This is a genomic window from Methylotuvimicrobium sp. KM1 (assembly GCF_044788715.1).
GTDB lineage: Bacteria > Pseudomonadota > Gammaproteobacteria > Methylococcales > Methylomonadaceae > Methylotuvimicrobium.
Window position 1 is genome coordinate 3,978,607 of the sequence record NZ_CP173170.1, and the last position, 57,671, is coordinate 4,036,277.

General features: G+C 50.0%; 57 protein-coding genes, 2 pseudogenes and 1 riboswitch (2 of these 60 only partly in view). Of the genes and pseudogenes, 13 read left to right on the plus strand and 46 right to left on the minus strand.

The window, feature by feature from the left end; all coding sequences use genetic code 11:
* The 17 genes from ACINK7_RS17055 to ACINK7_RS17135 all read right to left on the minus strand — a co-directional run.
* Positions 1–928: the 5' portion of a conjugal transfer protein TraG N-terminal domain-containing protein gene (locus ACINK7_RS17055; RefSeq protein WP_404357103.1), read on the minus strand. Its footprint begins 587 nt before the window's first position; the window shows 928 of its 1,515 coding nt (coding positions 1–928); its start codon is at positions 926–928; its stop codon lies beyond the left edge, outside the window.
* Positions 929–936: 8 nt separating this feature from the next.
* A complete protein-coding gene (locus ACINK7_RS17060; RefSeq protein WP_404357105.1) occupies positions 937–1,353 on the minus strand; it encodes a hypothetical protein in 417 nt (138 codons plus the stop codon).
* Positions 1,350–2,702: an integrating conjugative element protein gene (locus tag ACINK7_RS17065; protein WP_404357107.1), complete on the minus strand. Its 1,353-nt coding sequence runs from the start codon at positions 2,700–2,702 to the stop codon at positions 1,350–1,352. The genes ACINK7_RS17060 and ACINK7_RS17065 overlap by 4 nt, the downstream gene beginning before the upstream one ends.
* 23 nt (positions 2,703–2,725) lie before the next feature.
* Positions 2,726–3,622 (minus strand): TraU family protein, encoded by an 897-nt coding sequence (locus ACINK7_RS17070; protein WP_404357109.1) that lies wholly within the window; start codon positions 3,620–3,622, stop codon positions 2,726–2,728.
* On the minus strand, positions 3,619–4,086 hold the full coding sequence (locus ACINK7_RS17075; protein ID WP_404357111.1) for a TIGR03757 family integrating conjugative element protein: 468 nt from the start codon (positions 4,084–4,086) through the stop codon (positions 3,619–3,621). Before ACINK7_RS17075 ends, ACINK7_RS17070 begins: the two co-directional genes overlap by 4 nt.
* Positions 4,073–6,895: a conjugative transfer ATPase gene (locus ACINK7_RS17080; RefSeq protein ID WP_404357113.1), complete on the minus strand. Its 2,823-nt coding sequence runs from the start codon at positions 6,893–6,895 to the stop codon at positions 4,073–4,075. The genes ACINK7_RS17075 and ACINK7_RS17080 overlap by 14 nt, the downstream gene beginning before the upstream one ends.
* Positions 6,895–7,341 (minus strand): TIGR03751 family conjugal transfer lipoprotein, encoded by a 447-nt coding sequence (locus ACINK7_RS17085; protein ID WP_404357114.1) that lies wholly within the window; start codon positions 7,339–7,341, stop codon positions 6,895–6,897. Before ACINK7_RS17085 ends, ACINK7_RS17080 begins: the two co-directional genes overlap by 1 nt.
* Positions 7,301–8,719: a TIGR03752 family integrating conjugative element protein gene (locus tag ACINK7_RS17090; RefSeq protein ID WP_404357115.1), complete on the minus strand. Its 1,419-nt coding sequence runs from the start codon at positions 8,717–8,719 to the stop codon at positions 7,301–7,303. Before ACINK7_RS17090 ends, ACINK7_RS17085 begins: the two co-directional genes overlap by 41 nt.
* Positions 8,720–9,658: a TIGR03749 family integrating conjugative element protein gene (locus ACINK7_RS17095; RefSeq protein ID WP_404357117.1), complete on the minus strand. Its 939-nt coding sequence runs from the start codon at positions 9,656–9,658 to the stop codon at positions 8,720–8,722.
* Positions 9,659–9,732: 74 nt separating this feature from the next.
* Positions 9,733–10,374, minus strand: coding sequence for a PFL_4703 family integrating conjugative element protein (locus tag ACINK7_RS17100; RefSeq protein WP_404357119.1), 642 nt, complete (start codon positions 10,372–10,374; stop codon positions 9,733–9,735).
* 9 nt (positions 10,375–10,383) lie between these two features.
* Complete coding sequence (locus ACINK7_RS17105) at positions 10,384–10,770, minus strand: TIGR03750 family conjugal transfer protein (protein WP_404357121.1); 387 nt, start codon at positions 10,768–10,770, stop codon at positions 10,384–10,386.
* 3 nt (positions 10,771–10,773) lie between these two features.
* Positions 10,774–11,142: a TIGR03745 family integrating conjugative element membrane protein gene (locus tag ACINK7_RS17110; RefSeq protein ID WP_404357123.1), complete on the minus strand. Its 369-nt coding sequence runs from the start codon at positions 11,140–11,142 to the stop codon at positions 10,774–10,776.
* A gap of 62 nt (positions 11,143–11,204) precedes the next feature.
* Positions 11,205–11,441, minus strand: a complete 237-nt coding sequence (locus ACINK7_RS17115) for a TIGR03758 family integrating conjugative element protein (RefSeq protein ID WP_404357125.1) — start codon at positions 11,439–11,441, stop codon at positions 11,205–11,207.
* Position 11,442: 1 nt separating this feature from the next.
* Positions 11,443–11,736, minus strand: coding sequence for an RAQPRD family integrative conjugative element protein (locus ACINK7_RS17120; protein WP_404357126.1), 294 nt, complete (start codon positions 11,734–11,736; stop codon positions 11,443–11,445).
* Between the two features lie 783 nt (positions 11,737–12,519).
* A complete protein-coding gene (locus ACINK7_RS17125) occupies positions 12,520–13,266 on the minus strand; it encodes a TIGR03747 family integrating conjugative element membrane protein (RefSeq protein ID WP_404357128.1) in 747 nt (248 codons plus the stop codon).
* A 1-nt stretch (position 13,267) separates the two neighbouring features.
* On the minus strand, positions 13,268–15,292 hold the full coding sequence (gene traD, locus ACINK7_RS17130) for a type IV conjugative transfer system coupling protein TraD (RefSeq protein WP_404357129.1): 2,025 nt from the start codon (positions 15,290–15,292) through the stop codon (positions 13,268–13,270).
* 26 nt (positions 15,293–15,318) lie between these two features.
* Positions 15,319–15,816 carry an integrating conjugative element protein gene (locus ACINK7_RS17135; protein WP_404357131.1) on the minus strand — a complete coding sequence of 166 codons (498 nt, stop codon included), beginning with the start codon at positions 15,814–15,816 and terminating at the stop codon, positions 15,319–15,321.
* Between the two features lie 470 nt (positions 15,817–16,286).
* Here ACINK7_RS17135 and ACINK7_RS17140 point away from each other — a divergent pair, with 470 nt between their 5' ends.
* Together ACINK7_RS17140 and ACINK7_RS17145 are read left to right on the plus strand one after the other, a co-directional pair.
* Positions 16,287–17,285, plus strand: coding sequence for an AAA family ATPase (locus ACINK7_RS17140; protein WP_404357133.1), 999 nt, complete (start codon positions 16,287–16,289; stop codon positions 17,283–17,285).
* Positions 17,286–17,291: 6 nt separating this feature from the next.
* The gene (locus tag ACINK7_RS17145; protein WP_404357134.1) at positions 17,292–19,631 is read left to right on the plus strand and encodes a S8 family peptidase; all 2,340 of its coding nucleotides are present in this window, start codon (positions 17,292–17,294) and stop codon (positions 19,629–19,631) included.
* A gap of 150 nt (positions 19,632–19,781) precedes the next feature.
* Here ACINK7_RS17145 and ACINK7_RS17150 read toward each other — a convergent pair.
* Positions 19,782–20,333 (minus strand): annotated as a pseudogene (locus tag ACINK7_RS17150) (endonuclease I family protein); the annotation flags it as partial.
* A 66-nt stretch (positions 20,334–20,399) separates the two neighbouring features.
* Between ACINK7_RS17150 and tnpA the strand changes: the two are divergent.
* The 4 genes from tnpA (at position 20,400) to ACINK7_RS17170 (ending at position 24,544) form a co-directional block, all read left to right on the plus strand.
* Positions 20,400–20,693: an IS66 family insertion sequence element accessory protein TnpA gene (gene tnpA, locus ACINK7_RS17155; RefSeq protein WP_404357136.1), complete on the plus strand. Its 294-nt coding sequence runs from the start codon at positions 20,400–20,402 to the stop codon at positions 20,691–20,693.
* Positions 20,681–21,031: an IS66 family insertion sequence element accessory protein TnpB gene (gene tnpB / locus ACINK7_RS17160; protein WP_404357137.1), complete on the plus strand. Its 351-nt coding sequence runs from the start codon at positions 20,681–20,683 to the stop codon at positions 21,029–21,031. Before tnpA ends, tnpB begins: the two co-directional genes overlap by 13 nt.
* 85 nt (positions 21,032–21,116) lie before the next feature.
* Positions 21,117–22,730 carry an IS66 family transposase gene (gene tnpC / locus ACINK7_RS17165; protein ID WP_404357139.1) on the plus strand — a complete coding sequence of 538 codons (1,614 nt, stop codon included), beginning with the start codon at positions 21,117–21,119 and terminating at the stop codon, positions 22,728–22,730.
* Positions 22,731–23,048: 318 nt separating this feature from the next.
* Positions 23,049–24,544 (plus strand): ISNCY family transposase gene (locus ACINK7_RS17170; RefSeq protein WP_156830573.1). Its coding sequence is split into 2 segments (ribosomal slippage): positions 23,049–23,526 and positions 23,526–24,544, totalling 1,497 coding nucleotides; the frame shifts between segments, so codons are not numbered across the junction.
* A 354-nt stretch (positions 24,545–24,898) separates the two neighbouring features.
* On the opposite strand, the gene ACINK7_RS17175 is transcribed toward ACINK7_RS17170, so the two are convergent.
* From ACINK7_RS17175 to ACINK7_RS17190, 4 genes are all read right to left on the minus strand, one after another.
* Entirely contained in the window at positions 24,899–25,783 is an 885-nt protein-coding gene (locus tag ACINK7_RS17175) for a PHB depolymerase family esterase (RefSeq protein WP_020160993.1), read from the minus strand.
* Positions 25,776–26,378 (minus strand): hypothetical protein, encoded by a 603-nt coding sequence (locus ACINK7_RS17180; RefSeq protein WP_404357142.1) that lies wholly within the window; start codon positions 26,376–26,378, stop codon positions 25,776–25,778. Before ACINK7_RS17180 ends, ACINK7_RS17175 begins: the two co-directional genes overlap by 8 nt.
* Positions 26,379–26,436: 58 nt before the next feature.
* Positions 26,437–26,961: a carboxymuconolactone decarboxylase family protein gene (locus tag ACINK7_RS17185; protein WP_020160995.1), complete on the minus strand. Its 525-nt coding sequence runs from the start codon at positions 26,959–26,961 to the stop codon at positions 26,437–26,439.
* 68 nt (positions 26,962–27,029) lie between these two features.
* Entirely contained in the window at positions 27,030–27,356 is a 327-nt protein-coding gene (locus ACINK7_RS17190) for an EthD family reductase (RefSeq protein ID WP_020160996.1), read from the minus strand.
* Positions 27,357–27,480: 124 nt separating this feature from the next.
* Here ACINK7_RS17190 and ACINK7_RS17195 point away from each other — a divergent pair, with 124 nt between their 5' ends.
* The 4 genes from ACINK7_RS17195 to ACINK7_RS17210 all read left to right on the plus strand — a co-directional run bounded on the left by ACINK7_RS17195 (position 27,481) and on the right by ACINK7_RS17210 (position 31,234).
* A complete protein-coding gene (locus ACINK7_RS17195; RefSeq protein ID WP_020160997.1) occupies positions 27,481–28,353 on the plus strand; it encodes a LysR family transcriptional regulator in 873 nt (290 codons plus the stop codon).
* Between the two features lie 431 nt (positions 28,354–28,784).
* Positions 28,785–30,233 carry an IS66 family transposase gene (gene tnpC / locus ACINK7_RS17200; protein WP_404357144.1) on the plus strand — a complete coding sequence of 483 codons (1,449 nt, stop codon included), beginning with the start codon at positions 28,785–28,787 and terminating at the stop codon, positions 30,231–30,233.
* A gap of 107 nt (positions 30,234–30,340) precedes the next feature.
* Positions 30,341–30,487: a hypothetical protein gene (locus ACINK7_RS17205; RefSeq protein ID WP_404357146.1), complete on the plus strand. Its 147-nt coding sequence runs from the start codon at positions 30,341–30,343 to the stop codon at positions 30,485–30,487.
* A 105-nt stretch (positions 30,488–30,592) separates the two neighbouring features.
* The gene (locus tag ACINK7_RS17210) at positions 30,593–31,234 is read left to right on the plus strand and encodes a TetR/AcrR family transcriptional regulator (RefSeq protein ID WP_036254059.1); all 642 of its coding nucleotides are present in this window, start codon (positions 30,593–30,595) and stop codon (positions 31,232–31,234) included.
* A 71-nt stretch (positions 31,235–31,305) separates the two neighbouring features.
* Here ACINK7_RS17210 and ACINK7_RS17215 read toward each other — a convergent pair whose 3' ends face one another.
* Both ACINK7_RS17215 and ACINK7_RS17220 read right to left on the minus strand, forming a co-directional pair.
* Positions 31,306–31,887 carry an IS1595 family transposase gene (locus ACINK7_RS17215; protein ID WP_404357147.1) on the minus strand — a complete coding sequence of 194 codons (582 nt, stop codon included), beginning with the start codon at positions 31,885–31,887 and terminating at the stop codon, positions 31,306–31,308.
* Positions 31,884–32,168, minus strand: a pseudogene (locus tag ACINK7_RS17220) (transposase); the annotation flags it as partial. The pseudogene ACINK7_RS17220 and the gene ACINK7_RS17215, both read right to left, overlap by 4 nt.
* Before the next feature lie 297 nt (positions 32,169–32,465).
* On the opposite strand from ACINK7_RS17220, the gene ACINK7_RS17225 reads away from it, so the two are divergent.
* Entirely contained in the window at positions 32,466–32,951 is a 486-nt protein-coding gene (locus ACINK7_RS17225; RefSeq protein ID WP_404357149.1) for a carboxymuconolactone decarboxylase family protein, read from the plus strand.
* 374 nt (positions 32,952–33,325) lie between these two features.
* Here the strand turns inward: ACINK7_RS17225 and glp are convergent, their stop codons facing one another.
* The 9 genes from glp to ACINK7_RS17270 form a co-directional block, all read right to left on the minus strand.
* On the minus strand, positions 33,326–34,618 hold the full coding sequence (gene glp, locus ACINK7_RS17230) for a gephyrin-like molybdotransferase Glp (protein WP_404357151.1): 1,293 nt from the start codon (positions 34,616–34,618) through the stop codon (positions 33,326–33,328).
* 825 nt (positions 34,619–35,443) lie between these two features.
* A complete protein-coding gene (locus ACINK7_RS17235) occupies positions 35,444–35,692 on the minus strand; it encodes a hypothetical protein (protein ID WP_125219511.1) in 249 nt (82 codons plus the stop codon).
* The gene (gene moaCB / locus ACINK7_RS17240; protein WP_404357152.1) at positions 35,689–36,621 is read right to left on the minus strand and encodes a bifunctional molybdenum cofactor biosynthesis protein MoaC/MoaB; all 933 of its coding nucleotides are present in this window, start codon (positions 36,619–36,621) and stop codon (positions 35,689–35,691) included. The genes ACINK7_RS17235 and moaCB overlap by 4 nt, the downstream gene beginning before the upstream one ends.
* Before the next feature lie 108 nt (positions 36,622–36,729).
* Positions 36,730–37,161: a molybdenum cofactor biosynthesis protein MoaE gene (locus ACINK7_RS17245; RefSeq protein ID WP_036254064.1), complete on the minus strand. Its 432-nt coding sequence runs from the start codon at positions 37,159–37,161 to the stop codon at positions 36,730–36,732.
* Positions 37,162–37,165: 4 nt separating this feature from the next.
* On the minus strand, positions 37,166–38,296 hold the full coding sequence (gene moeB / locus ACINK7_RS17250) for a molybdopterin-synthase adenylyltransferase MoeB (protein ID WP_036254065.1): 1,131 nt from the start codon (positions 38,294–38,296) through the stop codon (positions 37,166–37,168).
* A 16-nt stretch (positions 38,297–38,312) separates the two neighbouring features.
* Positions 38,313–38,546, minus strand: coding sequence for a MoaD/ThiS family protein (locus ACINK7_RS17255; RefSeq protein ID WP_036254066.1), 234 nt, complete (start codon positions 38,544–38,546; stop codon positions 38,313–38,315).
* 44 nt (positions 38,547–38,590) lie between these two features.
* A complete protein-coding gene (locus tag ACINK7_RS17260) occupies positions 38,591–38,770 on the minus strand; it encodes a hypothetical protein (protein WP_125219514.1) in 180 nt (59 codons plus the stop codon).
* A complete protein-coding gene (gene moaA / locus ACINK7_RS17265; protein ID WP_066984725.1) occupies positions 38,767–39,801 on the minus strand; it encodes a GTP 3',8-cyclase MoaA in 1,035 nt (344 codons plus the stop codon). Before moaA ends, ACINK7_RS17260 begins: the two co-directional genes overlap by 4 nt.
* A 550-nt stretch (positions 39,802–40,351) precedes the next feature.
* The gene (locus tag ACINK7_RS17270; RefSeq protein WP_036254069.1) at positions 40,352–42,580 is read right to left on the minus strand and encodes a molybdopterin-dependent oxidoreductase; all 2,229 of its coding nucleotides are present in this window, start codon (positions 42,578–42,580) and stop codon (positions 40,352–40,354) included.
* A gap of 602 nt (positions 42,581–43,182) precedes the next feature.
* On the opposite strand from ACINK7_RS17270, the gene ACINK7_RS17275 reads away from it, so the two are divergent.
* Complete coding sequence (locus tag ACINK7_RS17275) at positions 43,183–43,578, plus strand: LysR family transcriptional regulator substrate-binding protein (protein WP_369798238.1); 396 nt, start codon at positions 43,183–43,185, stop codon at positions 43,576–43,578.
* A 1,848-nt stretch (positions 43,579–45,426) separates the two neighbouring features.
* Here the strand turns inward: ACINK7_RS17275 and ACINK7_RS17280 are convergent.
* From ACINK7_RS17280 to ACINK7_RS17340, 13 genes are all read right to left on the minus strand, one after another.
* Entirely contained in the window at positions 45,427–46,305 is an 879-nt protein-coding gene (locus ACINK7_RS17280; protein ID WP_404361473.1) for a TIGR03758 family integrating conjugative element protein, read from the minus strand.
* Positions 46,306–46,311: 6 nt separating this feature from the next.
* A complete protein-coding gene (locus ACINK7_RS17285) occupies positions 46,312–46,764 on the minus strand; it encodes a hypothetical protein (protein WP_404357155.1) in 453 nt (150 codons plus the stop codon).
* Positions 46,765–46,774: 10 nt separating this feature from the next.
* A complete protein-coding gene (locus ACINK7_RS17290; protein WP_404357156.1) occupies positions 46,775–47,317 on the minus strand; it encodes a transglycosylase SLT domain-containing protein in 543 nt (180 codons plus the stop codon).
* A 6-nt stretch (positions 47,318–47,323) separates the two neighbouring features.
* Positions 47,324–47,731, minus strand: a complete 408-nt coding sequence (locus ACINK7_RS17295; protein ID WP_404357158.1) for a hypothetical protein — start codon at positions 47,729–47,731, stop codon at positions 47,324–47,326.
* A 230-nt stretch (positions 47,732–47,961) separates the two neighbouring features.
* Positions 47,962–48,141, minus strand: a complete 180-nt coding sequence (locus tag ACINK7_RS17300) for a hypothetical protein (protein ID WP_404357160.1) — start codon at positions 48,139–48,141, stop codon at positions 47,962–47,964.
* A gap of 2 nt (positions 48,142–48,143) precedes the next feature.
* Positions 48,144–48,914, minus strand: a complete 771-nt coding sequence (locus ACINK7_RS17305) for a TIGR03759 family integrating conjugative element protein (protein WP_404357162.1) — start codon at positions 48,912–48,914, stop codon at positions 48,144–48,146.
* Between the two features lie 18 nt (positions 48,915–48,932).
* Complete coding sequence (locus ACINK7_RS17310) at positions 48,933–49,718, minus strand: hypothetical protein (protein ID WP_404357164.1); 786 nt, start codon at positions 49,716–49,718, stop codon at positions 48,933–48,935.
* 2 nt (positions 49,719–49,720) lie between these two features.
* Entirely contained in the window at positions 49,721–50,272 is a 552-nt protein-coding gene (locus ACINK7_RS17315; RefSeq protein ID WP_404357166.1) for a hypothetical protein, read from the minus strand.
* A 100-nt stretch (positions 50,273–50,372) separates the two neighbouring features.
* Positions 50,373–50,522: a hypothetical protein gene (locus ACINK7_RS17320; protein WP_404357168.1), complete on the minus strand. Its 150-nt coding sequence runs from the start codon at positions 50,520–50,522 to the stop codon at positions 50,373–50,375.
* A 669-nt stretch (positions 50,523–51,191) separates the two neighbouring features.
* Positions 51,192–51,464, minus strand: a complete 273-nt coding sequence (locus ACINK7_RS17325; RefSeq protein WP_404357170.1) for a cysteine-rich CWC family protein — start codon at positions 51,462–51,464, stop codon at positions 51,192–51,194.
* 65 nt (positions 51,465–51,529) lie between these two features.
* Positions 51,530–52,639, minus strand: coding sequence for a ribonucleotide-diphosphate reductase subunit beta (locus ACINK7_RS17330; protein ID WP_404357172.1), 1,110 nt, complete (start codon positions 52,637–52,639; stop codon positions 51,530–51,532).
* Entirely contained in the window at positions 52,636–55,428 is a 2,793-nt protein-coding gene (locus ACINK7_RS17335) for a ribonucleoside-diphosphate reductase subunit alpha (RefSeq protein ID WP_404357173.1), read from the minus strand. Before ACINK7_RS17335 ends, ACINK7_RS17330 begins: the two co-directional genes overlap by 4 nt.
* A gap of 114 nt (positions 55,429–55,542) precedes the next feature.
* Positions 55,543–55,761, minus strand: a riboswitch (cobalamin riboswitch).
* Positions 55,762–55,951: 190 nt separating this feature from the next.
* On the minus strand, positions 55,952–56,848 hold the full coding sequence (locus ACINK7_RS17340; RefSeq protein ID WP_404357175.1) for a LysR family transcriptional regulator: 897 nt from the start codon (positions 56,846–56,848) through the stop codon (positions 55,952–55,954).
* Between the two features lie 107 nt (positions 56,849–56,955).
* Here ACINK7_RS17340 and metE point away from each other — a divergent pair, with 107 nt between their 5' ends.
* A protein-coding gene (metE, locus tag ACINK7_RS17345) for a 5-methyltetrahydropteroyltriglutamate--homocysteine S-methyltransferase (protein WP_404357176.1) crosses the window boundary here: on the plus strand, positions 56,956–57,671 show its 5' end (the start). It continues 1,576 nt past the right edge of the window; the window shows 716 of its 2,292 coding nt (coding positions 1–716); it begins with the start codon at positions 56,956–56,958; the stop codon falls past the right edge of the window.

The following is a 57,671-nucleotide window of genomic DNA, read 5'->3' on the forward strand; positions in this document are numbered from 1 at the left end:
TTTTGATCGCGATGTTTTCAACCTCTTCCTGAGGCTTACCCGTTGTATTCGCGACATGCTGCTTGAACGTCGTCAACGCTCCGGCATCGATCTGGTCTGCTAAGGCTTCGCGCAGCCCGATGCCATTGGCGTGTCCGTTTCCAGTCCACCATTGCGCGCAGGTCGGTTTACCGTCGACGGGGATATACACATTCGGATCGTATTCCAGGTCACGGTTCGGGTCGTAAGTAAAGCCCGGGACCGTGGCGCTGGCCCGTGCGGTCTGGTAAGTCCCGTTCAAAAAAAACTGCGATCCCAACCAATTCAGATCCTCCTTCGGCAAATTATTCGGATAAGGCTGGTTATGATCCAGAAACATCGCCATCGCATGCCGGTAGCAATCCTTGAAAAACAGTTGGACCTGGCGGCGCAATTGCGGGTCTTTGACACGCGCGTTCTCGATGCTGAACGACATCAGGCGGATATTGTGGGTACACGGGATTGCCAGGATGGCCGCATCGTTCATGCCGCCGGTCACCGCCAGAACGGCGTACCACCAAATTGGAACCAGGGCGTTATTACCGCCGAGCGTCGCCGCCGTAAACGTTGTGTCGTAGGTTTTACCGGTATTGCCGCCGGCCACCGCATTGCCGCCCGGATCACACGCCTTGGTATAACTCAAGTTGTTGTAACTGACGGTCAGGTACGGTTGAACAGCGATCACCAACACCGCGAACATTTTAACGGTATCGATTTCGATGCGGCGCAAGGAAACCGCCGACGCATCCTTGGCTTCCTGACTGATTATCGGTAAGACGATATTGCGCAAAAACATCCCGATGAACGGCAGATAGGCCAGACCGGTATCGACGAGAACCTCCCAAAATACGTCGTACATCGTCCAGCCGAATTGCGTGAGATAGATTTCAAGATACGAAGAAACACCCATGACACTGCCTATAACACTGAAAGATTGTCGATAAATTGCACGAGAACACCGTGCGATAACACCGCTTCCATGACCAACAGCCACAACGCCATGCGCCACCGGTAATTCAGCATGAAAGCCAGTTGTTCGCAGCTCAACCCGGCCCAGGCAGCATAGATAGCCGACCAGCGAGGCCATCCGATGATAATCACCAAAAACAAACCGATCCGCCAAACCGCCAAGGGCCATTCGGCGGACTCGACCGCCTGTTTAATCGTTTCGATCGGATAATAATGACTGGCGACAATCAGCCCGGCGGCAATGGCGAGTGAAAGCATCGCGGTTAGCCATAACGACCCGGTAAAGACTTGCCGGCTACGTTTTCTGGCCCATGCCATTTGATCCTGCTCGGAAGGTTTCCCGTCTGTTGGTTGTTGATGCGTCATGGGTTTATCGCTCCATCCTCTAGAGTAGAGTCCTCGGACCCGGCTGCGGGAGGGGTTGATTGAGAACGATTGTCGTGCTCCGCTTTCAATCCTAAAATCACGGCAGGCGTTTGCGACGCCAACTCGTTATGAATCCGGCGCTCGTACATGATGTCGTTGATTTCTCTGTCCAGGCGGGATATGGATTGCTCGATTTGCGTCGGGGCCGGCGAGTTGGCGACATTCGGTTCGCGGCTGGCGGTTATCAGCATGCGCCGGATAATCAATGCCTTTTCGACGACTTTGGCCATCGCCACCTCGGACGCCAACTTGCTGACCGCAATCGATTGTTCGCCTGGCTTGAGCGACCGGATCGCGCCGATCACGTCTTGGTTGATCAGAACGGCGTTGCTCGATACGTCGCCTAGATTCTCGAGGGTGGTTTGCGCATTGCCGGTCACCAGATTAGTCAATTTTTGCATGGCGTCTGTCATTTCGCCGGCGATTTTCGGCAGTAACCCGTGTCCCGGCACCGTTTCGACAGGACGCTGGTCATGGGTGTAGATATGCACATCCCCCAACACGTCGACCGCCCATTCCGACGCTTTATTCGGGGAATCGAATACTTCCACTAGCCTCTGTGACTTGTCGGCAGGTTGAGTCGTGTTATCGGGATTTCGATTCAGGGTGATGTTGTAGCCCGCTTTCACTACGTCGTAGGTCGCCTTGATGGCATCCATGTTCTTGCCGCCGGCTTTTTTGCCGCCAATCCAGGGCACGCCGTTGTCGCCATTACTGCGCTCGACATTCTCCTTGGCTTGCACCACGTCTACATTGGCACCACCGTAGCCGTTCGAACCCATTTGTACTTTCCAATCGACGATCTTCGACAAGTCGGTCCATTCGGCATACGGATTGAGTCCTTGCTTGATTTCCTGTTCATATTGCTCGCACGATTTATTCGCCAGCGATAAAATCGCTTCCACGCGGATCAAGGCATTCTGAAACAAATCGTACAATCCTGGATCGATACGTTGCATGATCAATGCCGGAAGCCCGCCGATCGCTGCTTGCACTGCGCCGATCGCGCCGTTGACGAGATTATTGCCGGTATTCTGCAGATCATTGAGTAAATTGGTCAGCCCCAGCATGGGGTCGAAATTGCCGCAACTGTAACCAAGGCCGTACTCTAATGAACCATTGAGCGCATACGTTTGCACATTGACGTTGGGCGGCACCGATATCGATCGCGCACCGCCGATTTTGTAATAAAAGTCGCTGTTGTCACCGTTCGACCAGGGGATCGCCAGGCAAGTGTTAACGGCCAGCAACAGCAGCAGACCGGTAATGACAAACATTCGTTGGTTCATAACGCCCCCATGTCATCGCGTGTTTAATGAGTAATGACCGGCGTCGGAAACGGCATGAAATCGATGACGACCAACGCTCCGTCGTCAATTTCGCAACAGGCGTAAGGTCGCCACAAGGCATGGACGTAATCGCCCGTCTTCGACACTCGTCCGCCGCCCCAGCCTCGGAGCGCCAGCGTGTCGTTCTCGCCGAACAGCAGACATTGCTCCATTTTTGGCGAGGTGGGTTGCCACCAACCCTCTTCGTTGCTGTTTTCGATCAAACTGCCCGGCGACCAGGTCAACTTGTTGTCTTCGACGAAAACCGGCTCGCCCAGAATGCTCCGGTAAACATGCGGCTGACCGTCACGGGTGATGATGTCGCCGACCCGATGCGCAACGACGGCGGCGGCTTTGGGCTGCGCATACTGAATGGTCCAGCCGGTTCGCGGATAAATATGGCCCCATCTGTTCAACGGCCAATTACCGATTTCCCGCAAGCCCGGCACCCAGGAGGCCGGATGCAAGGCATCCAAGCCTCCCCAACGCCAGGACGGGATATCCAGTTGCGCGGAAAAATACGGACTGGCAGCCGTGGTGTTCGACGGACAATAGATACGCCCGGTCAGCGGATGACCGACCGCGAGCGCATCCTGATGAATCAGGTTGTTGTGATTCCGATTAAACGTATCGATACGTTTGGGATCTTCGACCCGATCCACGCCCTGCGGATTAATCACGGTGACCATGACATCGGGATTGAAATGACCGATCTTGAGCTTCACTTCAATATCGCAGCCGAAGGGCGTGCAAACGATCCAGATACACACACCGACGACCCGGAGTTGAATGCATTCGTATTGCTTGGCCGAGGATTGCGCGGCGACCAGGTTCGCGCAGAAAAAAACAACGAGCAACAGTCTACGGATCGTAGCATTCACGGATTGTTCCTATGCCATTCGCGGTAGATCGCCAACGCGCGATTCAGGTCGGTCACGCCGTACACCACGGCCTTGCCCCGGTCGAATACTATGGCGGGATAGCGGCTGATTCCGTATTGCATCCCTGCGATTTGCCCTTGAAATGCCTGCGTGAACTGTTCCTGGACGGACTCCATGCCTTGCTCTTTAAAGCGCCGCTCCAATGTGGCTTTGGCCTGTTCTTGGTTGGGCGGCAACCCAGCTGCCAGATTAGCCGTCAAGCGTTTGCCGTCGTCGAGATTGTAGGTTTTTATCTCTATGCCCTGCCCGGCCAGAGCGTCGATGCCGGTCAACGGGAATGCGTCGCTGTGAATGGCTTCGACGACTATTGCATGCCCATCGGCCCATACAGGTAAAGGCATGACTGCCGTCATGACGCTCACCGTCAAACCAGGGACGATGATCATGGATTTAATGCTGGTCATCAATTTCCTCCCGTCGCCTAAAACTGATCTCTTTGGCCACCTGTTCGACCGCCTCGATCTCGCTGCAACCGTTCTGCTTCATGATACGGGCTCGGTTTGCCTTCTCGTCTTTCTCGGTCATCGCCAAGGCCAACGCCAACGGCGGCGGGACGATGCGGAACAACATCGCTTGTTCGTCGGTCAACACCACGCCTTCGGTAAAGTGCTTCGGTGATTTTCTGGCCGCCAGCAGCATGTTTTTTTCCTCGTCGCGCAAGTCGCGAAAGCGGGCGATGTGCTCGACCTCCTCTTTCGGCATGACCAGGCAAAACCACCACTCCAACATGTTGAGCATCTTTTTACTGGCATCGGGGAAATCTTCCAAATTTTGCGTCGCGATCCAAAACCAGGCACCCAGTTTCCGCCACATCTTGACGATCTTGATGACATACGGAGCCAACAGCGGATTGGTGGTGATGATATGCCCTTCGTCGGTGATCACGATCGTGGGCCTGGCATCGTTCTGGTGCCGCTCCACCAGATCGTGAATATGGTTCATCAAACCGATGTAGGCGACGGTCAATTGATCTTCGTAGCCTTCCCTGGCCAGGATACCCATATCGACCCAGGTAAAATCGACATCCGGCCAGCGCACGCCGGGGCGATTGAAAAAATGCCCGGCTAGCCCGGAACAGAACAGCTCCATGCCGTCGGCCATGTCCTGCACCCGTTCCCGGCGGCGGTCGGCCAAACCCTCCAGATTGCGCAGCGCCTGCACGACATCCTCGGTCAATACCTGGTTGCGCCCGGCCTCCTTGACGTTCTTCGCGGCCTCGTGAATCGCTCGGCGAATCAGCAGCCGATCCGCGCGGGTCATGCGATTGTCCTCGCGCACGTCGCCGCCGGTGATCATGATCCGGGCGGCGATCTCCATTTCACCGAGTAAATCCCGGTTGTCGTCCTCGATGTCTTCGTTATCGAAATCGTTGTACGGATCGTCGTCGAGGTCGTTATCCTCGTGCAGATCGAAATCCAGGTTTTTCTGGTCGAGCAATTTCAAGGCTTCGCTGAACGGGGGCAAGCTGACATCCGCGCCCGGCAGCATCGACACCCGGTTGGTCGTGACGCCCTGGCTTGCCAAATACTGGCCCAGCAAGCCGAACGAGTTGCCTGCCTCGATGATGAAGATGCGGGGCCGGTACACCGCCATCATTTGCAGGATCATGTACACCAAGGTGGCCGATTTACCGGCCCCGGTCGGCCCGATGATCAGGGCGTGGGCATTCTTCTTGCGGTCCTGCGGATTCAACGGGTCCAACATCAAGGGTTCGGCGCCGCGATTGAAGAACAATAAGCCGGGATGGCCGGAACCGGTGGAGCGTCCGTAAACCGGCATGAGATTGGCGCAGTGTTTGGAAAAGATCAAACGGGAGCGCCGCGCTTCACGCTTGTCGTGGTCGTACTGATAGCCCATCGGCAGGTTGCGCAGATAACTGTCCAGCGGAATCAAATCGTCACGCTCCATGATCGGTTGCAATCCATTCGACAACAGCAAGGAATTGACCTTGTTGATTTTGCGGTGTAAATCGGGTTCGTCGTCGCCGCGCACATAAACCGCCAACTGGACCGGCAACAGTTTATTGCCTTTGGCGATTTCCATCACCGCTTTTTCGGCGTCTTGCGCCGCCAGTTTCGCTTCCGGATAATCGCCCACCGAACCGTGCTGGACCAAGCCAAGATGGTTGCGCACAAGATCCTGAGCCGCAACGACGAGGGTCATCGCCAGGATGGTTTCTTCCGGCATGCGGTCGAACATCGCGTAAACGTGATCGCCGCTGCTGCGTTCGGCTCCAAACAAGCCGATATCCGGAATCTTCCGAAGTCCTTGAACGGTGACGGTTTTGTGCGGCATCCCGTCGAACCACCAAATACCTCGATCCGCGTCCGAATGCGGCATGCCCAGCATCAGGGTTTCGGCGTATGCGTAGCCGAAAGGCATCTCGTCATCGCCGGGGTACGGCGCGACGTTGCGCAAAACGGCTTCGCTATCGCCCTCCTCGACCGCCGGTCTCGGATTGAACCAGCGGAACATCCAGTCATAGAGTTCCTTGCCGCCCAACCGGGTCAGGCGAATGCCGGCCGTCGCAAAGGCCGTGGTCAGCTTGGCGGCCGCATCGTTCAATTCCTCCTCGGGCGGCAGATGGTAATAGTCGTGCGTCCCGGCATTCTTGGCCGGTTTACGGCGGCGGTAGAGCGTCGCCCTGATACGCCGGCGCTGGCCACGCCACGGCCCGCCGGTGACCATTTTGTCGTCGAATGCGCCGCCGGTTTGGGAAATGGTCTGCAAATGATCGTGCAAGATCGTCAAGTAGTTTTCGCTCAATTCGCTTTGTTGCGCGCGCGGGTCGAGATAACGCTCGACCTCGTCGACGACGCCGAGCAGACTGGGCTCGTCCTGCAAGAACAATTGAAAAATCCAAGGCGAGTCCAGTTCCTCGGCGATCGAGGTCAATACGGTTTGCAGTTTGTCGCGCAGTTCGGCGATGTATTGAGTCGTTCGGCCTTCGGTGCCGATGCCGCCGATCTCGAACAACGCAGCGACGCTGTAGCCGTCATCGAGCAAGAAACAGCGCGTCTGCGGACAATATTCCAGCCACGGCAGCAAATTGGTAAACGAAGCCGGCCGTTCATAGAGCTGCCGTATCCGTCTTTCGGTCGGTGCTCTGTCGGTGGCCCTGCGTCGAAACCGGGCGGCATCGTCCTGCGCTTGAGTTTTAGCGGACGGTTTAGTTTTAGCGAATGCATGAGTTGTAAAGGAAAAAAGCGCCATCAATAGCCCTCCTCTGGCTCGCCCGGCAAGGCGTATTCGGGTTTCTCGTAGAAGGGGAACGCCGTTGAATAACCGGGCACGGGATAACGCTCGGCGCCGCTCAAATGCGGAAACACATACATGATCAAGGTTTTGTTCATTAGCCGTGGAAAGACTTGCCGAACCTCTGACCCGGCATCGCGCGTATAAGCGGACAGCTCCGAAGTCGGTTCCGGTTCACGCCGCGCTTCCCGTTCAAGCAATTCGCCGCGCGTCGCGTCGAGTGTGTCCTGATCGTGTTCGGTACCGGAAAAGTGTCTGTGGTAAACTTCTTTCATGGTCGGCCCTTCCTGGGGCAAGATCGATTCTTTGTCGCCGGTTGCGCAGCCCGCCGTGATCAAGGTCAGGCTCAGGGCGCACAGCGCATTAATCCAGTAAGTCGTCGTCAGTCGTTTGAGTTGAGGCATAATGGGTTTTTCTCCCGTCCGGTTCATAATCGATAGGCAGTTCGATGTCGACGTGGACGGCCAATTCGGCACCGGTATCCACATAGACCGCATCGAACGATTGCGCCGCGCGTTCGCGCAAGTATTGACTCACCTCGTTCGCGCCGCCGGCCAAGGCCTGACCGGCCGCAAACTGACCGGCATCGCCGGTGATCACCGAGGTGGCCACGCCTTGCCCGAGCGAGACGGCATTCGTGGTTTGGGCCTGACTGAACGCGCCGGCGGCGGCTTCGGCGGCGGAGGCCAGAATGCGCCCCGCCAAATAGTCCGGCGCGTTACTGATTCGGGTTCCGGTCACGCAGGGAATGCCGCGCCGGTCGGATATCCAGCCCATTTTCAGTTGTTGTCCGCCTTGTTGTTGCCCTTGTTGGGAAGCCTGTAAGTTCTTGGTCGTATCGGCGGACAGTTCCCGGATGGTGCCGTCGGCAAACACATAAGTCACCGAGACGATGTCGCCCCGAACGCAAGAGAGCGTCCAATCGCCGGTCGCTTTACCGCTGAACACCATGCCGTCAAGCCCCGGCACTTCGATGCCGTTGGCGGCCAGGTTGTCGCGACCGACGATGACTTTGAACGGAAACGGGTCTTCGACCACGCCTTTGAACGGAATCCGCCCGATCAGCGCGGTCATGCCGGTCGAGCCGATGAGTGTGGCGTTTCGCGGCACCGTATAGACCGGTTCGTCCGGTTCGGCTTCGTCCAATTTGGCTTTTAAATAATTCTCGGTCGTACTGCTTGTTCCAAGCAATCCGCCGGTGTCATCGGCCGGGTCCGGGTCGTCGCCGCTTTTCGATAACGCGGGATAAACCCAATTGCCCTGGCGGTCTTTGCTCGTGCCCAGCGGTTCGATCCAAACGATTTCCGTAGGTTTGGGCAGGGTTATGCCGTCGCCGCTACCGATGCCGAAGCCGATCGGGATATCGCTGCCGGGTGCTTGTTGTGCGGCGCCGTTTTGCGCCTGGGTCAATTCGTCGAGTTGGTTTTTGAAAAAATCCAGTCTTTCAGTCAGCTTGCCGACTGCGGTGGTATCTTCCTTATCCTTTAGGTTGCGCATTTCGGTGAGCAGATCCGCCCTGACTTTGCTTTCTATCTCCTGGCGTTGACGCAACAATTCCTGATTTTGCATGTGCAGCTTTTCGGATTCGTTTTTGATCGAGGCGACTTGTGCCGTCAGTGTGCGGATCGTATCGGCCGGCGAATCCGCGTCGGGCGTGCCGGCGACCGGCACCTGGTCGAGTTGAATGTTCTCGCCGCCGCTATCGATCGATTTGACGCCGACGAAGACCAACATCAGTAAAACCAAGCCTGCGATAATCGGTAATAATTTGTTCGATGGCATCTACATAACCCCCCGTATCATTTCATGAAAGGGACGATCGGAAACCAAATAGACGGCTGTGGTATCCGCCTCGGAACCGACCGGATGCAGCCGGCCATGTTGAAACGTCGCCGCTTTCCAGCGGCCGCGAATGCGCCGCGGGTCGAGCTCGACCGCCGCTGTCCCGGTATTACGCAGTTGCACGGCGGTGACATACAATTCGCCGCCCTGCCAGCTCGCGACCGGCAACGCTTCGATCGGCTCGCCCCTGATCAGATTGTGCAGCGCGCGCCGAGTCACCACGACCCGGTGAATATTCGGCGAGGCTTTCAGCATCCTGGACGGCGCATATAATTGCTGGGCCGCGAAGCGGGTTAAGGTGACCAAGCCCGGTGCTTTTTGCGATTTGCGGGATGTACGGGCATTGCGGCGATTTCTGTCGCTGTCGGTTTTTTCGGCGCTCTGCGCTTGCCTACTCAGCACTTCGATCGGATTGACCGGCAGGTTTGGCTCTTTGCTTGCGCTCAGATCGACCAAATAAATGCCGCTGCCGTCGGTCTCGTGAATCTCAATGCGCTGGGCCTCGAACGATTCGTTCGCCAGCCAATACACGGTACCGTTATGGCTTTGCGTTCGCACCTTGCCGGACAGCTCGGACGGCATGCCCACGCGCACGTCGCCCGGAAACGTAACCCATCGCTCCCGGCCGACCGGCAGGGTGATACTGAGCGGCACTTTGTCCCAAAACAGACGTTCGATGTCCGCCGATCCGGCCACGGACGGCAACAGGCAATAGAGTACTGCCACCAGAAACAAGCACTCCCTTTTCATCGAAAAACCGTCCAAGAATAAAAGGTATGAGATGTGTCTATCGAGGACCGCCGTGAACCCATCCATGGGGGCTTGACGGCAGCGATCCCTGCTGCCGACATCCTCGCTAGCCACACCCCATACCCTCATAAAGTTGGCCTTCATTTGAGTATAAAAAGCGTAGTGTAGATATACCGACCTCCCTGTTTTGTTTCTTATGTTAATCATGACGGTCCCCCTGCTTTTTCTTCGTTGCTCAACCGCTGCGGCCCTTCGCCGCCGAAGCCGTCCAGAGCCAAGCCCCACGGGTTGACTTCTGGATCGACATGGTAGCGCACGACGCGAATCGGATAGCGAATGTCCAGGCTTTTTACGTCCATGCCGCGCACCGTTTCCTCGATACGAAAATCGAGCCATACCAGCCAGGTATTGCGATCGAGCACGTCCACCCGGCGCTCTTCGTAGCCGTGGCCGGGGATGAGTTGAATGCCCCGAACCCGTCCGCTCAATTCCCCCCGCTTGCCTCGCAGTTCCAGATCATGGGTTAGAAATTGCCGAAATTCCGGGGTCAGATACGCCGCCATGCGGAACACTTGCTTGCCGTAATCGGTTTCGCCGTTTTCCTCCCAGTGGTTGAGTTGCTGAAAGATATAATGGGCGAAGGCATAGACGTTCGGCGGCGGGACTTCATCGAGCTTTAACACCGCGCCGGAACGCAGGTCCGGTGGTATGTGAAAACGGATATCGTTTCTCGACTGATGCCAGCCGTACCACAGGCCCACGATCAATAACAGCTGGAAACCGATCACGATACGCAAAGAATTGATGTGCGATTTGAGCGTACTGTTTTCGTCCCGATAGCGCATGACGGCCTCTTATCGATGAGAGTGAAACGAACGCGGCAGGGTGCGTCCCAAGTCCCACGGCCCTTGCCGGGCAATCAACGAGGATGAGCGCAGGCCGAATTTGTTCAGCTTGAGTATCAGAACATGCTGATAATAAAAGTCGGGGCGGCCGCGCTTGATCCGTTGGAACCCCGTCGAGCCGAAAACGATCGTCGCCAGCACGCCCAGTGTGGCGATTCCGAGACCCATCACGGGGGCTCCGAACAGCCCGGCGAGCAGGAGCCCGGCGGGCAACCAGAACACGGTGGCGCATAACAAAATCATGCCCAGCTCCGAATTGGTGCTGCCACGGAAGATGACCGGCTCCTGATTGAGCCGGTCAGCCAGTGTTTCCGTGCTAATATCTTGCGCGTCCATCGGTTAGATGACGTTCGACGCTTCGGTCAGTAAGAAGCTGATGAAAATCATCACCCCCGCTGCGACGACCGCAGTTAAGCCGACTTCACCCCATTCGGCCCGCCCTGCTCTGGCCTCGTTGAATTTGGCGATCGTAATCCAACCGATCCATAAAAACGCCACGACCGCGATGATCAGTCCGATGACGAGCCCGGCGTCCTTGGCATAGCCCTTGATCAACTCCAGCCAGTTGCCCGCCGCCGGGGCGTTACTGGGAGCGACCGGCGCAGGCAAGGCCGCTTGCGCGTTGACACTGAGCATCGACAAGGAAAAGACGATGAAAGCGGTGAGTCGATGAGCGGATTGTCCTATCGTGTTGTTGAGTTTGTTCATGTGTGTTATCTCCATTATGAAAGAGAATGAGACCAGCGAATTAGATTCAGTTTAGGGTTGGGTCAACGGATGAAGTAGCCCACGAGCAAGACCACAACGATTGCTCTGAGCACGGAAGAAGTCATGTCATAAAAGTCTCCTTTCCTGGTTTGCCAGGCGTGATATTGCGATTTCGTGATCCAGACCAACCACAGCAAATAAATCACCGCGAAGACCATGGCGATCCCTAACAACAGTTGTCCGGGATTGGCGATATTACCGGTGGCCTGCGTGAAAGCGGCGGTTTGCTGATTCGTCATGTCAGTGCCGGTAGTCGCCTTTCAAGGGCGGAAAACTGCGCGGCTGCGTCGACGGAGCCGATAAATGCTCTTGAATCCCCAAAACCATGCGATCGAGGTCTAATGCCAACCAGTCATAGTGAAATTGCACCCTGGCGTCGCTGTCTGCCTGGGCTTTGGCTTCGGCGATCAGCGGTTTCAAGGATTCAATTTCATGTTTGATTTTGGCTAACGCGGTTCGCTCGGCGTCGTTGTCGGCAGAGGCCGTGAAAGGACAAGCGAGCAGCAGCGCGGTGATGATTGTTTTTTGGACCATGACGTTCTCTTCGCGATTCGAGAGTGAGTAATAGTGATTGCTTGACGGTTATTGTTTGCATCCGAATGCAAAAAAGCCATAAAAAACCCTAACTGAATTTCCCATGGGTTTTTTATGGCCGATTTTTTCGGCGTTTCTTCTTTTGTTTTGATATTCCAACTTCGTTCCGGCTCTGCATCCCACCGACAATAATTGATAAATGATTCGAAACAGTCGCTATACTTCAAATACCGTTGGTGGCGCTCTTTAGATCGTGAGATTTTCGGGATATTTAACGCTCCGCCAACAATCGCTGTCCCGAGAAAACAACCGAGTCCGTTCCATTCTGTACATCTCCAACCGCAGGAGCATTGATTCTTATCATTGCCGTTTCTTCTCTATTGCATTCGCAGCAGGCCGTCCAATGGCGACTGCTATCATCCTCAAAACTGTGCATTCGCTGAAAATCTTGGAAACGGAGCGCTAGCGAAGTGAAGATTTTTAGTCCCCGATAGCCGTAGCGCCGGGTGTTTTGCCGGAGTCTGCGCGAATAGCGCAGGCGGAGGCAAAATACAAGGCATCGCGACACGGCGTCAAGCCATTTGCGGGAGTGCTACGAAGCCGCATCGAGTATACGAGGATGTGGCGTAGTGGCACGGACGCAGGGCGAATCGGGGCCGCCGAAGGCATTAGCAGTCGCGTAATTTTTGCTGATTTTTCAAGCAGGATGCCCGGAAAAAATCTTTCGCAAAAATAGCGACTCCCCTTCACTCATTTCATAAAGCCCTGTTGTTATTCATCACGTTACAAATATTTTTTAAACGTCGACGACATCACCAAAATCGATACCGCGAACAGCACGGCGAACGGCAGAACGACCAGATTGGGATGAACGCTAACGGGCATTGCGAGATAGACGATCCAGGGCAGAATTAACGACGGATAGAGCGCTTTTTTGGCCCAGTGATAGACGAACGACGATTCTCTCCCGCCACTCCAGCGGCGAATGTCGCGTTGCACCAGTCCATCGACCAAGCCCGTCGCACCCAACAGGACGAAGGCCGGCATTGCCAAGGTCAATACTGCCAGACGCACCCCGAATATCTGCGTCACGGTCATAGCAGCCAGAACGTAGGCCTCGACCATTTGAAACAGACGATGCAGACCTTTTCTGACATTACCTGAATGGGTGTTGGTAGGAGTTGCCAGCCAAATCACGGCGGATTGAATGCCCGTTTTTTTGAAGGTCAGATCGTAAAAATGTTTGGAAAAACGCTCGGCATAGCGCCTCGGACTCTCGACGATTGCGCTTTGCCGGAAATCGCGGTTCAAATACTGTAACTCCTGTTGCAGCATGCGTTCGCTGTGCTCCGCGCCCGGCTCGTCCCACCAGCCGATCGCCATACCCACCCACTCGATCACGATCGAAAAGACCAGCGTCAGGATCAAGTACATCACGATCTGGAGTACGCGGATCAGTGTCGTCGCTATAATGCCTTGCTCTGCGCTTTGCTGCGCCGACGCCGGCCGCCGTTTGGTTTGCTCCGCCATGTCAGCCGGCCCACCAGTGGTCACTGGTCAAATAACGGCGCTGCATTTCGGCGGCCACTTCGCGCAAGTTCTTCGGCATCATGCCGTCGTCGCTTTTGGACGGCAGCGGCATGCGGATTTTCCACAGATTACCGCCTTCGAGCAGCGCGAAGGCCTGGCCTTTCGGCAAGGCCATCACGTTGGCCGGGGTGATCAACGGGACTTCGGTGACCGATATCCGGTCCTGGTTGGTCGAGGTGAAATCGACCTTGGAAGTCGGGTCGGCGGTGTCGTTGACGCCGGAGACTTCGGTTACGGTGGTCACGTTACAGCTATCGACTTGACTGGTCAGCATTTCCGCTGTGGCCAATTCCTTGACCCTGAGCATGATCAGCGTATTGAAGTTGCCAGCGACCTGCCCGGCTTTGGCCTTGCTGCCGATTCGCGCTTCCACGTCGGACCAGGTTTGTGTGTAAGCCGTCACCTGAAATCCGGACCCGCCGGCTTTGTTCAGCAGTGGAATAAACTCGTCGCCGATCAGTTCGTTGAATTCGTCGGCATGCAGCGAAATGGTCGGCATGTCCGGCGCCTGTTCCGTTTCCGGCATGCCGCGATCGGTGCCGTGTTTGTAAATTTCCCCCGACACCGACACCAGGTCGGCGAACATGGAATTGCCGACCGCCGACGCGACCGCCGTGTCGGTTAGCGCATCCAAGCCAATATAGACCACGCCCTTGCGGCGAATGATCTGGCGCCAATCGATGATCGGGCGATTGTCTTCCATGTCCGAATAATCCGGCGAGATCAATGACGCGGTTTTGCCGGAGATCAGTTTTTCCATCAGCGGCAGCAGCGAGGCCACGATCTTGTCGAAATAGGTTTTGTCGTACTCGAAGGCGGAGCGCAGGCCGTCGGCGACCGGATCGTACAAGCCGTTCTCTTTGGCATAACGCACTAACGCAATCGCCTCGTGCGACCGGCCTTTCAGCGCGAACGGCAGATCCCGTTCATTAATAGCATCCGCCATGCGCTGGACTTCCTGGACCCATTCGATCGGCGCGACATCCGGCAACCACTGCCGGTAGTATTCGATCAGCAGGGGTTCGATATGGGTGATGTAACGCGTGACTTGCCGGTAATCCGGACGACGGCCCATTTTGACCAAGGCCACCGCGATCATGTTGGTGAACCGCCAGGCGAATTCCCGGAAAGCAGCGGAGTTGCCTTCGCTTGGCAAGGCGTTGGTCAGTCGTGTGGCGACTTCGGTGATTCGGGAAAAGTTGCCGATCGCATTGTAACGGCAGGAGATATCGGGATAGCCCAAGTGGAAAATGTAGGTCTCGTCGCTACGCCCGGCCCGTTTGGCTTCGGCGACCACGCGTTTCATCAGGTCGGCGTCACCCTTCGGATCGAATACGATAACGGTATCGCCCCGGGCAATATCCTGGGTAATCAGGATTTCCGCCAAGCGTGTTTTGCCGACGCGGGTGGTACCGAGCACCAAGGTATGACCGACCCGTTCGCGTAGATCCATCGTGACATCCTGCTCCCGCATTTCGACGGCGTGAATGTGCGGTTTGCCGCCGACCGGCGGCAAGGGTCTGACCGGGTTCCACGGCGAATGGCTTCGCAATAGTTTGGCGACTCTATTGAGTAGGAATGAATGTTCCCATTGCGACTCCCTGCGTCGGGCCCAGCGATACAGTGCGGACGGTTCGATGTAATGCCGGACTTTCGGATTCAGGGTGTCGCGCAATCGCTGCGTATGTTGTTGCCGCCACAGGAAGCCCTTGCCTAGAAACAGTCGGCGGCGGCTGACCGGAATGGCCTTCGGCTCGACGACATATTCCGGCATCCGGCGCATGTTTCGTTGATAACGCAGGATAACCAGCGCGTCAAACAGTCGATAGAGCCCGAACCCGGTTAACAGCACCGCCGACAGATAACCGACCGCCGGCGTCATCATGATCGCCCAAGGCGCCAGGGCGGAGATCAGCGCGATACCGAACGCGCAAAAGGCGGACCACAGTTCGATCGGAGGACGCAACAGCGCTTCGACGGGATAATGCTTGTTCATTGCTCGATGCGGTTTTTTGAAATCAACACCGGGTAATGCGTCAGTTCCAATTGCCGGGCGATCTTATCGCCCGGAACCGGGTTGACTGCCAATCCATCGGCGGCTTGCCTTAATTGACGCAGTTGATCCGGATTCTCCACGTTGACGACGATGCCGGTCGCACGATGCCGTTTTAGCTGTTCCAGGTTATGCCGAAGCCAGTTGAGCGACAGCTCGTCATATCCGACGATGAACACCGGGCGATCGAGTCCGGGCCGATCGATTACGCGCGATTGAACAAGACCCGGCGTCAGCGCCTGGCTGCGGACCGGCAGCGGATCTAAGTTTTGCGGAATATCCGGTAAAGATAGGGATTGTTGATAATTCGGTTGGCTGATTTGCAAACGGTCCGGCATTGGCCGCGTGTTGCTGGCGTCGAATAGGACCACTGGCTCGCTGTTGGCTGCCGTGCCGAATAGCGCGATGAGAATGAAACAGTCAATGACGCAACGCATAACGGACTCCTTTTGATGGAGTCGTCATTGTTGATAACCGGAATGAAATCGACAATAAAAAACCCTTAAGCCAATTTGGAAGGGTTTTTATTGTTGCCTTGATGTACTCTGTGCTGTGTACTATTTTTTTAAAATCAGTACTAGCGACACCGTCTGAATCGAGCCATGGGTTAAGATGTTATCCTTGGATGACTATTCTAAAGCGGACGCAAAGAAATAATTCACTTTAAATCGGCTGAACATCTGGTTCCGACCAACTTGAGACGGTCAATTTTTGGAAATCAGTACAATTGAATGTCCGGTCACAATCAGTAATTGGTCAATCACTATTGATATTGCTTGAGCTACATTGATCAATGCTGTTTTATTACACAAATCTTTGTCCAGCGGTTATCATTATTAAAATGCCATTTAGAATGTAGAACAAATATTTTTTGAAATTGCAATAATTTGAGGAAAATGGAGAAGTTATGGCTTCCGGTGCACTGCTAAGACAACTTATAAAGTCTGGTTCTGAGGGCGATTCAGAATCTTTCCGTCGTGTTTCTGAAAAAGTTATTCAGGAAGAACGGGATAAGCAACACCATTTACTTGCCAATGATTTGGAAAAAATTCTCTATGGTCGACGTAGTTCTTCCGAGCAAGCAAAACGTTTTGTATTCTCAAAATTACCTGAAGATAAAGAACGGGGCTTAGCTCTTTTACAAATAAAAGAACCCCTGCGCAGAATTGATGATGTTATTTTATCTGATGAAAATCGTTCTCTGCTGGACGAAATCCTAGAAGAACATCATCGTGTTGAAATCCTTAAAACACACGGCTTATTTCCTGCGGACCGCTTGCTTTTCTGTGGACCGCCTGGATGCGGAAAGACGCTATCGGCGGAAATTGTTGCTGGCGAACTTGGCTTACCCTTGGCGATTGTCCGGATTGATAGTGTTGTATCCTCCTATCTGGGTGAAACGGCGGCAAACCTGCGTAAAGTATTCGATTTTATAACAGCCATCCCTATGGTAGTGTTATTCGACGAGTTTGATGCGTTGGCAAAAGACCGTGCCGACAGTGCTGAGCATGGTGAATTAAAACGCGTCGTTAATGCTTTTTTACAAATGTTGGATGCTTATGACGGTAAAAGTTTATTAATCGCAGCCACTAATCATGAAGGTATTTTGGATTCCGCAATTTGGCGACGCTTTGATGAAGTGTTAGTGTTTGAAGCCCCTAATTTAGAACAGCTTAAACGCTTACTTGCCATCAAGCTTAAAGGTGTGCGCAGGGAATTCGAAATTGACAATGGCAAAATTTCTGGATTGTTCAAAAGCATGTCACATGCCGATGTCGAACGGGTTTTACGCCGCGCCATTAAAGAAAAAGTCTTATCAGGTAAAGAGTTTTTGACCGAACGGCACATTCAATCAGCCATACGCCGAGAGGATGCAAGAAGGAATCGGGTTTCTAAACAGGAATAGTTATTCATGACATCAAGTTATCCACATTTGCCACTACAACGTGAAACCCCTATAACCGAGAAACGACCAGGCCAACCACCTCGATCCAAAAAACTAGATAATCCTGTAGCTCATGGACAATCTTTACAACTTCAATTACAGAAAACCATTCAACAAACCGAGCAGGACATAGGTGGTTTTGATGATCGTAAGCTGTTTAGCTTTCAAGTTGACAAAGGCTTTTTCAATCCCGATGATTTGAAAAAAATTTCCAAAGAAATTGAGTTTGTGAGTCAAGAAGCTGATGAAGTTATCATTGCTTTTGTTAGCCAATCGGCTTTGCAATCGTTTGAAGCCAAGTTAGCGTCAATAGCTCAAGGGGAAAGCGTTACCAATAAGCAAGTCTATTATGCCTTACAGGGTATGAGGGGATGGACGCCGGACGATAGAGCCAGTTGGTCATTAAAGCAGGAAGGCTTGCCTCTAACTGATACATTCTATCTCGACCTTGAACTGTGGCCGATTGAGGATAATGCCAGGGAACGCCAATTACTTTGTAGCAAGTTTGAATCATGGCTTAAAGAAAATGGAATTGAGTTTCCTGATAGCGTTAAACAATCAGGACTTACCATATATCGCGTCCGCTGTAATCGCACTCAAGCCGAACAACTGCTGCATCACCGTGATATACGCATTGTTGATCTACCTCCGCGTTTTGGCCTGAATATAAAGCATCTCGGCCTAGATATTCAGCAATTCCCAATTGCTCCGTCACCGCTACCCACCGCACCGGGTGTTGTGGTACTGGATAGTGGGCTTGCTACTGGGCATCCATTGTTGGGGTCTGCGGTAGGCGATGCGCAAAGCTTTTTGCCTGGCCATATTGCAGCAGATGAAAGTGGTCATGGAACCCATGTCGCCGGCATTGCGTTGTATGGCGATTTGGCAAAATCAATAGAGGTCGGCTCATTCATCCCTGAATTGCGTCTTTTTAGCGGACGCATTCTGGATAGTAATAATGAAAATGACGGCCTGATTGAAAACCATATTGATGCTGCCGTTCGCTATTTTGTTGACGAATACAATTGCCGTGTTTTCAACCTTTCTTTCGGTGATAGCCGCAAACCTTATCTCGGCGGACATGTTCGCGGTTTGGCATATACCTTGGACAGATTGTCCCATGAACTGGGTGTTTTATTTGTCGTTTCGTCTGGAAATGTATTGCCTAGCCAGCTTGATGGACTAGCCTGGAGACAAGACTATCCACAGTATTTAATTCATGATGATTGGTCGATTATCGATCCCGCCACAGCAATTAATGCATTGACGGTCGGCAGTTTGGCACGTTGGGAAGCAAGCCTAAATGCTCAGCGCCATACTCATGACCCTGCTGAATTACCCATAGCCAAAATCGAACAGCCTTCACCGTTTACCCGTCATGGACCAACGGTAGGTGGTGCCATAAAGCCTGAACTGGTGGCCTTTGGCGGCAACTGGGTTTTAAATGCTCGTAGTGGTGCAAATCATATTCACGAACAAGGTCTAGGCGAGCTATCGGCCAATCTGGATTTCGCCCAAGGTAGTCTGTTGGGGCTTAAATGCGGCACCAGCTTTGCTGCACCCCATATCACCCATTTAGCTGGAAAAATATTATCGGAACATCCTGGAGCAAACGCCAATTTACTTCGCGCATTACTGGTTACACACGCCGCAATACCAAGCTCTTCATCGGGAATTTTTGATAAAGACGACTCAGCCAGAAAAGTACTGGGATACGGTTATGTCGATGCACGGGCATTGCTTAAATCCTTGGAAGACGAAGTTACCCTGATTGCTGAAGGTCAAATTGAAAACAAGCGCCACCATTTTTACGAATTGTTGGTGCCAGAGGATTTTGTTTCTTCAGGCAAAAGAGTCCGCGAAATTGTAGTTAGTCTGGCTCACACACCACCAGTTCGATCAACGCGAGTCACCTATAAGGCTATGCGGCTGGACTATAGATTAGTTTCAGCTCCTAATCTTGAACATGCGGTCAAAATGTTCAACAAGGCGACCAGCAAGGAAGATTTTGATAACATCAAGGAATTAAAAGGTGCAAGCATTAGCAGAAGTCTCAGAAGCAAAGGCACGGTTCAATCTGCAATGTGGCAATTCAAACAGTTCAACCGTAATTCCAAATTAAAAACCGAACGGCTGTTTGTTGTTGTCACCAGAAATGATCACCCTTGGGGCGAGTCTGATACCAAAACCACCGAGGAATACTCACTCGTGGTCTGCTTACGTGATCGAGAGAATCAGGAAGCTAAGCTATACACCCAAATTCAAAACCGCTTACAACAACGTCAGCGGGCTAGAGCCAGGATATAGTTTGATATTTCGAACATAACAATCACTTGGTTTGTTCGAATCAATGACGTCTGGTATATAAATAACGGATATTCGACCAGTTAATTCTTGACCGTCGCCTTGGGGTCGATATTTGACTATCGAGTTGTTATATCTCAGAGGTTACCCCTATCACCGACAATTCCCCGCTTTCCGGAACCCGGCCGCTCGAGCCTCGGCTTCGCTAGAAAACTCGATGATGTTTCTTGGCTTCATCGCGTCATAGCTCGGGCAGCCGGCCGGCAAATGGTAAACCTTGCTGTTCCGGTTGCCACGAATGACGCCGCTTACAACCTGTTTGCGTTCCGGCGATGCCGGATGACTCACTGGAATCGGTGTGTAAATACCGTCGGCGGTGTTTTTGTGGCCAAGCGCCCATTGGCGCTCACCAGTCACGAACGGGTTGTTGTGACCCATGCGGGCGGCAATACGTCTATCCCGCTCTCTTTCCCAATCGCTGACCGGGTATTGCTTGTCCCACGCCATCAATAACTGTTGCTGTTGCCGCGACATTCGCATGTTGTAGCGATCGTGCATGTAGAAATAGATACGCGCGATCTGGCCTTTGACTTCATCCCTGGGTTCGGCGGTTCTGCCTTTGAAATCGACTTTGAAATCGCAAGCGCCGTGCTGCTTGGGCGTTGACGGCAACATGCCGAAGTTATAATTCGAGCGTAAGCGCCCAACGCCACCATCTAAAAATTCCTCGCAGCCACTGTTATCCTCAGAATTTTTCCATGAGGAGAGCGCATGGCATTATCGGAGAGACAGAAACACCATCTTGAAGCCTGGCAAGCCAGTGGGCTGACCAAGTCAGCGTATTGCCGTCAGGCTGGTTTGAACTACAAAACCTTTACCCGCTGGTGCCGATTGGCTCGGCAGGCGGCGGACGCAGATGCGCCTGCATTGATACCGGTCCGGTTGCAACCGGAGCCGACGGTCTCGGGTTCGATGTCGTTGCGTTGGCCGCAAGGCCACGTTTTGGAAATCCCGGGCAGCGTATCGCCGCATTGGCTGGGGGAGTTGCTGCAATGTCTGGCTTGATTGAGAGTCCGGCGCAGATCTGGCTGGCGGTTGAGTCGGTCGACCTAAGGCGGGGCATCGATGGTTTGTCGTCGATTGTGCAGCAGCAGTTAGGTCATGCGCCATGCGCCGGGGCAGCGTTTATTTTTCGCAATCGTGCCGGTAATCGTTTGAAATTGTTGCTGTGGGACGGCAATGGCGTCTGGCTGTGTCAGCGGCGTCTGCATCGAGGCTCGTTTACCTGGCCCAAGGTCGGCGAGACCGTATTTGCTCTGAGTCAGACACAGTGGCAATGGTTGATTGCCGGTGTCGATTGGCAGCGCTTATCGGCGTCATCGTCAGCCGATTGGCAAGTCTAAAAGGCCTGAAAAAACACGTAAAAAAATCGTAGAAACCCAGTTGAATCAAGTGCTTCAGAGGGATTTATAGGGTATAATAAGCCCCATGAATCCACTGGCTGAACTCGATCAATTGAACCTGGAGCCCGCCGCGAAAAACCAGGTCGCGGCGTTGCTGCAGGCGCTACTTGATCAAGCCGCTCAGGATGCCAAAACCATTGAGGCTAAAGAAGCTGACATCCAGGCCAAGGACCTCAAAATCGGTGCCCTGACCTACGAATTGGCCTATTACAAGCGTATCCGCTTCAGCACCAAGAGCGAAGCGCTGGCGCCGCTGCAACGCGACGTGTTCGAGGAAACCTGGAACACCGACCTTTCGGCCATCGAAGCCGAAGTCGAGCAGCTACAGGATGACAGCCCATGCGAAACGGTCACTCGACCCAAACGCCCCCGTGCCGGTCGCCAACCTTTACCGCCTCACTTGCCCCGCATCGAACACCGTCACGAACCCGAGTCCTGCACCTGTGGGAAGTGTGGAAAAGACTTGGTCAAGATCGGCGAAGACGTCACCGAACAACTGGACGTTGAACCGGCCAAATTCTTTGTCCACCGTCATATCCGTCCACAATATGCCTGTCGGACTTGCGAAACCATCACGGCGGCGCCGATTTCCCCGGCAGTGATCGATGGCGGCATGGCAGCGGTCGGCTTGCTGACCTGGGTGCTGATCGGCAAATTCCTCGATCACTTGCCGCTGTACCGACTGGAACAGATCGCCGCCCGCAGCGGCGTGATTCTGTCCCGCTCGACCCTGGCCGATTGGGTCGGACGCCTCGGTGTCGCCCTGGAGCCCTTGGCCGATCGTTTAACCTGGCACTTATTGCAACGCGACAGCTTGCACGCCGACGAAACGCCGGTCCCGCAACTCGATCCCGGTAGCGGCAAAACCAAAAAAGCCTACCTGTGGGCCTACCGCAGTAATGACTTGCAACCCGGACCCAAGATCATCGTCTTCGACTACCAAGCCGGTCGCAGTGGCCGGCATGCGCAGAACTTTCTACAAGACTGGCACGGTCACCTGCTGGTTGACGACTACGGCGGCTACAAAGCCCTGTTTGCGACGGCGCGTGCGAATCCCGAATCGTCCTGCCTACTCGAACCGTGCGTCGAACTGGCATGCTGGGCACATGCGCGCCGGAAATTCTTCGATCTGTATCAGGCCAATCAGAGCCCGATCGCACAGGAGGCGTTAAACCGTATCGCGGTCTTGTATGCGGTCGAAGCCGACGTGCGGGACCTAACTCACCAGGAACGTCAAGCCCTTCGGGCCGAGAAAAGCCAACCGGCACTCACGGACTTACACGACTGGTTGCAACAAACCCGCCTGCGCAGTGCGCCGAATACCGCAACCGCCAAAGCCATCGATTACACATTGAAACGCTGGCCGGCCCTAACGCGTTACGCCGAAACCGGCGACTTGCCCATCGACAACAATCCCGTCGAGAACAGCATTCGTCCCATTGCCCTGGGCAAAAAGAATTGGCTGTTTGCAGGCTCGGAACGCGCCGGCCAACGGGCTGCCGTCATTCAAACTCTGCTCGGCACCGCCAAGCTCAATGGTCTTGATCCTGCTGCTTGGTTACACGAAACCCTGGAAAAACTCCCCACTTGGCCCAACAGCCGCATCGACGAACTGTTGCCGTTTGTTAACGTCGATTAATTTCTGCAGGTGAAACTGGAGTCGTGGTACCGCTACGCGCTTACTGGAGAGTGGTAAAGAAAAGTAGAAGACCGATGAATTTGGCTGTATTGATCAATGCGATTACCCGTTATTCGAAAAAAAGAGCAATCGTACAGGACAATGATGTGTTGTTCTAATTAGTGTTTGAATGAAAATTAATTAATCTCATATTCATCAATAGGTTATAATGATTTTCCAACACGAAGATGTGTTGCCCTGACCCCGGTTTTGTCTTATTTCCAGCGAAAATCGGCCCGTAACCGCCTAAAAGCCAAAATCTTCATCCCTCGAATTCGCATGCGCACCGTCATTCAGCCTCAACTCAAATTCGGTGAAACCGATATTGCCGCCATTGTCATTGATCCTAAATCACGTGATGACATTCCCCAACTACTGCGTGGACTGCAATACATTTATACCGAGGTCAGCTTGCGTCAGCGGATATTTGCCATTCTGGAAGAGGTCATGCCCGAACGGGCAGGCGGAAAAGGCAAAGCCAGCAATAAAACCGGGCGACCCGGTATGGAGCAGTGGAAGATACTGGTGTTGGGCGTACTGCGGTTAGGGCTTGATGTGGATTACGACCGGATTCAAGAGTTGGCCAACCAACACAAGACGATCCGGCAGATGCTGGGGCATAGCGACTGGCTGGACGAACACCGTTATGAATTGCCAACCATCCGGGACAACGTCAGTTTGTTCACGCCCGAGATTCTGGATCGCATCAACCAGGAAGTGGTGCATGCGGGACACCAGGCGTTAAAAAAAACGCCGAAGAAAGCCTGAAGACCCGCGCTGATTCCTTTGTGGTCAAAACCCACGTGCATTTTCCCACCGACACCAACTTGCTGTGGGATGCCATCCGCAAAACGTTGCACACCTGCGCCGCACTCTGCGACGCCCTGAATTTGACCGAATGGCGCCAAAGCGCCTATCACTTGCGTTGTTTCAAGAAAAGTTACCGGCTGATTCAAAAGCTCAAGCATTCCACCTCGCAAGATGAAGCCAAACGTCAGGCCAAGCAAGAGCAAATCGAAGCCGCTTATCAGACCTACCTCGACCAAGCCCAAGTCTATGTGCAACGGGCATACGCCACTCGGCAGCGCCTGAACCAAGCGCATGGCATATCGGCAGCGATGTTGGCAGATCTCGATGCCTACCTGGCGCATGCCGAGCGGCAGATCGACCAGATTCGTCGTCGGGTCCTGCAAGGTGAAACCATTCCGCATGCCGAGAAAGTCTTTTCCATTTTTCAACCCCATACCGAATGGATCAGTAAAGGCAAGGCCGGCGTACCGGTCGAGTTGGGATTGAGGGTGGCTATCGTCGAAGATCAACACCGTTTTATCCTGCACCATCAGGTCATGGCAAAAACCACGGACGATCAAATCGCCGTGACCTTGGTCGAACAAACCCAAACCCGCTTTCCCGCGGCAAAAGCCATGAGCTTTGATAAGGGCTTTCACAGCCCAAGGAATCAAGCAGAGCTCAAACAACGCCTGGATAACGTGATATTGCCGAAAAAAGGCCGGCTATCGGAAGCCGACAAAGCCCGCGAATCCGCCCCGGAGTTTGTCCGCCTGCGCCGCCAACATTCAGCGGTTGAATCGGCGATCAATGCGCTGGGCGTTCATGGGTTGAACAAATGCCCCGATCATGGCATGGATGGTTTCAAGCGCTACGTGGCCCTCGCCATCGTGGCACGCAATATTCAGCGTTTGGGCGCCATGCTCCGCGAGCAAGAACAACAAGAAGCCGCTCGACGACGAGGCCCTTACAAAAAAGCGGCCTAAAGGCACGACTGGTGGCGGAAAAAAGGACGAAACACGGGAAAGGTGCGGCCAAAATTCGCCCGGAATAGCGGATTTGCACCATTGAGCACCACCAAAAGAGGAAATTGACTGACCTGCGCCGAAAAATGGCTGGAGTTAGGCTCAGTGAGTTGGCAGAATCATGAAAAAAAGCGAGTTTTCTTTCAGGCACTATTTAAGGCGCCTTAACGTTAAGTATAAACGTTTTTTCTCACTGGTTGATTCAAAGCGACGATAGTGAGGAGGGGATCGTTAATTTAGTCTGAGCAGGTTTAGGTGTCGGGTATAGAAAGTACACACAACAAGTCTGCAATTCTCAACGGTAGACCGTATCGCTTAACGACTTATCGAATCAAAGAAATCTAACAACGTATCATTAATACCCGGCCACTGCGCATGGAGTTTATCGCCTTCGCAATACCAAGTCTTTACGCCATTAGCGCAGCCAGAATAAGCCATGCAACCATTTTCAATTTGTTCAGGTATCGGCTCACATTTATTACATGCCGCCCACCAACCTGAAGACTGTACACCATACTTTGGAAACAAGTGGTCATTCGTGCTATGCATAATCATGACAGGGATAGGCTCCGGACACTTGCGATCACGTAAATCCTGATAATCGATACCGGCGGCACTGGGTGCAATCGCATGGGGGATATGTTTGGTTCCAGCCATAAACGCTAACGCCATCGCGGCAGTTCCACCGTCAGAATGCCCGGTAAGAAAGATACGCTGTTCGTCAACACACCATTTTTTGGCAATCAAGCCCGGAATAGTACCGAGTTCGATGGTTGAGGTAGGTGATAACTCGGGATGATCTGCATAAGCGACTATAAATCCGGCCGTCGTCGCTTTTAGCGTAAGTCCGGTCAATTTCTCGGTCTTTGCCCGATTTGATTTTGCCGGTGAATAAACCATCAGCAATGGATGAGCAATTGTGGGATCATAATTCAACGGCGTGCGTATATTGTATTTAATGCCTTCACCTGTTGATTCGCCATTATCCGCACCTGGATCACCCGGACGTGTACCGACTTCGCAGCGCGACTGAACCTTTTCGTTTTTATAAGACGTGTTGCCCATCTGCGAAAACTCGTCATTATCTTCGCTAAAAAAGATTAACAGCGTTATCAAGATAGGCATAAAAAACAGCAATATAAACACGCTATTGCGAAAAGTCAAAACGGTTTTAAATTTATCGAAATAGGTTTTAAACATCGGATGGCCCCGCTACAGGTTTATTGGCTGCGCGTTTCATTAAATAAAAAACTGCTGCTATAAAGACAAAGATTAATAGCGATTTTAATGGTAAATTGTCTGAGTATTCTTCTTCGAGACCTACTGAAAACGGTATGTGGCTATCAATGCTCTTGTCTTTAAGCACAATCGCGACATGGGCCAGATAGTTACCTGCACCGAATTTACTGAAATCGACCACGCCATTGACCGTACCGGATTTTATTTTTGTCGGTTCCTTATAGAAAATCCGGGTTCCTTCCGGTTCTTTGGTGACTTCAAACTCGACGGTTAAATTGCGCAGGCCTTTGCCGTCATAATCGAACACCAGATTAGTCATTCCCAGATGAGGAATCGACTGACAATACTCTTTGGTGGTAAATGTTGGAGTATAGGCGGTAAAGTGTACCCGTTCATGACCCACCAGAATATTGCAGGCATCGACTTCATCATTTGCCCCCCTGTGTGCATAAACGACTGATGGTAAAGTAATGGTCAATAATCCAAATAGAGCTATAGCACGGCAAGCATGAGCTATCGTATTGAATAATGCTGGTAACGGAAAATTCTTTTTCATCTTCAAAACCTCTTTTGTATTTTGTTGAAGGCAGAATTATCAATTCATCTTCACTCATTCAACCGATATAGTTTAAAGTAAACAGCATCTTATCAGTATAATTGAGGCCGGATGAATTGGCGTCAATACCTATAGCGGTAATAAAACGGTTCATGCAATTCATGATGGCGCAGATACAGACGGAATCAAAATACGCATGTTCATCCCAACCCGCATCGAAGATTTTTTGAGCGTCTGCATAGGTAACTTGCTTAGGCGACAGGGTGAGTTTTTTAATTAAGCGAAGTATCGGTTTTAGCTTGTTATCGATTTTTGCGCTGTGAATACTCGTTTTTAAAGCTGCAAATACGGATTCGTCAAGACCTGAGGCTAATGAAGCGGCTTTATGGTATTCATAGCTCAGGCTGCATTGGTTCAGATATGACGTGTAAGCAAACAGTAATTGGCGCGTTTCCTTGCTGAAAGGTGATTGATTTCTCATGATTTCTTCCATGACCTTAAATAGTAATACCCGGCGACGCGGATATTTTTCCAGCATGTCGGATAAGGAATTAATGTCTGGGTTTGGTGGCAGGTATAACATCGTAGCCCCTGATGATAACATTATAAAATCGGCAATCGGCTGCTATACATAGCCCAATTGCCAGGGGATTAAAAATCGAAACTTTCAACTTCCGCGATCAAAAATAACGGCGCACCGCCTGTTGAAATATCAACGGCATGTTGTGCGGTTTCCTGTCCGCCCGGTGAATTTAAACAGGCTTCCAAATCCTGCATTGACGGAAAATAAACTTCGGCAATGCGATGGAAAGGCATTTGTTCCTGGCCGATGCTGGACTTGATCAGCGACGCAACAAAGCGGGTTTTTCCAGCCAGTTTTTCTACCGCCATCGGCACATGCTCCTCTGCATAGCGTTGTTCAAATCTATCGACATCGGCAGGTGTTGGGTACATCACAATCAATTTTGCATTTTTCATGGTTTTTCATTTTCATAGGATTCGTTTATGGTGATGTAATCCTATTCTCTGCTCATAAGTCTTGTAAAATACTAACTTTCTATGGAAGAATAGGTTTTGGCTATATAAGTTCGAGGAAGACACTATGGAAATGCACCAAATCCGTTATTTTTTAGCGGTTTGCGATCACGGCAGTTTTACCCGTGCCGCGCAATTCAGCTATATTTCCCAGCCATCTTTAACGCAATCCATTAAAAAACTGGAAGATGAATTAGGCGGGGAATTGTTCATCCGCGACCGTTCCGGCTGTTTGCTGACTTCGCTCGGCCGCTTGGTGGAGCCTAACTTTCGTAAGATATACAAGGAAACAGTCACGACTAAGGCCGATGCCCTTCGTTTTACCAAGTTGAACAATATCCCGTTGCGGATAGGCCTGATGGCAACGATAGGCGCACAACGTTTAAGCCCGATTTTTGCCCATTACAAGCATGAGTTTCCCAATATTGAATTTGAATTGATTATCGACTGTGAAACTTTATTATTGCAGCAACTGGAATCGGATTTGCTGGATTTGGTGATTAGCGCCCCTGTGCAATTGCTGGGTTCGCCCTATCAATCCACCTTGCTGTATACCGAAAAGTACGTAGTTGCGTTTAACAACAAGCATCGCTTTAATCACTTGAGCAAAATCGACCTCAAGGAAATCCAGTCCGAGCCTTATTTGGATCGGTTGAACTGCGAACTTAGGGATACTCTGCGGGCAATCTGCCAGGACCAGGAAGTCAACCTCTACGCCGCGTACCGTAGCAATAGCGAGGACTGGATCGTCAACTTGGTGCGCGCTGGCATGGGGGTTGCGTTGATGCCGGAGTACAGCCTGCCTGCAAACGCCGATGACGTGCGATGCCGTTATTTGAGCAATCCGGAAATCAGCCGCCAGATATATGCGATTTATTATCCGAAGAATGAGAAATATACTGAAATTAAGAACTTACTTACAGTTTTAATCCATAGGTAAATCCTATGTTTTCATAGGTAATTAGTCTTTTACAAACGCGCCTGATTTCTTGTAATATTATTTCAGACACATCAATAAAAAGCTTGCGCTCATTAGCTTACCTTCCTAAAGCCAAAAAAATAATTATGTGTCAACCTTATAGCTATATGATAAGGCTATGGAAAGCAGTATAAATACCAAATATTGTAACTACTCTCCCCATAAAATAAATCAAAAAAAGCTTGACAGGTTTTTAGCGTCTAAAAAGCGAAATTATGCAGCCCTGATTTAATTGCAGCCTTATTGGCAGCTCAGTGCGCGCAGCGTGGATTTCGCGCTTTGCAAGGAGTTTAGCCTCAAAAATTCGGTTTACAGCGCTTATGCGCGGCCAGCGGAGGCCGAAAAAACCCATGATAGGATGAGTTTGTCGCAAACTTACCCTATCAACGTGGATGGCCAACCTCGATAAAGCCTCGGTTCGAACTGAAGTCAGTCGCTTAAAAGCGGACTTCGAGAAGCTGTGTGCCGAAGGCAAAATCACCTGTGAAAGCCAGGCTATCATGACTAGCTTGTTCCTGGTGGTTGAGTTGATACTGGCCATTTTTCTGGAACGCACCACGAAGAAGGATACGACCAATTCCAGCAAGCCTTCGTCGCAAACCGGCAAAGATGAATCGGCTTTAGGGCGGACTGGCAGTAACGGTAAAGGCAAAGCCGATAACAAGGCTACTGCGCAAAATAGGCGTACCGTGGAAACGGTGACGCTGTCCAAGGTCCAGACCTGTGCTGTCTGCGGCGAAGATTTGACCGACGTTCCGTGTGTTCACGTTGAAAGGCGTACCCAGATCGATATCGTGTTCGAGAAAGTCGTCGAGCATGTCGATGCCGAGATTAAGCAATGCCCAACCTGCGAGGCCACGGTCAAAGGCCGGTTTCCCGCCGCTCTGCACGGGCCTTTGCAATATGGCGATGGCTTAAAAGCCTTTGTGGTCAATTTACTGGTGTGCCAAATGGTGGCACTGAATCGGGTTCAGAAGCTGCTGGCATCGATAATGGATGAAGTGATTGCCGAGGCCACCTTGCTGAAATTCGTACTGCGCGTGCATCAGGCTTTGGAAACCTGGGAAGCGCAGGCCGTCGAACACATTCTGAAAGCGCCCGTGATGCATGTGGATGAAACCTCGCTGCGGGTGGATCGGAAAAATCACTGGATACACGTCTATTCAGCCGGCGACATCACGCTCAAATTTTTGCATCGAAAGCGAGGCAAGGAAGCCATCGAGTCGATTAATCTGATTCCGCGCTATGGCGGTGCCATCATCCATGATTGTTGGTCATCGTATTTCGCCTATCAACACTGCGGGCATGGCTTGTGTGGCTCACACTTGCTGCGCGAGCTCACTTTTATGGTGAATGCGCATGGCTATCGCTGGGCAAAAAACATGAAACGCCTGTTGCAGGAAACCTGCGTCACCGTCTCAAAAAGCGCCGACAAGAAACTGACAGTCATAGAACTGGTCAACCTGCAAAAGCGCTACCGGGCCATCCTGACCCGCGGCGAAAAGGAGCTGCCCGTTATTCCGCCGAAACCCAGTGGCAAACGCGGCAAGCTGGCCAAATCCGATGCGCACAACTTGTGGGAGCGCTTCAAGACTCATGAAGCCGCCATACTGCTATTTGCCAAAGAACCGCATGTGGCTTTTACCAATAATCGTGCCGAGCAGGATTTACGCATGGCCAAAGTCAAACAAAAGGTCTCCGGCTGCTTTCGTGCCGAAGAGTATGCCCATGCCTATTGCCGAATATCCAGCTACCTGCAAACTATGGCCAACCGAGGCTATAATCCGCTCATCGCGATTCAAATGGCTCTTGCTGGGAACGCGGCTATAGGGCGCGAGTAGTTACCAAATATTTTGATCTGATTGACTGACTAGGCTTTTCTCAACTTCTTACTCTAAATAAGGTAATTTACGGCGAGACAGGATGTCTGTATCTGAGGTGGAACATAATGAATGATGTGAAAAAAAATCTTGTTAGCGCTAGGCCTGCTTTTTTTACTGGCTCAATTGATCACTGTCTTTCTGGTTGGGACAAAAGGAATTTGGGCTGGATTTTGACTTTTAATGCGCATAACGGGAAATTTAGCCCAAAATGATACTGAATATTCAAAGATGCAGTTGTCCACTGTGTTGGTTGAGCAAACTGGGCCTCATTGCCTTGGGATTCGCATCTCGCATAAACCAAACGTGCTATTGACTTAATGCTATTTATCGACTTATTCCGTACCAAACGGAACAGAAAGGCCAATGCAAAATTTATGAGAACACGCGAATTCGATACCCGACAAGCCATCGCCAGCGCCATGGAAGTATTTTGGAGGAAGGGTTACAAGGGCGCATCGATGACTGAACTTTTGGCTGCTATGGGCATCGGCAAGGGCAGCTTTTATGCGGCTTTTGGCAGTAAACACGAACTCTACCTGCAAGCGCTTAGGCATTTCCGCGACACTGGCATGTTGTTCAAACATTTAAAGGCCTTGCCAGAAGCAAATTTTGCCTACGAATCATTAAGGAAGTTATTCGACCAATTGATTGAGCGAACCATTAACGAACAAAAAACCTGCATGCTAGGTAAAGCAGTGTTGGAGTTTCGAGGTCAAGACCCCCAAGTTGCGGAAATCGTCAATATGGGGATATCACAATTAGAAAATGTTATTCTCGAAATCCTGTCAAAAGCGCAAGCCACAGGTGAAATATCTAAAGGCCGCGATCTACAGGTATTGTCCTCCTACTTAACCGCTGCTTTTTATGGAATCCAGGTGCTGGGAGTTGCCAAGCCTTGCCGGGAAAATCTTGAACAAGTAGGGGCTATCGCGTTGTCGATTGTTTTTCCAAACCAATAATCATTATTTTAATGATCCCGGCCATATTTTTTTATTATTTATGTACCAATCAGTACATAATTTTCAAGGCTCTATATGGATTTCGAGGGCTTTTTGAGTAAGACAACTAAAAGTGATGACAACAAGCGTTTACCGCGCCTTTTGAGGTTGTAGACGAACTCAAAGAAGGCCAGATATAGAGGTAGTTTGTCCTGTGAAAGTCCCCGATGGGGACGAAGCCACGAGCGCAGCAATGACCACAAGCCCTCGATGGTGTTGACGTGAACCTCATGGAAGCCGTCACCATCCTCGTCGCGGGCATACTCGCTCGCCGAATGGTTGACAGTCTTGTGGCCGTAGCCCCAATCTGTCAGACGGCTATAGATGGCGTATTCGTCGGTATGGATCAGCGTTCCTTCCGCAACAGTCTGTATAATCAATGGTTTGATGGTTTCCTGCTGTACGTTGTCGAGCATCCGGATGATGGCTTCACCCGAGCGCTGGATCATGCCGAAGATGGGCGGTTTTTCCGTAGCTTTGGTGCCACGCCCGCGCGCCCCTTTCAAGCGACGGCGGCGTGGTTTTCGCCCGGCGCCGGCGACCTTCTCGGGCTGGCCTTTGTGCCCGGCAACTACGTAGGTCTCGTCGCATTCAACCACACCCGATAGCGTCACTGGCTCTTTTTTTGGGCAATGCCATTACGCAGGCACTCCGTCATGGCCTGCACGTCGTCCTTGTTCAGATCCAGTTCCTGCGCAATCTGCACATTGGACAGGTTCAGCCCCATGAAATACAGGCACAGCACCCACGTCGATAACGGCTGGTGGTGACCGGACAGTACGGTTCCCGTCAAGTCGTCAAAGCGCCGCCCGCAGGCCTTGCATTCATAGCGCTGTAAATGCCGCTCCGACCCGGCAAAGCCGCGCCGAATCGTGTCGCTACTATCGCAATGCGGACAGGTAACGCCCTCTTGCCAGCGTAACTGGCGAATAGTCTCGTAGCATTGTGCTTCGCTGACCAAGTGTTTGATTGATAAGATGGTTGGTTGCATCTAACTATTTTACCGTAAGACCTCAGAATCCATATAGAGCCATTTTCAATCGTATTAGGGAGGTGATTTTTAGCTTAAAACTAACTAATTTTTTAATTCAATTTCAACTTTACCAAGGAGAACAACATGTCTTTTTTACTTTCTAGTCCAGGCACGACTAATCTACCAGACGTTTTTCAAAAATATCCTAAAAGGGGTATTATGATTTTGCACCTCATCGACGACATCATGCGAGAAGAATCGCCTTTGACGGACGGCGAGCATGAACTCATTTTCACTTATATATCCGGCTTAAATTCCTGCAGTTTTTGTTTTCATTCTCATGTGCCTGCAGCCACCGCTTACGGAATTGATGAATCGATATTCGGTGACATGAAGATTAACCTTGATTCGCCTAAAGTCGATAAAAAACTACAGCCGATATTGAGCTACGCCAAAAAACTTACACTAACGCCTACGCAAGTCACCAAAGCAGATGTCGATGCAATTTATGCTGAGGGATGGAATGAACAAGCCTTTTTTGATGTGGTGTGCATCTGCTGCGTGGTCAATTTTATGAACCGATTCGTCAATGGGGTTGGTGTCGATGTCGATCCGGAAACCGCGCATCAAACCGGGGCTTCAGTTTTGCCTACAATCGGCTATTCCGGTTGGGCGGCAAACTTGGAAAAATCGCTTGCTTCATAGTTGTGCTTCGCAGTTCAGTAATTGGCAGGGAACGCTTCCGTTATCCCTTTCTACCGCGCTGAGGATCGTAACTTGAGACAGGAATAACCCGATAAGCGTGATTCAGGGTTGAATCGCACTTATCGGGGATAGAGCATCTTTTTGATATTCGAACGAGAAGAGCACAGTTAGAAAGCGGTGAGTGTAACGAAGGGCTAGTCGTTATTTATGTAGGCGGAGGGATCTAAGGCGCGGATTCAACAATCTTTGTTAACTGTTGCGAACCAGTTGAGCGCTAAAAATGTCCCATCGGTATTTGTTAAGGACGAAGCATGTCAGAATTTTGTTTAATTAATCGGTTCGTAATTACTTAACTCAGTTTTTTTACTCAAACTTTATAACCAGTTACCAAAAGGTTGCACGATAACCTTTTCACCAGCTTCCACTCGGGTTTGATCAGCTGCCAAGATTATGAAGCAGTTGGCTTGCGACATGGAAAGTAAAATACCAGAACCTTGCTCACCGGTCTTGCATACTGTCAACCCGCCATCAGACGCCTGGCTCAAAATGCCGCGCTGATACTCTACTCTTCCCGCTCGTTTTGTTAAAAGCAAACTGTTCATCGCTTGTAAAATTAAAGGCGGACGAACGATTTCGCCACTTAAATGCTGTAGTGCCGGATGCACAAACTGGTTAAAACTTACCATCATCGCCACTGGGTTACCTGGCAAACCAAAAAACAATGCTTGTTCTAGACAGCCAAAGGTTAATGGTCGTCCTGGCTTCATTGCCACCTTCCAAAAAACAATTTCGCCTAATTCGTTCAACACTTGACGTATATAATCTGCCTCTCCGACCGAAACTCCGCCGCTACTAATAATGACATCATGGTTTTTCGCAGCTACTTGCAATGTATTGTGTAGTTGTATTTGGTCGTCACCAACCACGCCTAAATCAGTTATATTGCAATGCAAGCGGCTCAACATCCCAAACAGGACATTTCGATTACTATCGTATATCTGTCCAAGCTGTAAGGCTTCTCCTATTGGCTGCAATTCATCACCTGTGGAAAAAAAGGCTATCCGCAAGCGCGGCATTACAGCAACATTATTGATGCCTAAGGAAGACAACACCCCTAAATCTGCCGCCGTTAACCGTCGACCACATGTCAACACTGTTTGTCCTAATCGAATATCCTCACCAACGAATCGAATATTTTCTACTAGCCTAGTACGGCCATCAATTCTAATACTTGCTGCGCCGAGCATTTCGACATGCTCCTGCGGGATCACCGTATTGCAACCGGCAGGAATCACTGCTCCTGTCATTATGCGGACACACTCGCCACTTGTGCATCTCCCAAGAAATGGATGACCGGCAAAACTATTCCCAACTACCTTTAATGTGACAGTCCCATTCCGAGGTATATCATCGGCACACAAGGCAAACCCATCCATCGCCGAATTATCATAAGGAGGAACATTCATTTCAGCAATAATATCTTCAGCCAACACACGATCAATGGATTGTCGCAAAGACAACCGTTCTTGCTTCGTAATAGCGAAGGGTTTTATGCAATCTATTATAAATTGCTGCGCAACATCAACAGTTATTGCTGTCGGATCATGCTCGTCAGCGCAACTTGGTTTGCTTAGATGAAGTCTTCCGCTATCTATCTTATTAGGCATAACACCCCGAAACTATGATGTTTTTTCACTGTTGCCGATACACTTCTGATTTGTTTCATATTGCTGATATGATTTATCATATTACTTTTTGCTAAAGTTACTACCATAGCCTGAAAAGAATAGATAAATGACCTCGATGGCGTTGATTAAGCCAACGTCCACCCAAAACTTCAACACTCTGCTTACGTTGGTTATTGTTAATAGTTTGTGTTTTTTTTAAATCGCAATACAAGTGTGTTGTCTTACTACTGATTAATTTTCTGCAATTTTCTATTGACGCATGTTAAAAAGACCCTCATCACCTTTTCGCTACTTAACAAAAGAGTCGAAATTAACGTACTTCTTTTGGAGGTAAGAAAACGCCTGGGCAACAAGCACCCAAAACCAATACACGCGCATCAAATGTATTGGTATTATTGATGATGAAGGTCTGTAAGCTGTTTACACTATTTAATAGCATTTATTTCAACAAACAGGATGGACGGTTAGCTCCACCAGTGTAACCATTAGCAATCAATTACAGCCATCACCGCTTGAGGGGGCTAAGTTTATATGACCGGTAAATATTGCCAGTTGCATAGTTGCTGATGGAGCTAACCGTCACCCCTGTTTAACGTAATTTTTTTCAAAGCAGGTTCTTGTTATATCAATTCAATTGATGTGCCCAAAAGGCACAAAAAATCGACAATCTATTTATACCGCCGAAGCCACAGCGAATGCAGTTGATCTCCTTCGGAACCTAAGTTTTATATTTCTTAGGCACAACCGAATCCAGCTCTTCAGGAACAATCGCACCATTGCTGATTCGGTAAGCAGAATGGGGCACTATTTTTTCTCCAACCGGAAAACCTGCGCTGCTTTCTCTGGCAAAAGGTAGCACGACGGTTTTTCGACATCCTCCCAGGAGACAGCAAAGCCATCCAAAGCACTGTTTTTATAACGGGGTGAAGAGATTATTGCTAGCGTCCTTTCGGCAAGAACATTGTCAAGGGATTCAGATGTTGAAATAACGCCTGCTTTTCTATCAGGTATATTTTCCTTCATTATTTCAATAGCTTGATTTATGGATATCACTTTTTTACCCAGCGTTTTTCTTCATCATGTCCGCCACCCCACAGCATAGGGAAAGCATGCAAAAGTCCAGGGAAAAGTGCTTCCAAACTTTCCTGCGCACCTTTGGAACTTCCTGGTAAATTAATGATTAATGTTTTGTCGCATATGCCAGCCAGTTCGCGTGACAACATTGCATAAGGTGTGCGTTCTTTACCATGGCGGCGTATAGTCTCAGCCAGACCGGGTGCTTCTTTTTCGATGACTTTGGCCGTTGCTTCCGGAGTTATGTCTCTAGGGCCAAAACCCGTTCCACCGGTTGTAATAACCAGATCAAAATGTTCATCTACTAGTTGCCGCAAGCGATTTGATATTTGGTCTGAATCATCGGGTAAAATTTCATAGACCGTAACCGATAGGTCTTTATCTTCCAAAAATATTTTGATGATTTTTCCGGATGTATCTTCGCGGTTTCCGGCATATGTTGAATCAGAAATAACAAGAACAGCCGATTTTAATGGTTCGGCAAAATATTCTTTAAAACTGCTTTTGCCTCCCTTTTTCTTAACCAGTTTTACATCGGAAAAAGAGATGTTTTCATCTAACGGTTTAAGCATATCATAGACGTTTAACAGCGCGCCCGTAACTGCAGCCATAGCTTCCATTTCAACACCGGTTTTCCAGATTGCTTTTACTTCCGCTGAAATTTTTATGGTGTCTTTGCCGATATCAAAACTTATACCCACCCAATCCAAAGGAAGAGTATGACAAAACACAATCCAGGCAGCAGCATTTTTCGCAGCGGTTATGCCTGCTGCCCGTGCAACCTGTAAAACATCTCCTTTGGGAACAGTTTTTTCAGTCACCCGTTTTATTGTTTCCGAATTAGCCGTTAAAATTCCTTCGGCTTTCGCATATCTTAATGTGCTGAATTTTGGACTAATATCGATCATTTTGTATTTTTAAACTATTATTTTGTTTTTGCATTTAATTGAATAAATTACCAGAAAAATTACATTTTCAACTGACCTTGCATTTTCCGATAAAAATGTTCTTAAAAGTTATTCCTGAACCCAGTGCACAGATTTATCTTCCATGATTTCTTTTTTCCAGATGGGAACTTTGTGTTTAATACCTTCAACAATCTGTTTCATCGCTTTAATACTTTCTTTACGATGCCCGGAAGAGCAAAAAACAAAAAGAGATAATTCTCCGGTTTTTACCAATCCGGTACTATGGTATATGTGCAGACAATTTAACGGCCATTGTTCAAAAGCTTCTTCACGAATTTTTGAAAACGCCTGGTTGGCCATGTCTTCATAAGCCGAGTATTCAATCCCGGCCACATGTTTCCCCACTTTTTCATCAGCACGTACCTGACCGAGAAAAATAGAATGGGCGCCTATATCATGTTTAGAGCTATGTTTTGCTATCTGCTCACCGATAAAAACCGGATCGATAGCTCCCTGGATAAAATAATTTCTGGCGTTCATGGTTCTATTTTTTTTCCTCTTTCAACCAGGCTACCAAACCGCCTGTAAGATTAAATACATTTTTAAGTGTTTGATGATTTGGCAGCATTCTAATTGCCCGGATGCTGTTGATTCCGTGGTCACAATAAAAAACAACCTGGCAATCGTTTTTCAATATGTTATGAATATTAGCCTGCAAATTATTTAGCGGGATGCGAATAGCATTCGGCAATTCCTCTTGGAATTCGGGTATCGAACGAACATCAATCAATTGTATTTTTTCGTTGTTTTGTAATTTTTTGTGCAGATCAACAGCGCTGATTTCATTTATTTTTTGCTGACTTGAACTGCAAAAACTTTCATAATCAAATGACTCAAAATCCGGGGCATTTTGCAAAGCCTGCTGCACAGCCTGTTCGTTTCGTTGAATGGAAAACAGCATTGTTTGATTGCTCAATGCATCGAACATCAAAACTTTTCCTGATAAAACTTCGCCTACTCCGCAGATCATTTTTATAACTTCGTTTGCCTGCAAATTACCGATAATTCCCGGAAGAACGCCAATGACACCATTTTGCGAACAATCTGGTGCTGTTTCGGGTGCCGGGGGGTTGGGAAACAGGCAGCGATAAGTTGGGCATTTATTGCCTTGATTATCTGTAAAATTTAATACACTCAACTGTCCCTGAAAGCGGTCTATTGATCCTGAAACAAAAGGTTTATCCAGGTAAACACAAAAATCGTTAATCAAATAACGGGTTGGAAAGTTGTCTGTAGCATCAACAACGACATCATATTGGGAAATCAAATCGACAGCATTTTCCGGAGACAATCTTTGAGTGTATGCCTTTAAAACAATATTGGGATTGAGATCCTTTAAACGATTTACTGCGGCTTCGGCTTTGAATTCTCCAACCTGTGAAAAGCCATACAACACCTGGCGATGCAAATTAGAAACCGCAACTTTATCGGGATCTACAATACCAACCCTGCCGACACCGGCTCCAGATAGATACATTAAAGTAGGGCAGCCCAATCCGCCTGCACCGATGACCAGTACTTTTGCTTTTTTTAAAGCCTGTTGTCCTGTTTTGCCAATCTGAGGTAAAATCAAGTGGCGGTGATAATACTGAATTTCCTCTTTATTTAGGTTCATGGTTGCCTTTAAAAAATCAGCCCCCAGCAAAGGGGGGCATAACTGCGACCGAATCGTTATCAAAAAGAAGGTAATTGTCTTCAACCATTTGCTGATTTACAGCCATTCTATACGTATAGTCTTTTAAATTCGGATAATTTGTGATTAACTTGCTTTTCAAGTCAGTCATATTGCCTGTGTCTTGAATCGTCAACATGTTTTTCCCCACCACATCACTCAGAACACCAAAAAAAATCACATTAACCTGCATAGTTTTTCCTTACGTTTTAATGGAAACGGGTTATGTTTCTCTGTTTAAATAAAATTTATAGCTTTTACTCTTATATCAATCCGGCTACCAGTGCGATCGTCAGGTGTGGCAAAAGAAATGAAACCAACAGCAAGCGCAACTGCCAGCGGTAATAGTGTTCTCAAGTCACCAATGGAGCCAGACCATTCCGAAAATAAAAATCTATTTTTAAGTTTTTCCATCATCCACCTATCTGTGCCATTGAAAGATGATTTTTTGAAAAATGAATTATTTGCTGCGTACGCTGTTCCGATTCAAATCCGTCTTTTGCCCTTTTGGACACGGCATCTCTAATTGCCGTTTTTATTTCCTGATCACTTTTTCCTGAGCGCAGCATGTCTTTTAAATTTACGTCGCCATGATCATAGAGACAGGTTTTGAATGTGCCGTCGGGAGTGAGCCTTAAACGGCTGCATGTTGAACAGAATGTTCTGGAATGACCGGCGATGATGCCGACTTTTCCCCTAAATCCAGGGATTTCAAAAATCCGGGCAGTTGAACACATTTTAAGATGTTCGATCATTTCAGGAAAAGAATTCTGCAAAGTTTTGATAATTTCTTCTGCAGAAAGTGTATCGTTTGAAAAGTGCCCGCCGTTAAAAGGCATTTGTTCAATAAAGCGGACTTCAACTTTATTACTTTTGGCCAACATAGCAAAGTCAACAATTTCATTGTCATTGACGCCTTTGAGAACCACCATGTTCAATTTAACGTTCAGATCCGTTAGCAGAATTTTATCAATGCTATTCCACACCCGTTCAAAATCATCACGTCGGGTAATTTTATAAAAAACGTCTCGCTTTAACGAATCAAGACTGATGTTAATACTGCCTGATTTTATTTTTTGAAACAATGGAATAGTATCTTCTAAAAAATAGGCATTCGTTGTTAAATTGATTGTTTCCAGTTTTTCATATTGATTTATTCTGATTAAAAAATCAGGCAGGCCTTTACGCACAAAAGGCTCACCACCGGTAATGCGCACTTTGGTTACACCTAAATCCAAAAATAGTCCAAGCAGGTGTTCCATTTCCTGAAAACGCAGAATATCATCACGTGCTTTAAGATCAATTCCCTCCTTTGGCATACAATAAGTACAACGGAAATTGCAACGGTCGGTAACAGCAAGCCGCAGATAATTTAAATGACGCCCCTGGGAATCAATCAGAAGGGAAGCTGTTGAATTTTTTTGGTGTGTAGTATGTAAATAATCCACGCTTATTTTACTCCTTTTCAAGTTCGAGAAGCTTTGCTGTTTCTTGCAAAACCCTATCGAGGCCATGAACCCAACAATCATATTTAAATCGTCTGCAAGCTCGAAGTTAATTTAAATAGTGCGCTAAGATATACAAAACGTTTTTACTGATTTTTTATTTAATAAGGACAAAAAAATCATTAGCATATGCTGTATTTCTTTTTATTAAGATTTTGGCTCTTTGAGTTTTACACAATTTCCGTGACCGTATTTTATAAGCAGCCGAAAAGGCTGATTTATACGAGTGTAGTCGGATCAATTACTGAACGAACTTCCACGCACGAGCTCATGTTTATGTTTACAATTAAGGACGAGCAATCATTCCGCGCAAACTTTGGAAGAGTTGACGCTTTTACAGCCTATCGACTCGATGATTTTCATGACAGGTATAACGATTTAGAATGTTTGTGGTAAGGAGTCTATCGATTTAAAATCGATAGACTCCTTACCTGATCTAAGCTCTATTTCAAACTACTATTAAGCCTGATTGCCATGTGCGCACCACAAAGGTTTAAGCCGAATAACTTGTTCCTTCGGTTCCATCCTCCACTTTATAGACCTTGCAAGCCAACCCTCTGAGTTGGAAGTTGCCTTGTTCCTTATCACAGTATTCGTCAGAGTCATGAAGTATGACCGCATCCGCCGATTTCCAGAGACTCGATAACGCCGCACCAGGTTCTTCACTTCCTGTTGTTTCCGGGTACCACCAGCCATGAGGAACCCTGACTACGTTAGGATGTGTGTCATTACTGAGCCACGACCTGAGTTTGATTCTTTTTCCGCTAGTTGATTCCACCCATGCCCAATCCCCATCCGACAGGTCTATATCGTAGGCCGTATCCGGATGGATTTGCATGCGGGGATCCGGCTCGCGGCTACGCAGCTCTTTAGTGGATCGGCCTAGGCCAAAACTGTGAAACCAATAGTTTTCGCGCATGCCGGTGAAAAAAGTCAACGGATGCGTCTTAGCCAACTCCGGTTTCCTCACATGGCTTTCCGGTGGTTCAACCCAACTAGGCAAGGGATCATAGCCTAGCTCTTCGAAAATGCTTGAATAGAGTTCAACTTTTCCGCTAGGTGTGCCAAAGCCGGTTTGTTCGTATTTCTTGAAAGTTATTTCAGGCGCGGAAGCCCGAACCTGGGTTGATAATTTTTCCCATGTTAATCCCGCAGGCTTTAACCGTTCATCGTACGCCTCTTCCATGCTTGCCGGCCAATCCTTTTCTTGTCCCAGACGAACGCCAAGCTCACGCCATAGCATCCAGTCGTGCATACATTCTCCTGGCGCCTCCACTGCTTGCTCTCCCCCTTGATAGATTGGAATCCAATCCCAGTAATTGAACAGGTTCGGTCTTTCCAGCCAATGTGTGGCCGGCAGAATATAATCGGCGAGTTGGGCCGTGGGCGACTTGATAAGATCCATAACCACTAACAAATCCAGGTTCATCAACCCTTCGTAAATGTGAGTGGTGTTGGGGTAACTGTTTAAGGTGTTGTTACATTGCGATATAAGTGCCCTCAAGCGGTAAGGCTTGCCTGTTTTCATCGCTTCCCACATGCTTGCAGGGTGCGCCATCGCGCCGCCGGATACCTGGTTTGAATATTTTTTGCCCCAAACCTTTTCCATTGCTGGGCCGGTCTTTTCGAGTGTTTCCCAGCTCAAGAGCTTAAAGCGGTCAACACCGAGTTGTTTCTTGCGTTGTTCAGGCGATAGCCTCTCATTGAGTTCGAATTCATCATCCGATGAAATTTCCGGATGGTACCCCATTAACAGTTCGCCCCCGGGTACATCGAGATTACCGGTGATGGATCTCAATATGGTTAAGGCTCGTAAAGTCTGGGTGCTATTGGCATGGTGATCCGGTACTGCTCCCCAGGGGATCACAGCGGGACCAGTAGTGGCATACATTCTGGCAGACTCGCGAATCTTATCTGCTGGCGCTCCAGTAATTTCTGACGCCCACTCCGGAGTGTATTCCTTCACTCTTTCAGCGAGTTGTTCAAAACCAACCGTCCATTTTTCTACAAATTCTTTGTCATAGAGGTCTTCTTCGATGATCACATTAATCCAGGCCAGTAAATAGGCACTGTCCGTAGCAGGCTTAACCTGCAGAAAGATGTCCGCTTGATCACTATAGCTATTACGGCGTGGATCTGTGACGATCAGCTTTGCGCCCCTATCCAGGGCACCCTTAATCCACAGGTACTCAGCCGTCCATCTTTGCGGACCCGGAGCGTGGCCTAAAAGTACGATGCATTTGGTATTATGAAAGTCTGGAAACTGCCAAAAGCCGTAAGTCGCTTTACTGGGCACCGTGGAATTGGCTAAACACACGTATCCCGTCCAAGTCCAGTTCGGACTCCCCAGTAAGTTCATAAATCTTCGTGAGGCCGCACCGGCGTTAGAGCTCCAGCCATAAGTGCTGCCAATTGTTTCCGGGCCGTCTTCGGCTATCAACTGCTTCATCTTATCGGCAATCTCATCTAAAGCTTGCTTCATGCTAATTTGTTCCCACTGACCCGAGCCGCGCTCACCGATTCTTTTCAGCGCATGCGTTAATCGGTCTGGATGGGTAATGTACTTATTTGCGTTGGCCCCCTTGACACAGATCGAATTCGGCGTGAGGGCATGATCCGGATTTTTTTTAATTGATTTCACCTTACCGTCTTCAACGGTGACAAGAAGTCCGCAATTGATATCGCAAGTACTGCAGATGGCCCATTTCGTTTCTTTGCTCATTTTTTAGCCTCTCAAAATTTTTCACTGACTAACAATCCTCTTCAACCAGACTTAGTTAATGCTGCTAATTCGCAGTGGCGATATAACGGATGAAACAACATAAATTTAGTCATTCTGGCTTCTTAGATACTGCTTGCCTATAGTCTAATAGATATAGACTATATATGATGACAAGCTGTCGTTAAATGCAACGGTAGAAAAATTAATCTACCTCTTATATTTAATAACATTTTTGTACCTGTTGTAGAAATACTATAGGGGGAATGCCGGTTTGTAAAATACTGTTTATCTATGTTTATATAGGCTAAGACTATTTATTAAATGAGGGTGTAACAGACCTGTTGTTTTATTATTATGGAGCATGGGTTTTTCTAACTTAGAAAAAGACATCCGCAACAGATTTAATACACCGCTCTTTCGCTGAGATTGGCTTAGATGTCCGCTTGGATTGCTTAATCAGTATTTTGGAATCATAAAAGTGACTAAGTACGTGTAATTAGAGCTCGCGCTTGCTGCCATACTCCGCAAAAAAAAGTGATTTTTTCGAGGCCCATTGCAGTTAATAGATCCTTCATTGAAACTTTTCGCCCTATCAATCCACCTTGCTGTATACCGAAAAGTACGTAGTTGCGTTTAACAACAAGCACCGCTTTAATCACTTGGGCAAAATCGACCTCAAGGAAATCCAGTCCGAGCCTTATTTGGATCGGTTGAACTGCGAACTTAGGGATACTCTGCGGGCAATCTGCCAGGACCAGGAAGTCAACCTCTACGCCGCTTACCGTAGCAATAGCGAGGATTGGATCGTCAACTTGGTGCGCGCTGGCATGGGGGTTGCGTTGATGCCGGAGTACAGCCTGCCTGCAAACGCCGATGATGTGCGTTGCCGTTATTTGAGCAATCCGGAAATCAGCCGCCAGATATATGCGATTTATTATCCGAAGAATGAGAAAAATACTGAAATTAAGAACTTACTTACAGTTTTAATCCATAGGTAAACCCTATGTTTTCATAGGTAATTAGTCTTTTACAAATGCGCCTGACTTCTTATAATATTAATTCAGACACATCAATAAAAGGCTTGCGCTCATTAGCTTACCTTCCTAAAGCCAAAAAAATAATTATGTGTCAATCTTATAGCTATATGATAAGGCTATGGAAAGCAGTATAAATACCAAATATTTTGATCTGATTGACTGACTAGGCTTTTCTCAACTTCTTACTCTAAATAAGGTAATTTACGGCGAGACAGGATGTTTGTATCTGAGGTGGAACATAATGAATGATGTGAAAAAAATCTTGTTGGCGCTTGGACTACTTTTTTTATTGGTTCAATTCATTACATTTATACTAGTTGGAACCAAAGGTATTTGGTCTGGCTATTGATTTTTAATAAAGTAAGCCAAGCCTAAACCGAACAGGAAAAGTATTTCAGGCATTTTAACCGTATCAAATCACCTAAGTGAGCTTGTAAATAGTGGTAGCTAACGGCCCTAATTTGATACAGTCCTAATAAAAGGAGGAACAGATTTTGGAAAAAATAAATCAGTACGAATGCCTAACAGAAGCAATCCGTCAAACATTACTATTTGTGTATAAATACAGATACCAATTCGCACTAATTTTGGGGTTTATAATTGCCTTTTTTCCTTCATTAATATTTTTTTTCTACAGTGTTTTCGGTTTAAAGGAATAGCTTCCCATTGTTAATTTAGACCTTAGTTGTGTCAATTCATTAAATGTTATCAGACGATCAATTGATTTGTTGAGCATTTAACGAGAGACAGAAACCTTAAAAAAGACACGTCTTCGAAAAGCATAAGTTCGAAAAGATTGATATGAATGTAAATACCTGTAGAAACCCACGAAAATAAACCATAAGACTTGAAAACATCTACATTTTCAGTCTGGTTTATTTGTGAGTATCTGACCGCTTCAACCCGTACTAGATGATGAGTCGAAGTTCTTTGCAATCAGCCTACAGACATCGCTCAGGGTTCACAATGTAAACAAGATGGCCACGCTTTTTGTACTTTTTTTGTTGTGATTGATTTTGGATTAAGCTCAATGATAGTTCCGAAGCTTAATTGTGTTCAAGAGGGCTTTGCGTATGGTAGCTCATATTTTAAAAATGGTTTGGGCTTTTCTTTTTTTCCAATGCCCATTCCATAACCTTTCTTTACGTTTTGAATGACTGTTTTCAAGGTCTAATCGGACGTAAGCCAGAAATTAATGACGGTCTCTTGAAGGCCGCTATGAATAGTTATCTATCTATAGCAGCCACTGTATAGGGTTAGGGAATGGCTTTCACCGTCCCTCCCTCCGAACCTGGTGATTAGCGAAATCAGAGAGGCAACCTATAAAGCCTGGGTGTTATAGATTTCGAAGCTAACAAAGCGACATGAAAACGAATGTACAAAGAGCGAGCCATCATATGCAGGTGGATGCTATGTAACTTCATTAGCTTCTGTATCTATATGCAATAATCGGTTTAAACAACGCATTCAAGAACAATTATGGCGGCGAGTTGAGCCCCAATTCAGAGGCGGGGACAGAAAATCGGAACAGTTTAATGCCAAGCGAGTCGTTTCTCTTGGTGGAACTACTTCATCCTGAGTGACCGCTTTGGGGACAAGGGGCGGATCATGGTCGGCCTCTGAATGGCCGCTTTACGACTTAAACCTGCCATATACCTATGCTTCCTGTACGTCAGAAATTGGCCGAAATTACCAGTCCAAAGTCCAACAAAATTCGAACTTTTGAGTGTCCGCTTACGATAATAGCATCTGCGGAATTCTACCAAAGCCAGAAGCGGATGGATTGAGGATTGTTGATTTCAATACGTCTCACAGCATAAAAATAAACAATAACAGCATCATTAACGCTGTGGCTCGAATGATAGTGGACTTCATCGCCATGATCGAGATACTGTTTTCGCCCCACATTTTGAATTGACTCCAGCTTATAAAGGCGAGCCATAAAAAAAGCAGGATTGCGATAATCGACTGTATCGCAGTTTTTAGTTCTTGATAGCCAACGCCGCCGGTGCTGTTTGTGAATGCAGTCGAAGGATTTATCAACGGTTGCCAGACAGTGAGGGCTGACGGTTGAACGCTATTATTCCCACCCCCCGGACTAACGGGACCGGCACTGACTCCGGCGGTAACATTGCCGGTAATCGCTGCCAGGTTATAACCATTAAACGTCGAAATGTAATGGGTAATGGCGGTGTTATTGCCATCACTGGGGATTTGCGCGCCGTTTGTTTGTAAAAACGTTTTAAGCCCTCCGACCCCGACCAGGTGAGCGCCGGCCAATAAACCCGATTCGGTCATGACGATACCGGCTATCGTTTGGCCTACATAGTGATCCAACCCTAAATTGCTTATATAACCCCACTGCTTGATGTTGTAATCTTTGATCGCTTGGGTTTGCACTGCGGCGTTCGCTAAAAAGTCGGCTTTGCTGTGTATCCCGTTCTTCCCGGTCCAGTTACCTGTCCAGTCATTGGCATCCGGCGTCTGATCTTTTTGATAATACCCGGCATCGACCAAGGCGCTCTCCCCCATCTGATAACTGCCTAAATAACCGTATTTGTTGACGCTGGTGGGATTGCTGCCGGATTCTCTGGCACTGAGCGCCGCCAAATAATCGCTGTATTCGGAAGCCGCCCACGCCACGCCTGAAATGAATAAGCCGATGATCAGTTGTCTGGTTTGCGTCATCACGCTTTACTCTGAGCCGGGTGGGATTTCTTGTAACTGCCCTGCCCGATAACGAAAGTAAAGCACTTCGGTCTGCGTTGGACAGCATAAAGGATCGCTGGGGCCCTGAACTTTCGTTTCGACCGAGAGCGTTCCGGTCGTTTGTACAGGCCTAAATCCCTCCACCATGCCGGTAACCGGTACCGTCGCCAGATTCTGCCATTGATTCTGTTGTTTTGAGACAATGCTCAATTGGTTCCGCCAATAGGTCGGCCCGATGATCGTCCACAAGACCGCCTTTTCTAAACCGGGTTTACCGGCATCTAATTCGACCGGCATGCTCTGTTGGATCTGCACTTCTTCTCGGGTATCCAACTGCTGCCTGAACAGCGCGGTTAATTCCGGATCGGTGATTTCTGCTGTTGCGATGTGTACACATATGCCGAACATTACAATGACGGACAGTATCTTTCTGATCATGTAATCATCCTCACTTGCCTAAATGATTTGAAATACCCACGACTGAGCGTGCGTAATTGTTTGCTCTGCGTTTCTGCTGTAAATTGGTACCTGGCGAATGATAACGCCCGATCGCCTCGAACCAGTCTTGGCTTTCTCGGTACTCCGATGCCAGTATTTTCGCCCCGGTACGGACATTGTGGTAGGGATCGAGCGCCTGCCACGGATTGCCTAACTTGTCTTGGTGATAGCGCCAATTGACCTGCATCAGTCCGACATCGATCGACCGGATACCCTGTTTCAAATACTGCGTGAGTCCGATATAGGCTGCGATTCGGGTCGGGTATCTTCTCGGGACACCCGCCACGTTCAGCGTCCACGGCCAGGGACGGGTTTGCCGGCTACGCAATCGCATCCGGCTTTCTTGCAGCGCCACGCTGTAGAGCACACGAGGCGGGATTCCGTACTCGTGTGCAATCTGTCGGTAACTCGATGGGATAGCCTCCGCATGGAGCGGAGTACCGGATAATGACAGTCCGATACTCAATACGACTCCCCCTACCTTAGTCATCATCGGACATTACGTGTTATTCGATTTATTCGCGGAGAGCTTGCCGATGACTGTCGGAATAACGTTGTTCAATAACGTGTCGACAACCCATTCCCGTGCCTCGCGTTCTTCGGTAAAGTAAATGACCAAGCTAAACACGCCGAACGTCGAGCACGGAATGATTTTCCATCCCTCGCTCATGCTGAGAACCGGGATGATATCGCGTGTGGCGCAATCGACCCTGCGCTCTATTTCATAAAAAACGGCCCGTTGCACATCGTTGAGTCGGCGACCGGTATTGAGGTAGTGAGCTAACAGCTGATTGAAACAAAAATCCAGCACCAAATAGCGTTCCGCGCGGCGTTCCTGAATATGGCCCCACGTAAATTCGTAACCTTCGGCACTGTTATATTGATTTAATGGGTAAGTATCATTCATGCGTTTTCTGGCTACCAACTTAAAACGGGACAAATTGTTAGGCTTAACCGTTCGCCCTGAGCAAAGTAAGCGCCCTTCGGGCGCATGGCGTTACCATGAAACAGTCGCTGTTTGAAGCGATTTTTAGTTTTTTTGTGAGCTTGTAAGTCGTTGAATTTATAAGCATAAATAGCTGTTTCTTGAGAGCTTGTCGAAGGGTGGACGGTTAAGCCGATCATGGTTCGACAAGCTCACCACGAACGGCTTAACCTCAGGCTGTCCCGGCTTAAGTTGGTAGCCCGTTTTCTTAAACTCATTTCTTCATGTATCGATTGAGGTATCGATTCCGGTAGCGTCAACCGATGTTTTTCGCGCCTGCTGAATCGGTGATTACTGGCTGTATCGATGGACAGTGTTTGTTGTTGCGGCATTTTTATAGGTTGATTACGGTTAACGAGTGGGCATCCATTGTGAACGCTACAGGCACCCCCTGATCGACTTTATGTGTGATTTTTATCAGGTTGCCTTGATCATGATTCAAGGTGATCTTGCCGCTTTTCAGCCGTGATGAGTCAATAGCCAGGTCGATTGCCCATTTTTTGATCTTTTCATCATCCCGCCCCGGCTTTGTGTCGACGAAATACACATCGATTTGATGCGGGTTCAGCGAACGATTGTCCAGTACCCGCCGCATCATTTGTTTGCATTCATGACACTTATCGACTTTGAGAAAAACCAACAAACGGCTGTCCGCTTGTATCGATGCTGTGGCTTGGGTGCCCGAGTGAGGACGTATTTTGTTGATGTCGATCAGTTGAATATCGCCGTACAGTTTCTTGAATGCTTCGCTGTAGGCCGCCTGAAACGCTAAAATGCGTTCGGCATCCTCGAAGCGCATTTGCGCCCACAATTCAGCGTATTTTTTCCGCTCCTGATCGTTTCTGGCGTGGGTGCCAAGGACTTCGATCGGCGAGATAGTGGCCGGGCTGATGCTGCCGCGTATGCCCTGCATCAGTGTTTTATAGCGACTCCATTCCTCGGTGGATAACGACCAGTGCTTACGTTGCGCGTCTTCCGTTTCGACCGGTTTGATTTGGCTATCTCGATACTCGCTAGTGGTTTGCTCCGCGGTCGATGGCATGATCGGTAGCGTTATCAGCGCTAGTAAAGTAATTAGGACACCAACAACAGACGGCTTCGGCATAAGAGTTTCCTTGTTGCCTTAGGACTGTATTGAGAGCACCTTGCGCGCTCCGGACTGATGCGTGAGTGTTACGGTCCCCCTTACATTATTCATCTCGTTGACTGTCCATTGATCGATGGCCTGCCCTAGGGTCAGTTCCAGCAACTGTCCGTTATACCGAAACACGGCATAGAACTCGCTCCCCCATTGATCGATGCTGACCAAGGAAAAAGGAATAGGTGCGATTACAGGACGAGGGTTTAGGTTGGCTTTAGGCTGAGGGTTGGATTTGAATTGCTTGACCGGTTGTTGGCTGGGTTTATTGGGTTTTAGGCGATTCGATAATTGATCGATTTGCAGTTGTTGAGCGATCAGGCGGTCTTGCAATTCCTGGATGAGCGCGTCCTGTTGGTTTTGCCGGCTTTCGTTGGCTGTCTCAAATTCGGTCAGATCGGATTGTAGCTGTTCCAGTTTTTTTAAAGTTTCGCTAGTATCCGACGCAAAGGGCAGGCTGTGCTCTGGATCGGAGTTGTGGGCTTCGGCCAATTTTTCCGTCTCTATTTCAGGCGTCTGTTCCAATTCTTTTGCTGCGCCTATCGTTAGTACTTCGGTATTGTCAGACAATGGCGGAAAAGAAGGTCGACTATCGCTTTCCAGTTCGACCAGATTGGTTGCCGGCTCATCATCGCCTTTTGTTGTAAAAAATAATAGTAGGATGATGACGATAACGGCGGCCAATGCCGCTCCTCCGTATTTCAGCCAAGCCGGAATCGGTTGCAAGTCTATCGTTTCGTCGTTGTTTAGGATGACGTCATTTTCCGGCATGGTTATTCTCCGTTAGCGGCAGCAAAACTTGCATTGTGCTTATGCGTTTCTGCGGTTTGCACGTAATTAATCCGTCGTCTGATGGGATCGATAATGGGCACAAGTTCCGGCGTGACCAAGACGGTCAGCGCATCGTGTAAGGTCATGGGGCCAAGACGCCGTTGCACGTCGGGCAACGGATTGAGGAACAGCCTGGCAGCGTGTGGATTCAGAATTGGCGGACTTTCGACGCTATAGCCGCTTCGTCTCAGTAGATAATGAACGGTATCCCCGACAGTTTGCAGGTCGTTGGGAATGGTGACGTTGATGAGGACCTGTAACGGTTCTCGTTGCGGGAGCGTCGGGATGGCCGGAACAAACGAGTAGCGACCGGTTTGGACGACTGCGGCAGGTTTGAATTTTTCGCTGATTAATGAATATCGGGTTTCGTTGATTTCCGGAGCGGGTATTTCCGCCGGCGCGACCGTTTTAAGTTCGTTGTTCGGTGCTTTGCCGCCTTGCGTGGCACAGCCGGCGACCAGCGATAGTGCAAAGCACTGGAACAGGATTTTCATGGAAGTTTTCATCATGTCGACTCTGTGATAGCTGGCTTTTGTTACACAGAAGTCTGCGGGTTTGCAGGGATTTCAACAATAAAAAACCCTTTTTACGATTTCATAGGGTTTTACCTTTTCCGGATAGGCCCCTTTCCTTTAGGGCTCCCTTCCCTTCTTCCCTTTGTCCTTTTTCCATTCCTTTTGAAACCATTTTCCGTATCTCTTCCCTTTCTGCCTTTTCCCTTTTCCAGCCCTTTCCCATTTTCATTGGCCGATATTATTGAATGAATGTGTATATGCAAGCCGTAAGGATGTTTGCGTAAAATAAGCAGTAGCGCCCGGGTTGATTTGACCTTCGTTTCTGGATGTCTCAGAATTCGGAAAAAATTACGCTAAATTTTCATTAGCCAGCATTCACCCACCAATTGTAAAAACCAGCCCAAATCCGTCGTATAGTCTTTATAAATCCGTTCAGCATGCGGTTGCCTGCTTCAATCGAATTACGTGGACATATTGGGTAAGTTCGGGGATTCGATGATGGTGTTGGACTTTCCGGCGGTGATAGCCACAATGGCTTGGGTTTTGGGAGGTGGATGTTTTGTGACTCGGAGTAAAGTCGCTCGTCGGCCCACAAGAACCACTCAACCCATATTTCCGAATGGCTAAGTATGAACCCATTCTTGCCAGTCGCGTTTCTCAAAACAGGCCAGTCAGCCAAATCCAAATTCTGCGAGCTAGAGGTCTACAAAGCAGCCATTGATCATCGTAGCTAACGGCCACTTTGCGACATTCAGACAGATGAAAAACATTGTTTGTAAGCGGCTGGTTTTGGCACCTAAGCTGACTTTGATGCCTATTTCCGTAAATGCATGGACTTGAGTTCACGTCTCCGGCTTCACAGCAATTTGCAAAGCCCCTGAAGAAACAGCCAACTCTATTATTTAAGGGACGTTACGGTAGCTTCCAACTCTTTCAAGCAATTCAGGCACAAACATTCGTCATAAAGTTGGCGGACATACTCAATCGTTTCAAAAGACAAACAAATGTTCGAGCAATCACAGCGATGAATGCGATTAGCCTTGCAAATGAATTGCCCCTGACAACGGGGGCAATGTTTCGCTTCATGTTTACTGTCGAAATTTTTTCTGAACAAGGGGGGCCTCTCCAGTGGAAATTCAGCGATTAAAGCGCGCGCCTTCTTACTCTTCAAACAGCTGATTTATGGTAGCCGTCATGATTAAGACTCGACTTTGTAGTTCTGAGCGCTATCGACGGCTATTCCCAAACCAAAGCTCCGCCCGTCTGATATTCGGTCACCCGCGTTTCGAAAAAATTTTTCTCTTTGCGCAGATTGGCTTGCTCGTCCAGCCACGGCAATACGTTTTCGGCCCCGGGGAAGGGTGCGGTCAGGCCGACTTGCCGGGCTCGGCGGTTGGCGACGTAGCGGAATTGCTCGATGTGCAATCCGGCGTTGTAGCCCAAGATCGGCTCGCGCAGGATGTAGCCGGCATAGGCCGTTTCGACGACTTCGGCTTCGTCCCACATTTCCCTTAGCGCTTGCGGGTCGAGCGTCAGGTTTTCTTCATCCAGCAGTTGCCGCACCACGCGGATGCCGAACGCGCAGTGCAGCACTTCGTCACGCATGATGTATTGCAGTTGCTCGGCCGCGCCTTTCATCAAACCTCGCCGCTGCAACGCGAATATCGGACTGAAGCCGTTGTAAAACCAGCAGCCCTCGAACACGGCGGCGAAAAACAGATAGGCCATCGCGAATTCGTGCAGCGCGTCGCGATCGGTCAACGGCCTGTCGGATTGCAACACACCCTGCAAGCGGCGGTTGGCCAAGGCAATCTTGCCGTGGATTTCCGGCACCACCCGGTAGCGGTTGTAAATCTCGCGCTGGTCGATCCCCAAGGTTTCGATGCAATGCTGGTAGGTCCAAGTGTGCAGCGCTTCCTCGTAAACTTGCCGGGCCTGGTAGATTTGCAGTTCCGGCGCGCTCATTTTTTCCATCACCGCCAGTCCGATATTGCGCATCGCCAGGATGTCGGAGGTAGTAAGATAAGCGAGTACGTTCTCGAATACGTGGCGCTCAGCCGATGTCAATTTGTGCTGGTAATCGTGCACATCCTGCGCCATCGAGATTTCCAGCGGCGTCCAATGGTTGCGGTTGGCGTTTAGAAAAAACGACCAAGCCCACGGGTACTTGAACGGGGCCAGTTGATTGATGTCGGCCTGGCCGTTGACCACCCGTTTTTGTTCGGGGTCGATGGGCGGCACCGTACAACCGTCCGGTGAGGCCGATATTGCGGCGGTTGCCTGGAATTCACCGATCGCCGGCGCCGCCGAAACATCCCAATCGTCAAAGCTTAACGTCGTTTTCATTGGCAGGCCTCGCAATCCGGATCAGCAATCGAGCAGGCCTTGGGCGCCGTTTCGTCGGCGCCGGTTTTTTCCATCGCGGTGGCGCCCAAGGTGCGTAAATAATACGTCGTCTTCAAGCCGCGTTGCCAGGCCAGTCGGTACATCCGGTCCAGTTTGCCGCCGGTCGGCGCGGCGACGTACAAATTTAGCGATTGCGATTGGTCCAACCATTTCTGCCGGCGGGCGGCAGCTTCGATCAGCATTTCCGGGTCGATTTCGAAGGCCGTGGCATAGCGGGCTTTGATTTCGGCCGGCACCCGCTCGATGGCGGCTAGCGAGCCGTCGAAGTATTTCAGGTCGGCGACCATCACCGCATCCCATAAATCCAGTGCTTTCAACTCGCGTACCAATGCGGCGTTGACCACCGTGAACTCGCCGGACAGATTGGATTTGACGTATAGATTCTGATAAACGGGCTCGATGGACGCCGAAACGCCGACGATGTTGGAAATGGTCGCGGTCGGCGCAATCGCCACGCAATTGGAGTTGCGCATGCCGACTTGGGCGATGCGCTCGCGCAACGCTTGCCAATCCAACTGCCCGCCGGTCGGCACACCCAAGTCGCCGCGCGTTTCCGCCAAGAGCGCCAAGGTATCCGGCGGTAACACGCCTTGCTGCCATAAACTGCCGTTAAAGCTGCTGTAACGTCCGCGTTGCTCGGCCAAATCGGCTGAAGCCTGATAGGCGTAATAACACAGCAATTCGGCCGAATAGTCGGCGAATGCCACCGCTTCCGGGCTGGCGTAAGCGATGCCCAGTTGGTGCAAACAATTGGAGAAGCCCATCATGCCCAGTCCGACCGGGCGGTGGCGCAGGTTGGCGTTACGCGCTTTGACTGTGGCGTAGAAATTGATGTCGATGACGTTGTCCAACATGCGCATCGCGGTGTTAATGGTGCGTTGCAGTTTGTCGGCATCCAGTTGCCAAACCCCGTTATGTTCGACTAAATGCGCGGCCAGATTCACCGAGCCCAGATTGCAAACGGCGGTTTCATCATTGGACGTGTTCAGCGTGATTTCGGTGCACAGGTTGGAGCTGTGGATTACCCCTGCGTGTTGTTGCGGCGAACGCAGATTGCAGGCGTCCTTGAAGGTAATCCACGGATGGCCGGTTTCGAACAGCATGGTCAGCATCTTGCGCCACAATGGCACCGCGCCGATGCGCTTGAATAACTTGATTTCGCCGCGCTCGGCCTTGGCCTCGTAGGCTTGATAAGCCTCGGCGAAGGCCGCACCGTACAAATCGTGCAAATCCGGCACGTCCACCGGCGAAAACAAAGTCCAATCGCCGTTTTCCCGCACCCGTTGCATGAACAGATCCGACACCCAGGCGGCGGTATTCATGTCGTGGCAACGGCGACGCTCGTCGCCGGTGTTTTTGCGCAGTTCCAGAAATTCCTCGAAATCCAGATGCCAGTTTTCCAGGTAGGCGCAAACCGCACCCTTGCGCTTGCCGCCTTGGTTGACTGCGACGGCGGTATCGTTGACCACCTTTAGGAATGGAATCACGCCCTGGCTGTTGCCGTTGGTGCCCTTGATCCGGCTGCCCAGCGCCCGCACCGGCGTCCAGTCGTTGCCCAGGCCGCCGGCGTATTTTTGCAGCAGCGCGTTTTCCTTGATGCTTTGGTAAATGCCGTCCAGATCGTCGGAGACCGTGGTCAAGTAGCAAGACGACAATTGCGGGTGACGGGTGCCGCTGTTAAATAAGGTCGGCGTCGAGCACATGAAATCAAAGCCGGACAGCAGCCGGTAGAATTCGATCGCGCGCGTTTCGCGGTCAATTTCGTTGAGCGCCAGTCCCATCGCCACCCGCATGAAAAAGCACTGCGGCAACTCGATGCGGCGGCCGTCGATATGCAAAAAGTAACGGTCGTACAGGGTTTGCAGGCCCAAGTAATCGAATTGCAGATCGCGTTCGGCCAGTAGCGCTCCACCCAGTTTTTCCAGATCGAACTCGGCCAGACGCGGATCGAGTAACTCGGCGGCGACGCCGGTTGCGATGAAGTCGGCGTAGCAGCCGGCGTAGCGTTCGGCCATATCGGCTTGGCTCAATGCCGAGCCGGTGGCTTCCAGGCGCAGATGGCTCAACAGCAAACGCGCGGCGACTTTGGCGTAGTCCGGTTCGACTTCGATCAAGGTCCGCGCCGCCAACACCAAGGCCTGACGTACCGATGCCAACGGCATGCCGTCGTAGAGATTGGTCAGGGCTCCCGTCCAGACCCGCTCGGCATCGACATCGGCCAAGCCGGCGCAAGCTTCGCGGCACAACGCGATGAACGCTGCACTGTCCAGCGGTCGGCGTCGGCCGTGGTCGTCCACTTGCAAAGACGGTGATGCATTGTCGATGGCTTGCCGGGCCGCGCGTTGCTCGGCGTGTTTTTCGCGGTACAGCACGTAAGCGCGGGCCACGTCGTGGGCGCCGGAACGCATCAGCGCCAGTTCCACTTGGTCCTGAATATCCTCGATATGTATCGTACCGCCGCCCGGCAGGCGCCGAGTCAATGCCTCGACCACGCCGGCCGTGAGCTGCGCGACCTGATCGCGAGTCCGCGCCGAATTGACGCTATGCTGGCCCTCGACTGCGAGAAAGGCTTTGGTGATCGCGATGGCGATTTTTTCCGGCTGAAATGTGGCCACGGAACGGTTGCGGCGAATGACTTCCAAGCCGTTCCCCTCCGAGCGCGGCACTGAATGTTTAAAGGACTCGGCAGAGTCGGGATAAAAACTGGCGGGTTGAGCGGCGGTATCCATGGGTTACTCCATTGAGGAGCGGGGATATGAAGCCGCAACGGCAGGCGCGACACGGAAGCCGAAATAGCCCGAACCGCATTATTTGCCATCGTCCTCGGAGACACCCCGCTCCCGGTTGATTAAAGTTTCGAGGGCAGGTCTCCTGGCTTTCGGGTCGTCGTTTCGGTTCGGCCTTCCCGGACTCGCGTCCAGTGGCACATGGTGAACCTCAACTCGCCGATTACAGTTGCGGGGGCAGCTCCGGCTTGCAGGCGATCATGCAAAAGAAGCAAAATCGCCGACCGGATTCCCTTTTAATCCCCTTCGGGGGGAACCGTCTTGGCGCAGTAGTTTAGGCGGGTATGGCGAATGTGTCAAGCTAGGATTACTATATGTAGTGATTTTTATAGGCCAATCTGTCTACATATTGTGCATTCATTGACCCTTCAAGCAAACCCAACTTTTGGATCCAGGCCACCAATCAAACAAATACTGTAGGATTTTCAGGTTTAACGGCCCTTTTGAAGCCAATCTATGACAGCAGCTAGGCTAAAGCGTCATCTAGCGCCATCGCGGCATGTTCCACCAACCAACGTAAATACTCCAACTCGGCATCCTCGTGCCGACAAGCCAAATACATGGTTTTAGCTATGGGTAGACCAGCGAAACGCAGGCCGGTCAGGCCCAGTTTGTCGGATTTGTCGGCCAGCAGCCATTCCGGCAGCAGGCACACGCCGCGACCGGCGGCGGCTAGTTGCAGCATGATGTCGGTTTCCTCGACCGGGATATGGGCGGCGGGTTCGATGCCGGCCGGTTGCAGCACCTTACGGAACATGTCCAGCCGCTCGCGCGCCACCGGGTAAGTCAGCACGGTTTCGCCGCGCAAATCGTCGGGCTTGATTTCGGCGCGGCCGGCCAGCGGATGGCTGTCGGCCACGATCAATACCAATTCGAAATCGAACAGCGTCTGGTAGCTGAGCAGGCCGTTATCGACCGGGTCCGAGGTCAACACCGCATCCAGTTTGTATTGGCGGATGGCTTCGAACGATTCGAAGCGGTAGCGCGAGGTGACTTCGACGGTCAAGTCCGGCCACGCGCGCAGATAGGGTTGCAGAATGTTGCGAAACCACTCGTAGCAGGCATGGCATTCGATGCCTATCGTCAATTTACCGGTCTTGCCTTTGGCTAGCTGCGCCAAATGGTTTTCCGCCGAATCGACGGTGGCGATGACGGATTCTGCGACCTCGGACATATAACGCCCGGCCTGGCTCAATACCAGCGAGCGGCCCTGCTTGTACCACAGTGTGACACCCAGGCGTTGTTCCAGGTTTTTGATTTGATGCGACAGCGCCGATTGGGTCAGATGCAGGGTTTCGGCGGAGGCGCTGAGGGTGCCGTGGCGTTTTAACGCCAGCAGGATGCGCAGGTGGATCAATTCCATATTGATGAATATATCTCATGAGTTGATGAAGAATCATCGATTATCGTCATTCATTTGTCTGTTTACAATGTTTTCTGTGTCAAACATTCAACAGACGGTATTTATTCATGACGAAAATTCACAATTTGGGCTTTCCCCGTATCGGCGCCAAGCGCGAGCTAAAGTTTGCCTTAGAGTCGTACTGGCAAGGTCTATCCTCGCGCGAGGATCTTAAATCACTCGGCCAACAGTTACGCCGGCGTCATTGGCAATTGCAGGCCGGACTGGATTGGGCGCCGGTCGGCGACTTCGCCTTTTACGACCAAGTGCTGGACATGAGCTTTACCTTGGGCAACCTGCCTGAGCGGGTGCAACAATTCCACGGCGACGCGTTGGACAATTACTTTCGGGTCGCCCGCGGCCGTTCGGCACAAGCCGCGGACGAAGCCGCTGGTTGCGGCGGCGTCGCCGCCGGCGAAATGACCAAGTGGTTCGACACCAACTATCACTACATTGTCCCTGAGTTCAACGCCGCCACCGAATTCAAGCTGGATGCGTCCCGGCTGCTGGAGCAACTGGCAGAGGCCAAGGCCCAAGGCGTCGCCGCCAAGCCGGTGATCATCGGCCCGGTTACCTATTTGTGGTTAGGCAAGGCCAAGGACGACTCCGAGAAACTGGCGCTGTTGCCCAAACTGCTGCCGGTTTACGCGCAATTGCTGGAAGCGCTGGCGAATGCAGGCGTCGAATGGGTGCAGATCGACGAACCGATTCTGGTCACCGAACTCGATGACGCCTGGCAAAATGCTTTTAACACCGCCTATCAACAATTGCAGGCCTGCCGCGT

Coding starts and splice junctions, on each gene's coding strand:
- ACINK7_RS17060 (WP_404357105.1), bottom strand. CDS start 1,353: ATGACGCATCAACAACCAACAGACGGGAAACCTTCCGAGCAGGATCAA.
- ACINK7_RS17065 (WP_404357107.1), bottom strand. CDS start 2,702: ATGAACCAACGAATGTTTGTCATTACCGGTCTGCTGCTGTTGCTGGCC.
- ACINK7_RS17075 (WP_404357111.1), bottom strand. CDS start 4,086: ATGACCAGCATTAAATCCATGATCATCGTCCCTGGTTTGACGGTGAGC.
- ACINK7_RS17080 (WP_404357113.1), bottom strand. CDS start 6,895: ATGGCGCTTTTTTCCTTTACAACTCATGCATTCGCTAAAACTAAACCG.
- ACINK7_RS17085 (WP_404357114.1), bottom strand. CDS start 7,341: ATGCCTCAACTCAAACGACTGACGACGACTTACTGGATTAATGCGCTG.
- ACINK7_RS17090 (WP_404357115.1), bottom strand. CDS start 8,719: ATGCCATCGAACAAATTATTACCGATTATCGCAGGCTTGGTTTTACTG.
- ACINK7_RS17095 (WP_404357117.1), bottom strand. CDS start 9,658: ATGAGGGTATGGGGTGTGGCTAGCGAGGATGTCGGCAGCAGGGATCGC.
- ACINK7_RS17100 (WP_404357119.1), bottom strand. CDS start 10,374: ATGCGCTATCGGGACGAAAACAGTACGCTCAAATCGCACATCAATTCT.
- ACINK7_RS17105 (WP_404357121.1), bottom strand. CDS start 10,770: ATGGACGCGCAAGATATTAGCACGGAAACACTGGCTGACCGGCTCAAT.
- ACINK7_RS17110 (WP_404357123.1), bottom strand. CDS start 11,142: ATGAACAAACTCAACAACACGATAGGACAATCCGCTCATCGACTCACC.
- ACINK7_RS17115 (WP_404357125.1), bottom strand. CDS start 11,441: ATGACGAATCAGCAAACCGCCGCTTTCACGCAGGCCACCGGTAATATC.
- ACINK7_RS17120 (WP_404357126.1), bottom strand. CDS start 11,736: ATGGTCCAAAAAACAATCATCACCGCGCTGCTGCTCGCTTGTCCTTTC.
- ACINK7_RS17125 (WP_404357128.1), bottom strand. CDS start 13,266: ATGGCGGAGCAAACCAAACGGCGGCCGGCGTCGGCGCAGCAAAGCGCA.
- ACINK7_RS17135 (WP_404357131.1), bottom strand. CDS start 15,816: ATGCGTTGCGTCATTGACTGTTTCATTCTCATCGCGCTATTCGGCACG.
- ACINK7_RS17140 (WP_404357133.1), top strand. CDS start 16,287: ATGGCTTCCGGTGCACTGCTAAGACAACTTATAAAGTCTGGTTCTGAG.
- ACINK7_RS17145 (WP_404357134.1), top strand. CDS start 17,292: ATGACATCAAGTTATCCACATTTGCCACTACAACGTGAAACCCCTATA.
- tnpA (WP_404357136.1), top strand. CDS start 20,400: ATGGCATTATCGGAGAGACAGAAACACCATCTTGAAGCCTGGCAAGCC.
- tnpB (WP_404357137.1), top strand. CDS start 20,681: ATGTCTGGCTTGATTGAGAGTCCGGCGCAGATCTGGCTGGCGGTTGAG.
- tnpC (WP_404357139.1), top strand. CDS start 21,117: ATGAATCCACTGGCTGAACTCGATCAATTGAACCTGGAGCCCGCCGCG.
- ACINK7_RS17175 (WP_020160993.1), bottom strand. CDS start 25,783: ATGTTTAAAACCTATTTCGATAAATTTAAAACCGTTTTGACTTTTCGC.
- ACINK7_RS17180 (WP_404357142.1), bottom strand. CDS start 26,378: ATGAAAAAGAATTTTCCGTTACCAGCATTATTCAATACGATAGCTCAT.
- ACINK7_RS17185 (WP_020160995.1), bottom strand. CDS start 26,961: ATGTTATACCTGCCACCAAACCCAGACATTAATTCCTTATCCGACATG.
- ACINK7_RS17190 (WP_020160996.1), bottom strand. CDS start 27,356: ATGAAAAATGCAAAATTGATTGTGATGTACCCAACACCTGCCGATGTC.
- ACINK7_RS17195 (WP_020160997.1), top strand. CDS start 27,481: ATGGAAATGCACCAAATCCGTTATTTTTTAGCGGTTTGCGATCACGGC.
- tnpC (WP_404357144.1), top strand. CDS start 28,785: ATGGCCAACCTCGATAAAGCCTCGGTTCGAACTGAAGTCAGTCGCTTA.
- ACINK7_RS17205 (WP_404357146.1), top strand. CDS start 30,341: ATGAATGATGTGAAAAAAAATCTTGTTAGCGCTAGGCCTGCTTTTTTT.
- ACINK7_RS17210 (WP_036254059.1), top strand. CDS start 30,593: ATGCTATTTATCGACTTATTCCGTACCAAACGGAACAGAAAGGCCAAT.
- ACINK7_RS17225 (WP_404357149.1), top strand. CDS start 32,466: ATGATTTTGCACCTCATCGACGACATCATGCGAGAAGAATCGCCTTTG.
- glp (WP_404357151.1), bottom strand. CDS start 34,618: ATGCCTAATAAGATAGATAGCGGAAGACTTCATCTAAGCAAACCAAGT.
- moaCB (WP_404357152.1), bottom strand. CDS start 36,621: ATGATCGATATTAGTCCAAAATTCAGCACATTAAGATATGCGAAAGCC.
- ACINK7_RS17245 (WP_036254064.1), bottom strand. CDS start 37,161: ATGAACGCCAGAAATTATTTTATCCAGGGAGCTATCGATCCGGTTTTT.
- moeB (WP_036254065.1), bottom strand. CDS start 38,296: ATGAACCTAAATAAAGAGGAAATTCAGTATTATCACCGCCACTTGATT.
- ACINK7_RS17255 (WP_036254066.1), bottom strand. CDS start 38,546: ATGCAGGTTAATGTGATTTTTTTTGGTGTTCTGAGTGATGTGGTGGGG.
- ACINK7_RS17260 (WP_125219514.1), bottom strand. CDS start 38,770: ATGATGGAAAAACTTAAAAATAGATTTTTATTTTCGGAATGGTCTGGC.
- ACINK7_RS17270 (WP_036254069.1), bottom strand. CDS start 42,580: ATGAGCAAAGAAACGAAATGGGCCATCTGCAGTACTTGCGATATCAAT.
- ACINK7_RS17280 (WP_404361473.1), bottom strand. CDS start 46,305: ATGACGCAAACCAGACAACTGATCATCGGCTTATTCATTTCAGGCGTG.
- ACINK7_RS17285 (WP_404357155.1), bottom strand. CDS start 46,764: ATGATCAGAAAGATACTGTCCGTCATTGTAATGTTCGGCATATGTGTA.
- ACINK7_RS17290 (WP_404357156.1), bottom strand. CDS start 47,317: ATGATGACTAAGGTAGGGGGAGTCGTATTGAGTATCGGACTGTCATTA.
- ACINK7_RS17295 (WP_404357158.1), bottom strand. CDS start 47,731: ATGAATGATACTTACCCATTAAATCAATATAACAGTGCCGAAGGTTAC.
- ACINK7_RS17300 (WP_404357160.1), bottom strand. CDS start 48,141: ATGCCGCAACAACAAACACTGTCCATCGATACAGCCAGTAATCACCGA.
- ACINK7_RS17305 (WP_404357162.1), bottom strand. CDS start 48,914: ATGCCGAAGCCGTCTGTTGTTGGTGTCCTAATTACTTTACTAGCGCTG.
- ACINK7_RS17310 (WP_404357164.1), bottom strand. CDS start 49,718: ATGCCGGAAAATGACGTCATCCTAAACAACGACGAAACGATAGACTTG.
- ACINK7_RS17315 (WP_404357166.1), bottom strand. CDS start 50,272: ATGAAAATCCTGTTCCAGTGCTTTGCACTATCGCTGGTCGCCGGCTGT.
- ACINK7_RS17320 (WP_404357168.1), bottom strand. CDS start 50,522: ATGAAAATGGGAAAGGGCTGGAAAAGGGAAAAGGCAGAAAGGGAAGAG.
- ACINK7_RS17330 (WP_404357172.1), bottom strand. CDS start 52,639: ATGAAAACGACGTTAAGCTTTGACGATTGGGATGTTTCGGCGGCGCCG.
- ACINK7_RS17335 (WP_404357173.1), bottom strand. CDS start 55,428: ATGGATACCGCCGCTCAACCCGCCAGTTTTTATCCCGACTCTGCCGAG.
- ACINK7_RS17340 (WP_404357175.1), bottom strand. CDS start 56,848: ATGGAATTGATCCACCTGCGCATCCTGCTGGCGTTAAAACGCCACGGC.